The sequence below is a fragment of the Corallococcus carmarthensis genome (assembly GCF_003611695.1).
GTDB classification, from domain to species: Bacteria; Myxococcota; Myxococcia; order Myxococcales; family Myxococcaceae; genus Corallococcus; species Corallococcus carmarthensis.
In genome coordinates this window covers 1-57,671 of sequence record NZ_RAWE01000016.1, presented here as the reverse complement: position 1 = coordinate 57,671, position 57,671 = coordinate 1, and the positions used below count along the sequence as shown (strand labels likewise).

At 70.7% G+C, this 57,671-nt stretch carries 41 protein-coding genes (1 of these 41 running past the window's edge); 24 read left to right on the top strand and 17 right to left on the bottom strand.

What is annotated here, in order from left to right:
* From D7X32_RS07290 to D7X32_RS07280, 3 genes are all read right to left on the bottom strand, one after another.
* A protein-coding gene (locus tag D7X32_RS07290) for a DUF2339 domain-containing protein (RefSeq protein WP_120601780.1) crosses the window boundary here: on the bottom strand, positions 1 to 1,303 show its 5' portion. Its footprint begins 305 nt before the window's first position; the window shows 1,303 of its 1,608 coding nt (coding positions 1-1,303); its start codon is at positions 1,301 to 1,303; its stop codon lies off the left edge, out of view.
* Positions 1,304 to 1,390: 87 nt separating this feature from the next.
* On the bottom strand, positions 1,391 to 2,950 hold the full coding sequence (locus tag D7X32_RS07285; protein WP_244238891.1) for a CocE/NonD family hydrolase: 1,560 nt from the start codon (positions 2,948 to 2,950) through the stop codon (positions 1,391 to 1,393).
* A 167-nt stretch (positions 2,951 to 3,117) separates the two neighbouring features.
* The gene (locus tag D7X32_RS07280; RefSeq protein ID WP_120601778.1) at positions 3,118 to 3,747 is read right to left on the bottom strand and encodes a GNAT family N-acetyltransferase; all 630 of its coding nucleotides are present in this window, start codon (positions 3,745 to 3,747) and stop codon (positions 3,118 to 3,120) included.
* 121 nt (positions 3,748 to 3,868) lie between these two features.
* Here D7X32_RS07280 and D7X32_RS07275 point away from each other — a divergent pair, with 121 nt between their 5' ends.
* The 4 genes from D7X32_RS07275 to D7X32_RS07260 all read left to right on the top strand — a co-directional run bounded on the left by D7X32_RS07275 (position 3,869) and on the right by D7X32_RS07260 (position 10,371).
* On the top strand, positions 3,869 to 6,334 hold the full coding sequence (locus D7X32_RS07275) for a PQQ-dependent sugar dehydrogenase (protein ID WP_244238890.1): 2,466 nt from the start codon (positions 3,869 to 3,871) through the stop codon (positions 6,332 to 6,334).
* 158 nt (positions 6,335 to 6,492) lie between these two features.
* On the top strand, positions 6,493 to 8,649 hold the full coding sequence (locus tag D7X32_RS07270) for a M13 family metallopeptidase (RefSeq protein ID WP_120601777.1): 2,157 nt from the start codon (positions 6,493 to 6,495) through the stop codon (positions 8,647 to 8,649).
* Between the two features lie 84 nt (positions 8,650 to 8,733).
* Complete coding sequence (locus D7X32_RS07265; RefSeq protein WP_120601776.1) at positions 8,734 to 9,405, top strand: O-methyltransferase; 672 nt, start codon at positions 8,734 to 8,736, stop codon at positions 9,403 to 9,405.
* A 42-nt stretch (positions 9,406 to 9,447) separates the two neighbouring features.
* Positions 9,448 to 10,371, top strand: a complete 924-nt coding sequence (locus D7X32_RS07260) for a LysR family transcriptional regulator (RefSeq protein WP_120601775.1) — start codon at positions 9,448 to 9,450, stop codon at positions 10,369 to 10,371.
* On the opposite strand, the gene D7X32_RS07255 is transcribed toward D7X32_RS07260, so the two are convergent.
* Positions 10,352 to 11,029, bottom strand: a complete 678-nt coding sequence (locus D7X32_RS07255) for an O-methyltransferase (protein ID WP_120601774.1) — start codon at positions 11,027 to 11,029, stop codon at positions 10,352 to 10,354. The genes D7X32_RS07260 and D7X32_RS07255 overlap by 20 nt on opposite strands.
* Positions 11,030 to 11,128: 99 nt before the next feature.
* Here D7X32_RS07255 and D7X32_RS07250 point away from each other — a divergent pair, with 99 nt between their 5' ends.
* Entirely contained in the window at positions 11,129 to 12,358 is a 1,230-nt protein-coding gene (locus D7X32_RS07250) for a S8 family serine peptidase (protein ID WP_120601773.1), read from the top strand.
* Between the two features lie 77 nt (positions 12,359 to 12,435).
* On the opposite strand, the gene D7X32_RS07245 is transcribed toward D7X32_RS07250, so the two are convergent.
* Together D7X32_RS07245 and D7X32_RS07240 are read right to left on the bottom strand one after the other, a co-directional pair.
* Positions 12,436 to 14,931, bottom strand: coding sequence for a Kelch repeat-containing protein (locus tag D7X32_RS07245; RefSeq protein WP_244238889.1), 2,496 nt, complete (start codon positions 14,929 to 14,931; stop codon positions 12,436 to 12,438).
* The gene (locus D7X32_RS07240) at positions 14,928 to 15,755 is read right to left on the bottom strand and encodes a hypothetical protein (RefSeq protein WP_120601772.1); all 828 of its coding nucleotides are present in this window, start codon (positions 15,753 to 15,755) and stop codon (positions 14,928 to 14,930) included. Before D7X32_RS07240 ends, D7X32_RS07245 begins: the two co-directional genes overlap by 4 nt.
* A gap of 232 nt (positions 15,756 to 15,987) precedes the next feature.
* Between D7X32_RS07240 and D7X32_RS07235 the strand changes: the two genes are divergently transcribed.
* From D7X32_RS07235 to D7X32_RS07215, 5 genes are all read left to right on the top strand, one after another.
* Positions 15,988 to 17,370: a hypothetical protein gene (locus D7X32_RS07235; RefSeq protein ID WP_120601771.1), complete on the top strand. Its 1,383-nt coding sequence runs from the start codon at positions 15,988 to 15,990 to the stop codon at positions 17,368 to 17,370.
* Positions 17,371 to 17,500: 130 nt separating this feature from the next.
* Entirely contained in the window at positions 17,501 to 18,694 is a 1,194-nt protein-coding gene (locus tag D7X32_RS07230; RefSeq protein ID WP_158625625.1) for a toxin-antitoxin system YwqK family antitoxin, read from the top strand.
* A 57-nt stretch (positions 18,695 to 18,751) separates the two neighbouring features.
* Positions 18,752 to 19,336, top strand: a complete 585-nt coding sequence (locus D7X32_RS07225; protein WP_120601769.1) for a TetR/AcrR family transcriptional regulator — start codon at positions 18,752 to 18,754, stop codon at positions 19,334 to 19,336.
* Positions 19,333 to 20,553 carry an HlyD family secretion protein gene (locus D7X32_RS07220; protein WP_120601768.1) on the top strand — a complete coding sequence of 407 codons (1,221 nt, stop codon included), beginning with the start codon at positions 19,333 to 19,335 and terminating at the stop codon, positions 20,551 to 20,553. Before D7X32_RS07225 ends, D7X32_RS07220 begins: the two co-directional genes overlap by 4 nt.
* Entirely contained in the window at positions 20,550 to 22,145 is a 1,596-nt protein-coding gene (locus D7X32_RS07215) for a DHA2 family efflux MFS transporter permease subunit (RefSeq protein ID WP_120601767.1), read from the top strand. Before D7X32_RS07220 ends, D7X32_RS07215 begins: the two co-directional genes overlap by 4 nt.
* Positions 22,146 to 22,152: 7 nt before the next feature.
* Here D7X32_RS07215 and D7X32_RS07210 read toward each other — a convergent pair whose 3' ends face one another.
* The 5 genes from D7X32_RS07210 to D7X32_RS07195 form a co-directional block, all read right to left on the bottom strand.
* A complete protein-coding gene (locus tag D7X32_RS07210) occupies positions 22,153 to 23,736 on the bottom strand; it encodes a peptidoglycan-binding protein (RefSeq protein ID WP_120601766.1) in 1,584 nt (527 codons plus the stop codon).
* A gap of 306 nt (positions 23,737 to 24,042) precedes the next feature.
* Positions 24,043 to 27,381: a Dauer Up-regulated gene (locus D7X32_RS44880; protein ID WP_167506450.1), complete on the bottom strand. Its 3,339-nt coding sequence runs from the start codon at positions 27,379 to 27,381 to the stop codon at positions 24,043 to 24,045.
* 229 nt (positions 27,382 to 27,610) lie between these two features.
* The gene (locus D7X32_RS07205) at positions 27,611 to 27,991 is read right to left on the bottom strand and encodes a hypothetical protein (RefSeq protein ID WP_147450063.1); all 381 of its coding nucleotides are present in this window, start codon (positions 27,989 to 27,991) and stop codon (positions 27,611 to 27,613) included.
* A 65-nt stretch (positions 27,992 to 28,056) separates the two neighbouring features.
* Complete coding sequence (locus D7X32_RS07200) at positions 28,057 to 29,181, bottom strand: phage capsid protein (protein ID WP_244238888.1); 1,125 nt, start codon at positions 29,179 to 29,181, stop codon at positions 28,057 to 28,059.
* Positions 29,182 to 29,531: 350 nt separating this feature from the next.
* Positions 29,532 to 31,352 carry an aminopeptidase P family protein gene (locus D7X32_RS07195; RefSeq protein ID WP_120601763.1) on the bottom strand — a complete coding sequence of 607 codons (1,821 nt, stop codon included), beginning with the start codon at positions 31,350 to 31,352 and terminating at the stop codon, positions 29,532 to 29,534.
* Between the two features lie 295 nt (positions 31,353 to 31,647).
* Between D7X32_RS07195 and D7X32_RS44875 the strand changes: the two genes are divergently transcribed.
* Positions 31,648 to 32,892: a glycosyltransferase gene (locus tag D7X32_RS44875; protein ID WP_158625624.1), complete on the top strand. Its 1,245-nt coding sequence runs from the start codon at positions 31,648 to 31,650 to the stop codon at positions 32,890 to 32,892.
* Positions 32,893 to 33,184: 292 nt separating this feature from the next.
* Here the strand turns inward: D7X32_RS44875 and D7X32_RS07185 are convergent, their stop codons facing one another.
* A complete protein-coding gene (locus tag D7X32_RS07185; protein ID WP_158625623.1) occupies positions 33,185 to 34,321 on the bottom strand; it encodes a glycosyltransferase family 4 protein in 1,137 nt (378 codons plus the stop codon).
* A gap of 20 nt (positions 34,322 to 34,341) precedes the next feature.
* Entirely contained in the window at positions 34,342 to 35,481 is a 1,140-nt protein-coding gene (locus D7X32_RS07180) for a glycosyltransferase (protein ID WP_120601761.1), read from the bottom strand.
* A gap of 223 nt (positions 35,482 to 35,704) precedes the next feature.
* Here D7X32_RS07180 and D7X32_RS07175 point away from each other — a divergent pair, with 223 nt between their 5' ends.
* From D7X32_RS07175 to D7X32_RS45360, 4 genes are all read left to right on the top strand, one after another.
* Complete coding sequence (locus D7X32_RS07175) at positions 35,705 to 36,229, top strand: putative signal transducing protein (RefSeq protein ID WP_147450061.1); 525 nt, start codon at positions 35,705 to 35,707, stop codon at positions 36,227 to 36,229.
* Between the two features lie 54 nt (positions 36,230 to 36,283).
* Positions 36,284 to 37,027: an alpha/beta hydrolase gene (locus tag D7X32_RS07170; protein ID WP_147450060.1), complete on the top strand. Its 744-nt coding sequence runs from the start codon at positions 36,284 to 36,286 to the stop codon at positions 37,025 to 37,027.
* Positions 37,028 to 37,134: 107 nt separating this feature from the next.
* On the top strand, positions 37,135 to 39,333 hold the full coding sequence (locus D7X32_RS07165; RefSeq protein ID WP_120601758.1) for a DUF4082 domain-containing protein: 2,199 nt from the start codon (positions 37,135 to 37,137) through the stop codon (positions 39,331 to 39,333).
* Positions 39,334 to 39,422: 89 nt separating this feature from the next.
* A complete protein-coding gene (locus D7X32_RS45360; RefSeq protein ID WP_158625622.1) occupies positions 39,423 to 39,563 on the top strand; it encodes a hypothetical protein in 141 nt (46 codons plus the stop codon).
* Positions 39,564 to 39,572: 9 nt separating this feature from the next.
* On the opposite strand, the gene D7X32_RS07160 is transcribed toward D7X32_RS45360, so the two are convergent.
* A complete protein-coding gene (locus D7X32_RS07160) occupies positions 39,573 to 40,835 on the bottom strand; it encodes an RNA polymerase sigma factor (protein WP_120601757.1) in 1,263 nt (420 codons plus the stop codon).
* Between the two features lie 165 nt (positions 40,836 to 41,000).
* On the opposite strand from D7X32_RS07160, the gene D7X32_RS07155 reads away from it, so the two are divergent.
* Positions 41,001 to 41,630, top strand: coding sequence for a hypothetical protein (locus D7X32_RS07155; RefSeq protein ID WP_120601756.1), 630 nt, complete (start codon positions 41,001 to 41,003; stop codon positions 41,628 to 41,630).
* Positions 41,631 to 41,681: 51 nt separating this feature from the next.
* Here the strand turns inward: D7X32_RS07155 and fusA are convergent, their stop codons facing one another.
* Positions 41,682 to 43,787, bottom strand: coding sequence for an elongation factor G (gene fusA / locus D7X32_RS07150; protein ID WP_120601755.1), 2,106 nt, complete (start codon positions 43,785 to 43,787; stop codon positions 41,682 to 41,684).
* A 524-nt stretch (positions 43,788 to 44,311) separates the two neighbouring features.
* Here fusA and D7X32_RS07145 point away from each other — a divergent pair.
* Both D7X32_RS07145 and D7X32_RS07140 read left to right on the top strand, forming a co-directional pair.
* A complete protein-coding gene (locus D7X32_RS07145; RefSeq protein ID WP_120601754.1) occupies positions 44,312 to 45,814 on the top strand; it encodes a zinc metalloprotease in 1,503 nt (500 codons plus the stop codon).
* Between the two features lie 101 nt (positions 45,815 to 45,915).
* On the top strand, positions 45,916 to 46,950 hold the full coding sequence (locus D7X32_RS07140; protein WP_120601753.1) for a prephenate dehydrogenase/arogenate dehydrogenase family protein: 1,035 nt from the start codon (positions 45,916 to 45,918) through the stop codon (positions 46,948 to 46,950).
* A 19-nt stretch (positions 46,951 to 46,969) separates the two neighbouring features.
* Here D7X32_RS07140 and D7X32_RS07135 read toward each other — a convergent pair whose 3' ends face one another.
* Both D7X32_RS07135 and D7X32_RS07130 read right to left on the bottom strand, forming a co-directional pair.
* Positions 46,970 to 48,307 (bottom strand): alpha/beta hydrolase family protein, encoded by a 1,338-nt coding sequence (locus tag D7X32_RS07135; RefSeq protein ID WP_120601752.1) that lies wholly within the window; start codon positions 48,305 to 48,307, stop codon positions 46,970 to 46,972.
* Between the two features lie 75 nt (positions 48,308 to 48,382).
* Positions 48,383 to 49,159 (bottom strand): class I SAM-dependent methyltransferase, encoded by a 777-nt coding sequence (locus D7X32_RS07130; RefSeq protein WP_120601751.1) that lies wholly within the window; start codon positions 49,157 to 49,159, stop codon positions 48,383 to 48,385.
* Between the two features lie 104 nt (positions 49,160 to 49,263).
* Here D7X32_RS07130 and D7X32_RS07125 point away from each other — a divergent pair, with 104 nt between their 5' ends.
* From D7X32_RS07125 to D7X32_RS07100, 6 genes are all read left to right on the top strand, one after another.
* Positions 49,264 to 50,559: a citrate synthase family protein gene (locus D7X32_RS07125; protein ID WP_120601750.1), complete on the top strand. Its 1,296-nt coding sequence runs from the start codon at positions 49,264 to 49,266 to the stop codon at positions 50,557 to 50,559.
* A 92-nt stretch (positions 50,560 to 50,651) separates the two neighbouring features.
* Positions 50,652 to 51,206 (top strand): hypothetical protein, encoded by a 555-nt coding sequence (locus tag D7X32_RS07120; RefSeq protein WP_120601801.1) that lies wholly within the window; start codon positions 50,652 to 50,654, stop codon positions 51,204 to 51,206.
* 178 nt (positions 51,207 to 51,384) lie between these two features.
* On the top strand, positions 51,385 to 51,921 hold the full coding sequence (locus D7X32_RS07115) for a hypothetical protein (RefSeq protein WP_120601749.1): 537 nt from the start codon (positions 51,385 to 51,387) through the stop codon (positions 51,919 to 51,921).
* A 96-nt stretch (positions 51,922 to 52,017) separates the two neighbouring features.
* A complete protein-coding gene (locus D7X32_RS07110) occupies positions 52,018 to 52,554 on the top strand; it encodes a hypothetical protein (protein ID WP_147450059.1) in 537 nt (178 codons plus the stop codon).
* Positions 52,555 to 52,608: 54 nt separating this feature from the next.
* Positions 52,609 to 55,344 (top strand): PQQ-dependent sugar dehydrogenase, encoded by a 2,736-nt coding sequence (locus D7X32_RS07105; protein WP_120601747.1) that lies wholly within the window; start codon positions 52,609 to 52,611, stop codon positions 55,342 to 55,344.
* 210 nt (positions 55,345 to 55,554) lie between these two features.
* The coding region (locus tag D7X32_RS07100) for an ABC transporter permease (protein WP_147450058.1) at positions 55,555 to 57,671 on the top strand (2,117 nt) is incomplete at its 3' end.

Below are 57,671 nucleotides of genomic sequence, written 5' to 3'. Positions count from 1 at the left end.
CGCGGGCTTCGTGCCGGTCATAGAAGGGGCCGGTGAGCCCCTGCTCCAGCAGGCACAGCGCGCCCAGGCCCACCGCCAGCGCCGCGCGCCCGGAGTCCCACTGCCGCTGGAGGAACAGGGCCAGCCCCACGCCCGCGGGCACCAGCAGCCACATGCCGATGCGGGCCAGGGCCCGGATGGCCGCCGCGCCGGGCACGCCGTGGAACACGAGCCACCAGGGCGTGAAGCCGCCGGTGTAGCGCGAGGCGAGCACCAGCGTGGCCACCGCCACGACGAGCAGCAGCCGCACGGCGGGCCGCGAGCGCGCCTGCCACAGGCCGATGCCCGCCAGCACCGGAGTCAGGAAGCCGAAGCCCAGCCGGTGCTCCCACGCCACGGGCATGCGCTGGAACTTGGAGAAGCCATTCGTCCACCCGTACAGCCAGCTGTCCTGCCCCACGAAGAACCAGCTCCAGAAGCGCGGCACCATCGGTGAGACTTCAGAGAAGGTGCGCAGGCCCACCGTGCCAATGGCCTGACGCGAATGCAGGACGAGCGGCGCGAGCAGCGCCAGCCCCACGACGCCAAAGCCCACCAGCGCCGGGAGGTGGCGGCGCAGCGCCGTCAGCAGCGGACCGCGCGTGTCCTGGAAGGCGAGCCCGGCGATGAAAGCCAGCAGCAGGAAGAAGAAGAGGAACCAGCCCCAGTAGAAACCCGCGTAGAGCTGGGCCACGAACGCGCCCACGAGCAGCGCGGCCCAGGCAATCCCGCGCCGCCGGTCCGTCTCCGGCCGCGTCAGTACGATCACCGCGCCCACGGCGAGGAGCGCGAAGAACTGCCCTTCCAGCTGCGGGTGGTTGAGCTGGTTGATGCGCGGAGCGCCGGCCGTGAAGAGCACCGCGCCCACCACCGCTGGAAAGACACGCAGGCCGAACCCGCGCCGGAGCAGCCACACCGCCGCCGCGTAGTTGAGCGCCGCCATGGTGAGCGCCCATGCCTGCCACGACAGGTCCGCGCCCAGCCCCAGCGCTCGCCACACCCAGTAGAATGGCGCCACGCCCAGCAGCACGTCGGAGTACGCGGCGACGTTGGTCTCCGGGTGGAACATCGGCGGATCCCAGAAGCGCGCGTGCGCCGGGTCGCCGGACACGAAGCGCCAGCCGTGCTCCAGGATGTAGTGGTTGAAGCGAACGTCGCCCTCGTCGCCCTGCACCAGGCGCAGCCCGGACAGGATGGCGGGGTGGTGCGACAGCAGCAGGGCCAGCACGCCGCCAGCGAGGACGAGCAGGGCGACGCGGGTGCGTTCCGAGGCGGCGGTTCCCATGGACGCCGGGAGCGTTAACACAGAGGACACGCCCCCTGGAACGACGGAGGGCGCCCGGAAGCGCCCTCCATCACGGGGGTGCTGGACTCAGCGCACCGGCAGATCCAACCAGGACGGTCCGCCGAGCGACACCGTCGCGCCAGTGGTGTTGGCGTCCAGGTAGAGCGGGTCCTCCGTGTCGACGACGAGCGCCAGCCGGTGCAACACGGGCACGTCGTACGCCGTCGCGGGGAACGTCAGGTCCAGGTCCAGCGGCACGCCCGGCGTGGCGCCCTTCCAGGTGAGGGGCACGTGGGTGATGAGACCGCCGTAGTCACCGAGCAGATCATACAGGTAGGCGACGACCGTCCCCGACGCGGTGGAAGGCGTGATGCGCACGCGCAGGGCCGCCGAGCCACGGATGGAGATACCGCTCGTGGTGACGGACGACGTCCAGACTCCGGCGTTGAGGCGGTTGACGCCCGGCAGCCAGACCACGGGAGGAATGCCCGTCAGCGCCTGGAGCCCGTTGGTCAGGAGCGCCACGCCCGCGTCGGCGGAGGTGTCGAAGCCGGACCAGACGACCCGCGAACCACCCGACGTGGGCGCGCCGCCCAGGGTGCCGGTGCCATCCAGCACGCGGATGGCGCCCAGGCCGTAGCGCTGCGTGCTCCTGGCGACCGCGGCCCACGACGCATAGCCCTCCACGTCGCCGTCGTAGGTGCGCAGCACGACGGGCGCCTCGCGGGAGATGCCGGTGTCCACGCCCGCGACGTACTGGTCCATCCAGCGGCCGAAGCTGGTCCAGACGTGGTTGGGCAGTCCCAGGAGGCCCGTGGCCTCCACGACGGCGTGGTCGCCCGGGGCGAACTCCAGCCGCTTGGGCCCGGAGAGCTGGCCATAGAACGACACCAGCTGGTTGGGCGGGAAGAGGCTGTCGCCGTACGAATTGGCCATCAGGATGGCGGGCTTGTTCGTGTTGATCCGGCTGATGTACGTGGCCGCCGAGCGCACGCGCCCCCAGGTCTTGATGGACTCGATGTTCTGGTTGGCGAAGTAGTTGTCGATGGTCGTGCTGAGCTCGGGGCTGGGCCGGCCCAGCAGCGTCGCGGCCAGGTCGAGCAGCGCCACCGCCTGCGGACGCCGCGTCTCTCCGCCGAACAGCGAAGCCACCAGGTCCGACCAGCCGGAGAGCGCCGCCACCGCCTTCACGCGCGGGTCGAAGCCCGAGGCGATGAGCGCGATGCCCGCGCCATACGAAACACCCGCGAGCCCGATACGGGAGGAATTCGCGGTTGTGTTGGCAATCATCCAATCAATGACGCGCGTGGTGTCCGCGATGTCCGCCGGACCGGCCGTATCAATGCCACCGCCGGAGGCCCAGAAGCCGCGCGGCGTGTAGGAGAGCGCCACGTAGCCCTTCTGTGCCAGCGCATTGGCCTGGGCCAGATACTCCAGGTCGTTGAGCCCCCAGCTGGAGATGAAGATCACCGCCGGATGGGGCCCGGGCGTCGTGGGCGCGATGTAGTTCGCCTTGAGCACCGTGCCGTCGCTCGCGGTGATGTCGACGAACCGGAAGCCCGTCGTCGGAACAGCGGCCAGCACCGCGCTGGAGGCCGTGGCCCGGACCGGGAGGGCCGAGCCCGTGAGCGGCAGCAACAGGGACACCAAGACCACCGGTAGACGCATGCACCACGCAGGGAGTTTCAACGTCATTGAGACACCTCGGGGGCGGCAGGGGAGTGAAGCGCGGCCATCCTGAGACCCGTTGATTCCCGAGTCAATACATAGACAGGAATAAACTGCATTCCATACCAAATGCGATGTTTGTTATCTCAAAGCAGCTTCTGTTCCAGCACGTCGAAGGCCTCGACGACGGTCGCGGCGGCACGGCTGGCGGGGTACTCGCCGGAGAGCAACGTCCAGATCATCGTGTCCCGAAGCGCGCCGTCGGGCGCGACGAGCCGCTGTCGCAACGTGGCTTCATGGGTGAAACCCAGCCTCCGGGCGACCGCGGCGCTGCGGACGTTGCGGGGGTCGCAATGGATCTCCACCCGGCGCACGCCCTCCAGTTCGAACGCGACGCGGGTGAGCGCTCCGGCGATCTCCGTCGCGAGCCCCCGGCCGGTGTGGCGCTCCGCGATCCAGTATCCAATCTCCAGTGCACCCTCCCCCACCCGGGGATGCAGGCCCGTGCCGCCGAGGACCTCGGTGCCGTCGCGGCTGAACACGCCATAGGCGAAGTCCTGCCCCAGGTCGAAGAGTCCGCGCATCCGGCGAAGCTGCCCCGCCTGCTGCGACACGTTCATCGGGTAGCGCTTCGCCCATTCCATCCAGGGACGCAGGTGCTCCAGGCTGGCTTCGATGGCTCGGAGTGCCAGTGGGGCGTCGGCCGGTGACCAGCAGCGGAGGACGGTGTGCCCGGTCTGGACTGTGTATGCAGGACGGAATGCGGACGGAGTCATGCGTCCCCCTTGAATGGCTCAATCCCTGACCGTAACCGATCCCTGGGGGACAGATGGCCAGGGGGAACTGAAGTGCCAGCTTCCCGCATCCCGGACGCTCCCGCACTGGAGGGACGCTTTCATGCTGTCACTGCGACGCTGTCCGCCGTTCCTCGCTGTCCTGTTCGCGCTGTGTCTGGGAGGGTGGCCAGGGGCCGGAGCCCAGCCCCTGGCGCCCCTCACCCTGCCAGCAGGCTTCTCCTCCGAGCCCGTGGTCACGGGCCTGCAATACCCGACGACGTTCGCGAGCCTTCCCGATGGGAGCCTCCTCATCGCGGAGAAGGCAGGGGTGGTCCGGCTCTTCAAGCACGGCGTCCTCCAGCCCGTGGCTTTCCTCGACATCCGCGGGCGGGTGAACTCGCACCATGATCGCGGGCTGCTGGGGCTCGCGGTGGATCCCGACTTCGCCACCAATGGCTTCGTCTACCTGCTCTACACCTACGACGACGATGACACGGATGACGCCGGGCCCAAGACGGCGCGGCTGGCGCGCTACACCGCCCAGGGGGACATGGCTTCGCCCGCGAGCGAGGTCGTGCTGCTCGGCACCGTGGTGGGCAACTCCTGCAATGACTTTCCCGCGGGCGCGGATTGCATTCCCTCGGACAGCGAGTCGCACTCCGTGGGCACCCTCCGCTTCGCGCCGGACGGCACCCTCTTCGTGACGTCAGGAGACGGCGCCCGCTTCGACGCGGTCGACGACGACGCCCTGCGGGCGCAGAGTCTGGACTCGCTCGCGGGCAAGGTGCTGCACATCACCCGCTCCGGCGAGGGCGTGGCCTCGAACCCGTTCTGGAACGGGGATGCCCGGGCCAACCGCTCCAAGGTGTGGGCGCTGGGGCTGCGCAATCCCTATCGCTTCAGCCTGCGCCCGGGCACCTCCACGCCCTACCTGGGCGACGTCGGCTGGAACACCTACGAGGAGATCAACGTCGCGCTCCCGGGGGCGAACCTGGGCTGGCCCTGCTACGAGGGCCCCTTCCGCCAGAGCGGCTATGAACCCAAAGCCGTCTGCCAGGCCCTCTATGCACGAGGGCCCGGCGCGGTGCGGCCTCCGCTGTACGTCTGGGACCACGGCGTGGGCCAGACGGCCACGGGCGGCGGCTTCTACACGGGCATGGCGTACCCAGAGACGTGGCGGGGCGCCTACTTCTTCGGCGACTACAGCCAGCAGTGGATCCGCTCCCTGCGGGTGGATGCGAATGATCAGCTCGTGCCCGACAGCGTGACGTCGTTCGCGACCGGGGTGGGCGGGCTGGTGGAGCTCGGCATCGGGCCGGACTCCAACCTCTTCTTCGTGGACATCCTCGCGGGTGAGCTGCGCCGCATCCGCTACACGGAGGGCAACACGCCGCCCGTGGCCGTGGCGTCGGCGACACCTCGCAGGGGTCAGCCGCCCCTGCTCGTGCGCTTCTCCAGCGCGGGCTCGAACGACGCGGACGGTGACGCGCTCCAGTACCGCTGGGACTTCGGGGACGGCACCCCCGTGTCGACGCTGCCCGGCCCGGAGCACACGTATGCCGTGACCGGCTTCTACGTGGCCCGGCTGACCGTCAGCGATGGGCGCGGCGGCAGCCACTCCGCCGCCGTAAGCGTCACCGTGGGCAACGCGCTGCCGGTCGTGACCATCCACTCGCCCTCGCAGACGTACCGCTTCAAGGTCGGCGACGTGGTGACCTACTCGGGCTCGGCGGTCGACCCCAACGAGGGCCCCATTCCTGGCGACCGGCTGAGGTGGACCATCACCCTGCGCCACTGCACCTCGGGCAGCTGCCATACCCATCCGTACTCCACGAGCACGGGTGCGACCGGGTCCTTCACCGTCCCGGACCATGGTGACGAGGTGCACTTCGACATCAAGCTGACCGCGATGAACTCGACGGGGCTGACGAGCAGTTGGATGATCACCCTGGACCCGCAGCTCGTGCAGGTGACCCTCCAGACGTCACCGCCGGGGCTGGAGCTGGTGTTCGACGGCACGAGCGGGCCGTCGCCCCGGGTCCGCCCGGTCATCGTCGGCTCCACGCACACCCTGATCGCTCCGTCGCCCCAAGGTGTCTTCGAGTTCCGCGAGTGGTCGGACGGCGGGGCCGCGGCGCACGTCATCCAGGCCGGTTCGAGCGACGCCAGCTACACGGCGTTCTTCGAGGCCGTCGCCCCCACGGAGTGCCCGGTTGGACAGTACCGGGCGGAGTACTTCGGCAACCGGGACCTGGAGGGCTCCCCGGCGCGGGTGCGCTGCGAAGGGGCGCCGCTCAATAACTTCTGGGCCACGGGCAGCCCCGTGCCGGAGGTGGGGCCCGACGACTTCTCCGTGCGCTGGACGGGGCGGTTCTACTTCGCGTCGAGCCTGTACTTCTTCCTCGCCCAGGCGGATGACGGCGTCCGCGTGTTCGTGGACGGCTCTCGCATCATCGATGAGTGGAGGGACCAGTCGGCCATGAGCTTCGTCGTGGGCCGCTGGATGACCGCCGGAGAGCACACCGTGGTCATGGAGTACTACGAACACGGGGGCGATGCCGTGGCCGGGCTCCGCTGGACCCGCTGAGCCCGGAGGACAGCGCGGCGCGCCATTGTCCCGGGGCTCTACCCCGGACCCAGCGTCTGGAACGCAATGGCTGGGATGAAACCGCCGTTTGCGCTGTTGGCGATGCGCCCGCGTGCGCCAGAGTGCGCCACCCCGTTCGGGCACATCCAGGAGCTTCCATGTCGTTCCGTTCCAGACCGCCGTTTGGCGCCGCGCGCATGACGCTCGGCGTCTGCGCGTCCGCGCTCATCACCGCGTGCGCCTCCACTTCGCCCGCGGAGAAGTCCCCGCCGCCGGCGCAGGCCGCCGCCACCCCTGCCCCGGCGCCCACGGCCCCCGCCGCGCCCAAGCCGCACTACGGGAGCTTTGGCGTCGACACGCCGGGCATGGACACCTCCGTGGCCCCCGGCGACGACTTCTATCGCTACGTCAACGGCAAGTGGGCGGACACCACGGAGATTCCTCCGGACCGCTCCTCCTACGGCATGTTCTCGCGGCTGTCCGACGACGCCTCGCAGCAGACGCGCGAGTTGCTGGAGGCCGCCGCGAAGTCGGACGCCCCCGCCGGCAGCGAGGAGCGCAAGCTGGGGGACTACTACGCCAGCTTCATCGACGAGGCCGCCATCGAGGCCCGCGGCGCCACGCCGCTCAAGCCGGAGCTGGACCGCATCGCGGCCGTCGCCAACCGCAAGGACCTGGCCTCGTTGCTGGGCACCACGCTGCGCAGTGACGTGGATCCGCTCAACACCGGGCAGGCCACCACGGAGCGCCTGCTGGGCCTGTGGGTGGCGGAGGACCTGAACGACCCCAGCCGCTACGCCGCCTACCTCCTCCAGGGCGGCCTGGGCCTGCCGGACCGCGACTTCTATCTGAAGGACACGCCGCGCTTCAAAGAGGTGCGGGAGAAGTATCAGCAGCACATCGCCACCCAGCTGAAGAACGCCGGCATCCCCGGCGCGGAAGCCAAGGCGGGCGCCATCTTCGGACTGGAGAAGAAGATCGCCCAGGCCCACTGGGCGGCCCAGGACACGCAGGACGTGGCCAAGGTGAACAACCCCTGGAAGCAGGCGGACTTCGCGAAGAAGGCGCCCGGGATGGACTGGGCCGCGTACTTCGCGAGCGCGGGCCTGACGTCCCAGAAGGACTTCATCGCCTGGCAGCCCAGCGCCATCACCGGCATCGCGAAGCTCGTGGGCAGCGAGCCCCTCCAGACCTGGAAGGACTACCTGGCCTTCCACGCCATCCTGCGCGGCGCCTCGGTCCTGTCCAAGCCCTTCGTGGACGCGAGCTTCGACTTCAACGGCCGCACCATGTCCGGCGCGCAGCAGCTGCGCCCGCGCTGGAAGCGCGGCGTGGACTTCACCAACGGCGCCATGGGCGAGGCCGTGGGCAAGCGCTACGTGGACAAGCACTTCCCGCCGGCCGCCAAGGCCGAGGCGGACGTGATGGTGCGCAACATCCTGGCCGCGCTGGGCCGCCACATCGACGCGCTCGCGTGGATGTCGCCGGAGACCAAGGCCCGCGCCAAGGAGAAGCTGGGCACGGTGCAGGTGGGCATCGGCCACCCGGACACCTGGCGTGACTACTCCGGCCTGGAGATCGTCAAGGGAGACGCCTTCGGCAACGAGGAGCGCTCGGAGCTCTTCGAGCACAAGCGCAACCTGGCCAAGCTGGGCAAGCCCGTGGACCGCAAGGAGTGGTTCATGGCGCCCCAGGAGGTCAACGCGCTCAATTCGCCGCAGCAGAACTCCATCATCTTCCCGGCCGCCATCCTCCAGCCGCCCTTCTTCGACCCGAACGCGGACCCCGCCGTGAACTACGCGGGCATCGGCTCCGTCATCGGCCACGAAATCGTCCACAGCTTCGACGACGTGGGCGCGCAGTTCGACGCGAAGGGCAAGCTGTCCAACTGGTGGACGCCCAAGGACCTGGAGCAGTTCAAGGCCGCGGGCAAGGCGCTGGCCGCCCAGTACGACGCGTACAAGCCCCTGCCCGACATGAACGTGAACGGCGAGCTGACGCTGGGCGAGAACATCGCCGACGTGGCCGGCGTCTCCATCGCGCATGACGCCTACGTGATGTCCCTGGAGGGCCAGCCCGCGCCCACGCTGGACGGCTTCACGGGCGAGCAGCGCTTCTTCCTGGGCTTCGCGCAGGCGTGGCGCAACAAGTTCCGCGAGCCGCTGCTGCGCCGGCTGCTCGTGACGGATGGCCACTCGCCCGGCATGTTCCGCGCGGCCACCGTGCGCAACCTGGACGCGTGGTACCCGGCGTTCGACGTGAAGCCCGGCCAGGGCCTCTACCTGAAGCCGGAGCAGCGCGTGAAGGTCTGGTAGTCGAAGCCCCACCTGCGCCGGGCGCACGAAGGCCGTGCGTCCGGTGCACTGGTGCCAGGCGGGGCGCGGGCGCACGGTGGGGGCATGACCACGACCCTTCATTCGCCCCCTGTCGCCTCGCTGCTCGCCCACCTCTTCGCGGACGCACGGAAGACGGACGCCGCCGTGCTCGCGCCCTTCAGCGCCCTTCCTCCCGAACAGCGCAGGGCCACGCTGAACCACGACCCGCGCGCCTTCTACGCGAGCGTCGCGGAGGCGTACCTGCCGGTGTCGGAGGAGCTGGGCCGGCTGCTCTACGCGCTCGCCCGCGCGCGCCGCGCCCGCACGGTGGTGGAGTTCGGTACGTCCTTCGGCATCTCCACGGTGCACCTGGCGGCGGCGCTGCGCGACGGCGGCGGCGGCCGGATCATCACCACGGAGTACGAGGCCTCCAAGGTGCGCCGGGCGAAGGAGCACCTCACGCAGGCGGGGCTGGTGGACCTGGTGGAGTTCCGCGTGGGCGACGCGCTGGAGACGCTGCGCACGGACGTGCCGGACGGCATCGACCTGGTGCTCTTCGACGGCGCGAAGCCGCTGTACCTGCCGCTCTTGCGGCTGCTGGAGCCGAAGCTCGCGCCCGGCGCCATCCTGGTCGCGGACAACGTGAAGATGAGCCCGGAGTTCGCGGCGCACCTGGCGCGGCCGGAGCACGGCTACGTCACCATTCCCCTGCCCTGGGAGGACGACGACTGCCTCTTCGCCGTGCGCGCCGCCTGACGGCCCGTAGCTGGGAGGCGGCCCGCGGCTAGGATGGCCCGGATGGCGGACCTGGATCTGAACCTGCTCGTGGCGCTCGACGCCCTCCTGCGCGAGGGCAGCGTGGCGCGCGCCGCGGACCGGCTGGGCCTGAGCGCGCCGGCCATGAGCCGCACGCTCACCCGCATCCGGACCGCCATGGGGGACCCGGTGCTGGTGCGCGCCGGACGCGGGCTGGTCCCCACGCCCCGGGCCCTGGCGCTCCAGGCGCAGGTGCGCGCCGTGGTGCGGGATGCCACCGCGCTGCTCGCGCCGGGAACGCCCACCGCGCCGGAGCAGCTGACGCGCACGCTGACGCTGCGGGTGAACGACGGCGTCATCCCGCTGCTGGGCACCGCGCTCCACCAGCGGGCTCGCGCCGAGGCCCCCGGCGTGACGCTGCGCTTCGTGCCCGAGGGGACGGAGGACGTGGAGTCCCTGCGCGACGGCGAGGTGGACCTGGACATCGGCGTGCAGGGCGCGCTGGGTCCGGAGATCCGCGTGCAGCGGCTGGGCGAGGAGTCCTTCATGTGTCTCGTGGGGCGGGCCTCCCCGCTCTCCCGGGGACGGCTGACGCTGGAGCGCTTCGCCCGCGCCGACCATGTCGGCGTGTCGCGGCGGGGCAAGCTGCGCACCCCGCTGGACGACGTGCTGGAGAAGCACGGCCATACGCGCCGGGTGACGGCGGTGGTGCCCAACATGCTCGCCGCGGCGGCGCTCGTCGCGGGGACGGACGCCGTCACGGTGGTGAACGGCGGGTTTGCTCGCACGGTGGCCGCGCTGATGCCCGTCAAGGAGCGCCCCGTGCCGCTGCCCCTGCCACGCGTCGCCGTCGCGCAGGCGTGGCACCCGCGCTTCGACCGCGACCCCGCGCACGTCTGGCTGCGGCGCACGGTGAAGGCGCTCTGCGAGGCGCCCACCCTGGGTGCTATTCCGGGTCGCCCGTGACGAGCGCGAGGGCGAAGCCGTCGTACCCCTTACTGCCCACCGTCTGCACGGCGGTGGCGCTCACGCGAGGCTCGGCGGCCACGGCCTCATAGAAGCGGCGCATGCCCTGGACGTTCGCGTCGGGGCTGTCCGCGTCCACGATGCCGCCCTTGCGCACGACGTTGTCCGTGAGGATGACGCTGCCCTTGCGCGACAGCTTGAGCGCCCACGCGAAGTACTCCGCCGTGCGCACCTTGTCCGCGTCGATGAAGGTCAGGTCGAACGGCGCCTGCCCCTCCTTCTCCAGCTGGGCGAGCGTGTCCACCGCGTTGCCCAGCCGCACCTCCACCACGCCGGACAGGCCCGCGCGGGCGATGTTCTCCCGCGCCACCTCCGCGTGCTTCGGCACCGCCTCCAGCGTGATGATGCGGCCTCCCGGCGGCAGCGCCCGCGCGAGCCACAGCGTGCTGTAGCCCCCCAGCGTGCCCACCTCCAGGATGCGCTTCGCGCCATGCAGCTGGGCCAGGAGCATCAGCAGCTTGCCCTGGTTCGGCGCCACGTTGATGGCGGGCAGCCCCGCCTTCGCGCTCGCCTCCAGGGCCGCGTCCAGCGCGGCGTCCGGCGCCACCATGTGGTCGGTGATGTAGCGGTCGACAGCGGTCCACTGCTCCTGGCTCATGCGTCCTCCCAAAAAACCATTGAGGCGAAACTTAAAATAGCGCGATGCGACAATGTAGGAGTCAGTAGGCATCTCCGCCTTCCCCCACGGAGGAACACCATGGAAATCAACCGCAAGTCGCCCGCCTCCATCGCCCCCACGGCCCGCACGGAGACCTCTCGCGCCCAGGGGCCGAAGGCGAAGCCCCTGACGGTGCGTGACGGCTTCGACACCCAGGGTGCGCGGCCGACCAACTTCGTGGACCGCCCGACGGGCCGCCCCACGACTCCGGGCGCCAGCGTGCCGGCGTCGGCCTTCACGTTCGGCGGCGCCAACGTCGCGGTGAAGCCGGGCGCGAACAAGGTCGTCGACGCGAAGCAGGTGGATCCGTCGCAGCCGAAGCCCAAGCTCACGGGCGAGCCGGTCATCGCGGTCATCGACGGCGGCGTGGACTTCAAGCACACCGACCTGGACGACGCGATGTGGACGAACCCCGGTGAAATCGACGGGGACGGCATCGACAACGACAAGAACGGCATCGCGGACGACATCCACGGCTTCAACGTGGGCACCGGCAAGGGCGACCCGTTCAAGGGCGAGGGCACGGACCACGGCACGCACGTGGCGGGCATCATCGCCGCCGAGGACAACGGCGAGGGCAACACCGGCATCGCCGCGGGCAAGGCGAAGATCTTGAGCGTGGGCGGCCTGTACGACGGCGCGGACCTGCTCACCAACTTCGAGCGCTCGGTGGACTACCTGGTGAAGATGAAGACCGAGCACGGCGTGAACATCCGCGCCGCGAACGCGAGCTTCGGGGATTCCTACCGCGACGCCGCGTCCCAGAAGCGCTGGGAGGCCGCCATCCAGAAGCTGGCGGACGCGGACATCCTGCTCGTCGCCGCGACGGCCAACGGCAACGGCAGCAACATGAACAACGTGCCGGACATGCCGGCCAACGTGGACCTGCCCAACGTCCTCACCGTGGCGTCCATGGACCGCAACAACGACAAGCTGGCCCGCTTCTCGTCGCACGGCGACAAGGTGGTGGACCTGGCCGCCGTGGGCGAGGACGTGCTCAGCACCGTGCCCGGCAATGACTGGGAGGAGATGAGCGGCACCTCCATGGCCACGCCCACCGTGGCCGCCACCGCCGCGCGCATGTTCGCGGAGAACCCGGACCTGACGGCCGTGCAGGTGCGCGACCTCATCCTCAAGACGGTGGAGCAGGACCCGGACCTCAAGGGCAAGGTCATCACCGGCGGCAAGCTGGACATCCAGGCCGCCATCGACGCCGCCAAGGCCACCGTGGAGCCCAAGCCGCAGACGCAGGCCGTCGCCTCGCGCTGAAGCCTCTCCGAAGACCGCATGCCTTCTTCCGGGCCGGGTGCGCTGCGTGCGCGCCCGGCCCGTTGTCTTTCATCGCTTCAGGGGGTGAAGACCTCCGTGACGCGCGAAATCCCGTCGCCGCCCGTCACCAGCACCCGGCCCGTCGGCAGCAGTGTCGCCGCGTGGCCGCTGCGGACCACCTCCAGCCCGCCGGTGGCTCGCCAGACGCGCAGGTCCGGGTCATAGACCTCCGCGGTGGCCAGGGGGACCTGGCTCCCACCGCCGCCCCCCGTCACCAGCACCCGGCCGGACGGAAGCAGCGTGGCCGTATGGGAGCCGCGAGCCTCGGACATCCGTCCGGTGGACGCCCAGGTGCCCGTGCCGGGGTCGAACAGCTCCGCCGTGGCGAGCAGGACTGAACCGTCCGAGCCCCCCGTCACCAACACCCGGCCCGTCGGGAGCAGCGTCGCCGTATGTCCCGAGCGGGCGGACGCCATGCTCCCGGTGGAGGACCAGGTGCCCGCCGCCGGGTCATACAGTTCCGCCGTGGTGACGGGACCGATGCTCCCGTCTCCGCCCGTCACCAGCACCCGGCCCGACGGCAACAGCGTCGCAGTGTGCCCCGAACGGGCGGTGGACAGGCTTCCGCTGGTGGACCAGACACCGGTCGCGGGGTCGTACAGCTCCGTGGCGCGGAGGGTGTCACTGCCGCCCACCACCAGCACCCGGCCCGACGGCAGCAGCGTCGCAGTGTGCCCCGAACGAGCCGCGGAGAGGCGCTCCGTGGTGGACCATGTGCCGGTCGTGGGGTCGTACAGCTCCGTCGTGGCCGACGGTCCCTTGTCGGTACTCCCGCCTGTCACCAGCACCTGGCCCGACGGCAGCAACGTGGCCACGAACAACGAGCGGGAGACGCTCATCCCCCCCGTGGGCATCCAGCTTTCGTTCTTCAGGCTGAACCGCTCCGCCGTGGCCACGGGGGCCGTGCCCGAGAAGCCCCCCGCGACGAGAACGTCTCCCGAAGGCAGCAACGTGGCCGAATGTGAGGCGCGGCCCGTGGCCAGCGCGCCCGTGGCGCTCCAGGCACCCGTGCCCGGCGAGTAGACCTCCGCGGTGGCGAGGTCCGACGTCAAGCCATCCGTGCCTCCCGTCACCAGCACCCGGCCAGACCTGAGCAGGACGGCAACGTGATTGTAGCGCTGCGCGGTCAGCCCGACCGTGGAGGTCCAGGTCCCGGTCGCCGGGTCGTAGAGCCGCGCCGTGACGTCGGTCTTCCCTCCCGCCAGACCTCCAGCGAGCAGCACCTTGCCCGACAACAGCAACGTCGCGGTGGCGTTGACGAGGGTCGTGTCCAGACCGCCCGTCGCCGTCCACGTGCCCTTCGCCGGGTCGTAGAGTTCCGCGTTGGCGAGCGCGGCGCCGAAGCTGCGGCCTCCCACGGTCAGCACCTTGCCGGACGGCAGCAGCGTGACCGTGTGGAGATAGCGATCCGAGGCCAGGCTGCCCGTAACGCTCCAGGTGCCCGTCGCCGGGTCGTAGAGCTCGGACACCGCACGGGAGCCGCTCATGGTGAAGCCCCCCGTCACCAGCACCTTGCCCGACGGCAGCACCGTAAGCGCGTGCAGGGAGCGGCCCCCCGCCATGCTGCCAGTGGCGCTCCAGGTTTCCGTGGCGGGGTCATACACCTCCGCCGTGGCGATGCCCGCTCCCGAGGCGTAGCCGCCCGACACCAGCACCTTGCCCGACGGCAGCAGGACCGCCGCGTGATTGAAGCGGACGGTGGACATGGAGCCCGTGGCGCTCCAGGTGCCCGTGCTGGGGTCGTACAGCTCCGCCGAGGCGGTAGAGGAGCCGCCCCCGTCGCCTCCCGTCACCAGCACCTTGCCTGATGGCAGAAGTGTCGCGGTGTGCGACTGGCGAGCCCGGGTCATGGTCCATGTGGAGAGCCACGTCCGTGTCACGGGATCGAACAACTCCGTGACGGTGCTACTCGAATGTCCCGTCACCAGCACCTGGCCCGACAACAGCACCGTGGCGGTGTGGGACGATCGGCCCCTCGACAGAGTTCCCGTCGGTCGCCACGTAGGGCAGTCCGGCATGCCGACGGCGACGAACGACGCCACGGCCGACAGGTCCAGGGCATTGGTGACGGTCACGGTGAACGACGCGACGACCCCGGGCTCCAGGCACTGCGGCGCCGTCCAGACAATCTGGCTGGTGGTGGCCGTCTCCTGCGCGGCGCCCTGCGTCCCGACGTTCGCGGTCCAGGAGAAGCGCAGCGCGCTGCCCTGCGGGTCCTGCGCGGCAACGCGGAAGGTGAGCCGTCCCCCGCCCTCCACGTAGTGGGAGGCCGCGGGAGCCTCCAGGAACAGCGGAGGCCGCGACGTCCCCGCGTCACCGGTTCCTGCGTCGTCGGTGCCCGCGTCCTGACCGTCTCCCGCGTCGCCATTTCCCCCCGCGTCGGGCGCCTGCGCGCCGCAGCGCTCCGGATTGCGCAGGCAGAACTCACGTCCCTCCTGATCGAAGTCGGTGCAGCCGCAGAGCGCGGCCAGCAGCCCGCCCACCCAGAGGATGCGAAGTGCGCGCGAGTTCACGGCCACCTCCCGGACACGAAGGCGGACGTCCCATCCGTCCCCAGTTGGATGCCCACCTTCTCTGGAGGCCCGCCCAGCAGGTACATGCCCGCGGAGAGCCCCAGCCCCGCCACGCCCGCCCCCGCGAGAACCAGGCCCACCGTCTGGAATGCCTTCCCCCGCGACACGCTCCGGTCCACGTCCTGGGAGGTCGCGAGGCTGACGTCGTCACTTCGCAACCGGGAGCGCTCACCACGGGCCTGGAGATAGGACACCCCACCGCCCACCAGCAGCACCCCGCCCACCGTCGCGGGAATCCACGCGCGGCCGCGAACGCTCGACCGCGTGGAGACCTCCGGCGCGGGAGCCACGGCCGGAGCCTGCGACTCCACCACCGCGACGGGCCCTGGAGGCGCGGTGGACACGGGAGGAGGAGGCACTCGCGCCACGTCGCCGCGAACCTCCTGCTTCGCCAGCTCGCGCAACACCTGCTGGCGCACGGTCTCGAAGCGCTGCTCCACCTTGGGCGAGACCTTCAACGGCAGCTCCGCCCCGGGCTGGAGCAGGAGCCCCACCCGGAAGGCCGCGCTGGACGACTCCGTCCTGCCCAGGTCCGCCAGGATGACGCCTTCGTAGAGCGACAGGAGCACGTCGTCCGCCTCCCCCGACGAATACCGCCTGGCGCGGGACAGCTCCGCCAGCGCGCGTTCGTATTCGAGCTCGTCGTAGAGCTGACGCGCCGCAATCACATACGTCTGGAAGGGCCCCGGCTCCTGGGCCCGCGCACCGGAGGGAACCAGCACGAAGCCCGCCACCAGCAGCCAGCAGCCCACGGCCGCACGCACACCTCTTCGTACCTGGAGCCTGAAGCCCCGTTCCTGATCGCGCATGAAGTCCCCCGGTCGTCGCGAACCCCGACTCTACAGGCGCTGACACGCACTGTTCGTGAATCCCTGTCCCCTCCGGGTAGGCCTTCAACACACACAGGGAAAGAGGTTTTTTCCGCTTCAGACGCAACTTCCCCGGGGTGCCGTGAGACAATCCGGGAGCCATTGCTTCACGTTGAGGGGGAAGTCCGTGACCGTCCGCATTCCGTCCGCTGGTGTCCCGCAGACGCGCCTGCCCGATGCGCAGCCCGTCGCGCCGCGCGCGCCCATTGCTCCGGCGCGGGGCTACGCCACCAACGACACCTTCCAGGCGGACGCCGGTGAGATTGGACGCCGGGGCGGGGCGCAGCGCGCGACGCCTCCCGCCACCACGCAGCCGGCCGCGCGCGCCGCCAGCACGCGCGCGGAGCCGCTGCAGCCGGAGACCAACACCGCCCTCCAGGCCCGCCTCTCCACGATGCCCGCGCCCGAGCGCGCGCGCGCCACGCAGTTCCTGAACCAGCACGTCCTCAACACGCCCAACGCGGACCGCGCCACGCGCACGTACCTGGACCTGTCCGCGATGCAGGCCGCGCGTCCGGCCCGGCTGAGCGTGGACACAGTGGAGACGCTGACGCGCGGTGTGGCGGAGCCTCGCGGCACCGGCGCCGCCGGCCAGGAAGGCATCCTGGGCCCGGCCCAGGCACGGGCCGCGGCGAGCGCCATCGTGGGCATGACGGGCGAGGACTTCACCGCGCTCCAGGGCACCCTGCGCAACGCGGGCACGCGCGACGGCCAGCCGGTGCCCAACGCGGACGTGCAGACGGAGCGCGCGCTCATCCTCAAGGCCGTGGGTGCGCGCAACCAGGAGCTGGCGTCGCCCGGCGTCCTGGACCGCGTGCGCAACGCCTTCGGGGACACGACCCGGGAGATGGACGACGTGGCGCGCTTCGGGCGGGACATCGCGGGCACCCCGCGACAGACGCTCATCGACCAGTCCACCGCCATCGACGTGAACGCGGGCTCGCGCGCGCTCCAGCAGCGCTTCGACGACTCGTGCGCCCCCACGGCGGCGCAGATCGCCCACGCGGACGCGGACCCCATCTACGCGCGCCGGATGCACCGCGAGCCCATCCACAGCCTGGATGCGAACACGAACATCGGCCGCGAGCAGCGGCGCGTGCTGGAGCGCGGGAACGGCATCGCGCGGCCCCGCCAGGGCGGCACCGGAGACAGCCTGGGCGTCTCTCCGGACGCCATGCGGGACATGTTCAACCGGGGCGTCAGCCCCAACAGCAACCGCACCTACGCCACCCAGACGATCGCCGACACGCCCCAGGCGCGGCAGGGCGCGCTGGACCGCGCGGACCGGCTGCTGCGCGACGGCGTGGACGTGCCCTTCGCCGTCCTCTGGAACGGCGGCGGCGGCCACGCGATGGTGATGTCCGACGCGCGCGGCCAGGGTGCCAACCGCGAGTACCTGGTCACCGACCCCATGGACGGCAGGACGGGCTGGGTGCGCGGCAGCGACATCGCGGCCGGCAACACCCGCATCGGCCCGGGCCAGGGCCGCCTCGCCTGGACCTTCGAATAGCCCTTCGCCTCGCTGCATCCGTCCGGGCCCCCTCGCCATGCACATGGCGGGTGTGGGCCCGGAAGTCGTTCCAGGGCCCCTGGCCTCACGGCTGCTACGGTGGCCCATCCCCATTGCCCGTGAGTCCTCCATGCGCGCGCCTTCCGTGATGCGTCTCCTCGTGCTGTCCGTGCCCCTCTTCTCCGCGCCCGCGTGGGCCATCGAGCGCTGCTCGTTCCAGGGCCAGTCCATCAACCTGGACAACGGCAACTCCACCGCGAACCTCACCGGCACCGTGCGCTGCGTGGACGAGGACACGAAGAAGGAGACACACACCGTCTCGTTCAAGAACGGCAAGCAGGACGGCTGGGAGGTGCGCCGCTGGTCCGACGGCCGCGCCGTGGAGCAGGAGTACCGCGCCGGCAAGCGGCAGGGCGGCTTCAAGCGCTACGAGGAGGGCCGGCTGGTGGAGACCGCGCAGTATGCGGACGACAACCCGCGGGGCGAGGAGCTGCGCTACCACCCCAACGGCAAGGTGTCCCGGCGCGTGGACCGGCAGCCGGAGGACGACAAGAGCACCTTCGCGGACTACGACGAGACCGGGCGGCTCACCAAGGCGGGCTGCGGCCTGCAGTCGTCGTGGGAGGCGGGCCTGAAGGACTGTGTCTGGAAGGGGCCCTCGCCGCTCGTGTTCTTCCATTCGAACGGACAGAAGCGCTCCGTCATCCCGCTGAAGAACGGGCGGCGCGAAGGCGTGACGGAGAGCTTCGACAAGGACGGGCAGCGCACCGCGACGAACGCGTTCTCCGCGGGCGTGCTCGACGGCGTGAGCACGCAGTACGCCGACGGGAAGGCCCTCCGCTCCACCACCTGGGTCAAGGGCCAGAAGGAGGGCGACGAGACGGAGTTCTTCAAGGATGGCGGCAAGATGAACGTCGTCACCTGGAAGGACCGCAAGCAGGTGAAGCGCGTGGAGTACTTCCAGAACGGCGAGCGCAAGCACGAGTTCGTCGCGACGGGAGACCGCGCGGTGGACTCCACCTTCGAGGACGACGGCTCGCTGCGCGAGCGGCAGAACCTGGCCGCCATCGAAGGCCGCTACAGCTTCGTGCCCGACGGCGTGACGGAGAGCTTCCTGCCGGACGGCGGCACCTGGAGCCGCGAGCACTACATGAAGGGTGACGCGGAAGGCCGCCGCCAGGTGTGGGCGGAGAACGGCACCCTCATCGAGGACTCGCAGTGGTCCAAGGGCCGCGTCACCGAGCGCAAGCGCTGGGACCCCGACGGCGGGCTGGTGGAGGACGAGGCCTTCTACGAGGACGGCTCGCGCAAGAAGAAGAAGTAGGCCCCGGGCGGGCCGCCTTGACGGATGATGGTCGAAATATTACTACCATCATCCATCATGACCCAGAAGACGGAGCAGAAGCAGAAGTCGCACGACGCCATCCTCGCGTCCGCCGCCACGTTGCTGCTGGAGCGTGGCATCCAGGCGAGCTCCATCATGGACGTGATGAAGGGCGCCGGGCTCACGGTGGGCGGCTTCTACGGGCACTTCGATTCGAAGGAGCACCTGTTCACGGAGACCATCCGGGGGACCGCCCGCACGGTGTGGAACGCGCTCCTGCGCAAGGCGAAGGAGGACGCGCCGGAGGCGCCCGCGCTGAAGGTGCTGGAGCGCTACCTGTCGCGCAAGCACCGCGACGCCGTCACGCCCACCTGTCCCCTGCCCAGCATCACCGCGGAGGTGTCGCGCACGGGTGAGCCCTACCGGGGCGCGCTGGAGGCGGAGCTCCAGGAGTTCATCCAGTCATACGCGGAGCTGCTGCCTTCGGGGGCGCGGCGCCGGGAGAAGGCGCTGGCCGCCATCGCGCTCATGTACGGCGCGCTGTCGCTGTCGCGCGCCGTGCGTGGCACGAAGCTGGGCGACGAGTTCCTGGACGCGGCGAAGAAGCTGGGCGCGGAGCTGCTGACGAAGGAGGGCCCATGAGCGCCGTGGCCACCCTCCCCTCCGCTGACGCGCCCGCCGCGCCCGCCGTGAAGGAGCGCCGCCGCACGCCGCTGCTCATGGGTGGGCTGGCGGTGGGCGTGGGGCTCCTCGCTGGAGGCTGGACGCTCCTGCACCTGGGTCAGCAGACGACGGACGACGCGCAGGTGGAGGGCCGGGTGATGAACGTGGCCGCGCGCGTGGCCGGGCAGGTGCGCCGCGTGCCGGTGGTGGACAACCAGCGCGTGGCCGCGGGCGACGTGCTGGTGGAGCTGGATCCGGAGGACTTCGCCGCCCGGCTGGCCGCGGCGAAGGCGGACCTGATGGCCGCGCGAGCCTCCGCCGACAGCGCGAAGGCGGCGCTGGCCCTCACCGAAAGGACCGCGCCCGCGTCCCTCACCCAGGCGGAAGGCGGGCTCACGTCCGCCACGTCCACGCGGGAGGCCGCGAAGGCCGCCATCACCCAGGCGGACGCGGAGGTCGCCGCCGCCGTGTCGCGCCAGGCCTTCGCGGCCACGAACCTGGGCCGCGCCCGGTCCCTCTTCGAACAGCAGGCCCTGGCCCAGGCGGACGTGGACCTGCGCCAGACGGAGCTGGACGCGGCGGACGCACAGCTGGAGCAGGCCCGCGCGCGCCGGCTGTCCGCGACCGCGGCCCTCACGGGCTCCTCGGGCGGCGTGACGCTGGCGCAGGGGCGCCTGACGGCCGCGCGGACGACGGAGGAGCAGCTGGCCTCATCGCGCGCGGCGGTGGCCCTGGCGGAGGCCCGCGTGCAGCAGGCGGAGGCCTCGGTCCGGATGGCGGAGCTCAACCTCTCCTACACCACGGTGCGCGCGGCGCGGGCCGGGGTGGTGTCGCGCCGCTCGGTGGAGGAAGGCCAGACGGTGGGCCCGGAGCGGTCGCTGATGGCCATCGTCCCGCGCGACGACGTGTGGGTGGTGGCGAACTTCAAGGAGGACCAGCTGGAGCGCGTGCAGCCCGGCCAGCGGGCGCGGGTGCGCTTCGACATGTTCGGGCGGCGCGAGTTCGACGGGCACGTGGAGAGCTTGTCGCACGGCACCGGTTCCCGCTTCGCGCTGCTGCCGCCGGACAACGCCAGCGGCAACTTCGTGAAGGTCGTCCAGCGCGTGCCGGTGCTCATCCGCCTGGACGGCACGCCGGACGTGGAGCTGCGTCCGGGCATGAGCGCCGAGGCCACTGTCTACACGGACGCGCCATGAGCGCCGCCGCCAGACTCCCTGCTCCGGCCCCTGCTCCGGCCGGAGACGAGGCCACGCTGCTCCAGGGGAACAAGACCCTCATCACCGCGGGCGCGATGTTCGCCGGGCTGATGGCCTTCCTGGACATCTCCATCGTCAACGTGGCGCTCAACGACATCCGCGCGAGCTTCGGCACGCCGTTGGATCAGATCGCCTGGGTGTCCACCGCGTACGCGATGGCGAACATCACCATCATCCCGCTGTCGGGCTGGCTGCTGAAGCGCTTCGGCTTCCGGCGCTACTACACGGCGTCCATCCTCATCTTCACCGCGGCCAGCGTGCTGTGCGGCCTGTCCTGGAACCTGCTGTCGCTGGTGGTGTTCCGCATCCTCCAGGGCCTGGGCGGCGGCGCCATCATCCCCACGTCGCAGAGCGTGCTGTTCTCCCGCTATCCGGAGCGGCAGCACGGCATGGCCGGGGCGCTGTTCGGCCTGGGCGCCATCACCGGACCGCTCCTGGGGCCCACGCTGGGCGGCTACCTCATCGACCTGTCCAGCTGGCACTGGATCTTCCTCATCAACGTCCCCTTCGGCCTGTTCGCCGCGTGGGTGGCGTGGCGGCACATCCATCAGCCGGGCTTCGTGGCGGAGCGCGCGCCGGTGGACCGCCTGGGCATCGGACTGCTCGCGGTGGGCATGGTGTCGCTCCAGTACGTGCTGGAGGAGGGCAACCGCGAGGGCTGGTTCGAAAGCGCCACCATCACCCTGCTCGCGGCGGTGGCGGGCATCAGCCTGGTGGGCTTCGTCAGCCATGAACTGGAGACGCGCCACCCGGTGGTGGAGCTGCGCATCTTCCTCAACCGGGCCTACTCCGCGGCGACGGCGCTCAACTTCCTGGTGGGCACCGCCATCTTCGCGGGGTCGCTGCTGCTGTCGCTCTATTGCGGCACGGTGATGCACTACAAGGCGATCGACATCGGCCGGGTGTTCCTCTTCGGCAGTTGGATCCAACTGCTCATCTTCCCGCTGGCCGGCCGGCTGGTGACGCGGGTGGATCCGCGCCTGCTGCTGGTGGTGGCCAACACCGGCATCTTCACCAGCCTGTGGCTCAACGCCCACCTGACGCCCCAGGCGGACCTGCCCGCGCTGGTGACGCCGCTGTTCATCCGCGCGGTGGGAACGGGGTTCGGCTTCGTCCCGCTCACCTTCCTCGCCGTCACCGCCCTGCCCGCGTCCCAGCGGCCGGGCGGCACCGCCCTCTTCAGCCTCACCCGGGAACTGGGTGCCTCCATCGGCACCGCGTGGATGAGCACCCTGCTGGACCGCGAGTCCCACCGCGCCTACGCCGCCATCACGTCGCACGTGGACGCGTACAACCCCTGGGTCCAGGAACAGCTCGCCACGCTGAAGGGCGGCCCGGGCAGCCACCTCTTCGCGCCGGACTCCGCCGCGCTCGCGGTCCTCCAGCACCGCATCAGCGAACAGGCGTTGGTGAAGGCCTTCAACAGCGGCTTCCTGTTCCTGGCCCTCTCCTTCCTCGCCGCGTCCTTCCTCATCGTCTTCATGAAGAAGCCCGGCCCGTTGCCGGACCGGGCCGTGGACACGTCCCACTAGGCCATCATCAGTCGCGCTGGATGGCGCCCTTCGGGACCAGGATGACGACCTCCTTGCAGTCCGAGTAGATGATGGAGCTCATGTCCTGGTAGTTGTGGGTCGTCTTGCCACCGTTGCGCACGATGCCCATGTCGTTGCCCTTGGAGCCGCCGCTGTAGTCCCAGCCGTGGCGGGACTGGAAGATGATGGCGCCGTCCGGAACCTTCCCGTCCGCCACGAGCTTCCGGTACTGGTCCGCCGTCACCACGTTCGCGGTGGCGTTGCCGTAGGGGCTCTTGATGGCCTGCTGCTTGGCGCCCGGGAACGGGATGGACTCCCAGCCATTGCGCAGCATCTGCGCCATGCCGCCGCGCGGGTTGTTCGGGTCGTTGCCCGTCGCCGCCGGCGTGTTCGGGATGCCCAGCCGGCTCATGTTGTCCAGCGTGGTGCGCACGCAGTAGCCCGTCTGGCCGTTGTTCAGGCGCGAGGTGGCCAGCTTCTTCAGCGTGGGGTCGTTGGTGTTGATGCGGACGCCGTTGCCCAGCACCGCGCCGTTGTTGTTCGTCCCCTGGGTGTTGTTCGTCCCCGGGGTGTTGTTCGTCCCGTTGGTGGTGTTGGTGCTGCCGGGGCGCTTGCCCTGCAGCGCCTTGAACGTGTCGGGGCCCACCTGGCCCGCGTTGCTGCCCGCCCTCACGCCGTTCGCCCGCTGGAAGTCCTCCACGGCCTTCTTCGTCACGGGGCCGAACTTGCCGTCCGCCGGGACGCCCAGCATCTCCTGGATCTGCTTCACCGCCGGGCCCTGCATGCCTTCGCGCAGGTTGTTGCCGCCCGCCTTCACCTGGTCCATCGAGGGCGCGGCGCTCCACTTCGTCGCCGGCTTCTTGGTGCCCGCGGGCTCGAAGGTGTCGGCGGTCTGCGCCGGGCGCGTGGTGTTCTGGGTGTTGGTGTTGGTGCCGGTGTTGGTCGCGGCACCGCCGAAGTGCGGCGCCAGCGCCTGCGCGCGCGCCCACACGTCGTTGGAGTAGTCATTGCCCGTGGTGCCCACGTCCATGCCCGCCTGGGTGCGGACGTTGCCGGGGCCGGAGTTGTAGGCCGCCACCGCGCCACGAAGCTGCTGCGCCTCGGACCAGTCCGGGTGCGCCTTCTTCATGTCGTTGACGTAGCCCTTGAGGATGCCCGCCGCCTGGTCGATGTGCTCGGCGCTGGTGGGGCCGCCCTTGGTCGTGTGGAAGCGGTGATCCACCTGCATCACGCCAAAGCCGTTGCCGCCGTCGCCGTGGCCCGTGCGGTCCAACGCCGCGCCCGCGCGCGACTCACGGCTCGCGATGGCCGCCAGGAGCGCCGGGGGAAGGCCGTGCTTCGCGGCCGCCGCCTCGATGTTGCCCTTGAACTTCTGCAGCCGCGCCAGGTCCGTCTGCGCCATCTTCGTCGACGCAGCCACGCCCGGCTGCAGCCCGTCCTGCGCCGCCGTGCGCGCCGAGGCGCCCGTGGGCTTGTACTGCGACAAGATGGCGTTCGGGTTCGTGCTGCGAACCGCGCTCGTCGTCACAGCCTGGGAACGATTCGAGAAGACAGAGTTCGTGCGCTGGGACGTGGTCGCGTTCAGGCTCATGCGGGGATTCCTCGGTGGCGGCTGTGATTCCTGCCCCGATTATCCAGGCGTCTCCCAGCGAGTTGCGCGAGATCAGGAAATTAAGATCTCGCAGTTTAATCTGCTCGTAATTTTCCGCTCAAACTTGTCTTGGATGCAGGTCCTGTCACGAACGGGCAACAAATACTCCCTGGGTCCGTCTGGCTTCACGCGCGTGACGCACCGCGCTCGACGGAAAAGTCCAACCAGACGCCACGAACGCGAACGGGGCCTGTTCCCGTGAAGGAACAGACCCCGTTGGGCGCTACAGGCCTGTGACGTGGAGGACTAGATGCCCGGGATGCCGGGGATGTCGTCTGGGATGATGCTGTCGAAGAAGTCCTTCACCTTGCCGGCCACATCCCCGGCCAGCTCGCCCACTTCGCCGCCCAGGTCCGCCAGGGTCCCGAGCGCGTCCTTGGCGGCATCCACGCCCTTCTTCGCCATGTCGCCCAGGTGGTTGACGGCGGCCTCCGCCAGCTGACCGCCCGCGCCGGCCAGGTCCTTGAGCGCGTCCACGCCCGCGTCGCCCAGGTCCGCCACGGCGACGAGCAGCTCCTTGCCGCCCTCCGTGAGGTTGTCCTTCCAGGCCTTGGCGACGTTCTTGAAGGACTCCACGCCGTCCTTGAGCAGGTCCTTGGCGAAGTCCTTGGCCCACGTGACGCGGTTGTCGACGAAGTCCTTGATGGCACCCGCCGCCTTGGAGGCCAGCTCGCCGCCCTTGCGGGCCATGTCCGACAGCGCGCCGCCCACCCACTCGCCGGCCTTGGTGAGCGCCTCGCCGGGGTTGTTGGCGATGTACTTGAGCGTCTCCACGGCCTGCTCGCCCGCGTTGGCCAGGCCCTTCACCAGGCCCTCCGCCAGCTCGGCGCCCTTCGCGCCCAGGTCCTTCACGGACTCCCAGGCCTTCTTCGCCAGCTCGCCGCCCTTGGCCAGGGCGTCACCAAGGGCCTCCTTCGCCTTGGCCGCGGCCTCGCCCGGGTTCTGGGCCGTCCAGGCCAAGAGCTCCAGGCCCTTCTCGCCCAGCTCCTTGGCCTTGTTCACCGTGTTGGACACGAGCGTCGTCGCGCCGTCGATGAGCTCCTTGGCCTTCTCCTTCGCGGCGCCGGTGAGCTTGTCGTAGCCGGCCTTCAGGTCATTCAGCGTGGAGACGGCCTGCTTGTAGAGCGCCTTGCCGGCGTCCGTGGCCAGGTCCACGCCGGAGTCCACCACGCTCTTGATGCCGTCGAGCGCCTTCTTCGCGGCCTCGCCCGGGTTCTGCGCGATGTACTTGAGCGTCTCCAGGCCCTTCTCGCCCAGCTTCTTCGCCCCGTCGATGACGCCGTCGAGGACCTCCTTGGCCTCCTTCGCCAGCTCGCCGCCCTTCTCGATGGCGGTGTTGAAGGCCTCGGTGGCCGCCTTCACCGCGGCCTCGCCGTACTTGGACGGGTTGCGCACCACGTCCGCCAGCTTGTGGATGACCTTCGCGGCCCCCTTGAGGCCCTCGCCGGCCAGCTCCGCCTGGGACACGCCCACGAACTCGGCGGCCTTCACGGCGCCCTTGGCGGCCTTCTCCACGCCCCACTGGATGAGCTGCGCGGTGCCCTCCGGCCCGTAGTACGCGGCCATGTGCGCCAGGCCCGCGGGGCCCTGGGCCGCGGCGCCCGCCAGGTTCACGGCCTTCATCCAGTCCGGGGCCTTGTAGCCCTCGGGGTCGGCCTCGAACTTGGCCTTCTCCTGGCTGAAGCCGATGTCCATCGCCAGCTCGGCGGCGCCCAAGAGCACGCTGGCGCCCACGTCCGCGGCCACGCCCACGCCGGTGAGGTCCAACGCGATGCCAATGCCCGCGTCCGCGACGTTCAGCGCCGCGGCGGTGTGCGCGAAGTAGCCCAGGTCGTTGTTCTTGCCGTGCAGCTCCAGCGATTCCTTCTCGTACTTCGCCGCGTCGATGGCGTTGGGCAGCGCGCCCGCCACCGGGACGACCTTCGCCAGGTTCTTGAAGACCTTGCCGGCCACGTCAGCGGTGATCTCCACGCCGACCTTGCCCAGCACCTTCTCCATCACCTTGAGGCCCTGGCCGACGAGCTTGCTGCCCGCCTTGTCCAGCAGCGGGCCCAGGCCCTTCACGGTGGTGTTGAGCGCGTCCGCGCCGACGCCGTCCGTGAACTTGAGCAGCGCCTTGACCGCGCTCGGGTCCATGTCCGTGACGAGCTTGGACAGCACCTTGCCGGCTTCGTCGTCCAGCTTGCCCGCGAGCTTCGCGAACTGCTCCGTCGTCTTCGGATCCGACAGGACCTCGTTGAGGGCCTTGTGCTCCATGCCGCCCAGGGCGCTCACCAGCCGCTTGCCGGCCGCGGCGTCCGCCTTGCCCAGCTGGCCCACCAGGTTGTCCAGGGCCTTGGGGTCGGTGATGCCCTTGAGCGCGCCCTCCAGCGACTCCGGACCGCCCAGCTTGGTGGCGGCGGACTCCAGCTTCTTCAGCTGATCCGGCGTGAGCTTGGACGCGAGCTGCGGATCCAGCCCCTTCACCTTCACGTTGGCCAGCTGCGTGCCCTGCTGGGCCACGTCCGTCGCGTTCTTCACGCCCGCGTTCTTGAGGACGTCCGTGAAGGCCTTGAGGTCCTTCTTGAGGTCGGGCACCTCCGCCAGGAGCTGCGCGGCGGCCAGCGCCTTGTCCTGCGTGGACGCGTTGGGGTCCGCCAGGGTGATGGCGGAGCCCGCGGCGCGCAGCGACCCGTCCAGCTTGCGCAGGTCGTTGGCGAGCGCCGGGAACTTGTCCCCGGCGAAGTCCTTGAGCGCCTTGCCCAGCTCCAGCGTGGCGGTGGCCTTGTCGGTGGCGGAGGCGTTGGGGTCCGTCCACTTGCCAATGGCCCCCACCAGCTTGTCCGCGGCGGGCAGGCCCTTGAGCGCGGTGTCCAGCACGCCCTTCAGGTCCTCCGGCGCGAAGGCGTCGCCGGCGGCCTTCGCCAGGGTGAGGGCGGCCTGCGCCTTGTCGGTCTTGCTCGCCTTGGGGTCCGTCAGCTTGCCCAGCGAGGTGAGCGCGTCGGAGTTGGTGGCCAGCTTCGCCAGCTTGTCGTCCTTGAGGCCCAGGCGCTCCAGCGCGTTGGGGACCGTCTCCGGGAACTGCGAGGCCAGCTCGCCCAGGGCCGTGGCCTTCTCCGAGAAGGAGCCGGTGCCCAGCTTGTTGAGCGAGTCATAGGCCTTCTGCAGGTCCTCCTTCTTCTTGTCCTTCAGCTCCGGGAAGAGCTTGGGCAGGTCCTCCGCCTTGTCGGGCAGCGCCTCCGCGTGGGGCGGCTTCGGCTCCGCCGCCGGGGCGGCGACGTTCTGTCCCGCCGGGGCGTTGACCGGGCGCGCGTTGCCATTGGAGGAGAGCGGCGTGGCGAAGGGGTTGGTCGTCTCACCCGTCAGCCGGTTCACGCCGTTGCGGTTCTGCGGCCCCGCCGAGGAGAACTGATCGTTCTGGAACAGCTTCACCGTGGGCTGCTTCGTCTGCGGCTGCTGCTGTTGCTGCTTCGCGGCCTGCTCGGCGGCGGCCTTCGCGGCGGCCTCGGCGGCGGCGCGAGCAGCGGCCTCGGCGGCGGCGCGGGCGGCGGCTTCGGCGGCGGCACGGGCGGCAGCGGCGGCGCCGCCATCAATAGGGGTGGACATGAGCGGAACTCCTACCTTTTAGGAACCGAGAAAGTTCCCCGGATTCTCTACATTTCGCCGCGAATGTTGCCTGGGCTCCCGCGTTCGCGCGAGTCCCCGAGGGGACCGCCCCGATACGCAATGTCCCCTCGGCTGGTTTCAGGAAATGCGCGCGCCCCGCATGACGCGGGAAGGCATAGCGGACGCAATGGATGCCTCCCGGAGGCCCCCCTCTCGTCGCCCGGTCGCGTCATGCCCCCGAGGGTGATTGCGGCCCGCGCTCGGCGTTGAGCGCCCACTGCCCCAGGCAGATGCACCCGACGGAGGCGAGCAGCGTGAGTGCCGACACGGTGCTGAAAGGGACGTTCGCGGCCATGAGCAGCGGCAACGGCGCCCACCCCGCGAGGAACGACGCCGGGGTGAACAGCAGCGCCCTGGGACCGCGCGTGAGGGCCTGGACGAGGCCCAGGCCCAGGCCGGTGAGGGCGAAGCCGACGAGCATCGCCGGGGCGTACTGCTTGTTGAACATCAGCATGTAGACCCCCAGGAAGGGAAAGACATGCACGAGCCCGAAGCTCCAGAAGAGGAACGCGGTCAGCAGCCAGCGGCTCGACGACGGGGACGTGGACATGGGCACAATCCATCCCATGTCCTGCATCCTGGCCATTCCCCGGTAACAGACACTGTCCGGACGTGCTACCGCACCAGGACGCGCTGGGTGCCCAATCCATCGATGAGGGCGATGACGTCGTTGGGGGCGCGCTCGAAGAGGCCGGGGGTGTAGTTGCGCGAGGTGCCCGTCCAGATGGGGGTGGGCGCGGACCAGGACTCGAAGGTGCTCGTGGTCAGCACGAAGCCCACGTGGCAGTTGCGTTGATCCACCGGCGCGCTGGAGAGGTCAGGGGGACCGGCCTTGTCCTCGTCCGTGCAGAACGCGACGCCCACCGGGCCGTTACCCACGCGGATGGCATAGGGGACGTAGGCGTTGTAGCGGCGGCCGGAGCCCGGGTCGATGCGTGAGGCATACACCGTGCGGCGCAGCGAGTCGTCCCAGGTGCGGCCCCCGTCCCAGGACTGCACGGCGTTGATGACATTGGCGCGAGCCCCACCCGTGGGGAACGCCTCCACGCCCTCCACGACGGCCATGATGCGGTCTCCAGAGAGCTGCACCACCGTGGGCATGCCCTCGCGGCTGAGCGCGCCGGCCCGCTTGTCGCGCGACACCGTCACCGTTCCGTACGCGTTCCAGGCGCCGGTGGTGCCCTGCCGGCCCTGCATGGCGATCCACTGGTGGCCGGGGTAGCCGCCCTGCGCGGCCAGCAGCTCGGAGTCGTAATAGACCTGAAGGTCGCCGTTGCCGCGCTGGAAGAGGAAGGGCGCGCCCACGAAGCGCGTCGTGGGACCGGCGACGGTGCTGTCGTAGACCCAGCCGTCGCCGTCGTTGTCGCTGCGGGTGATGGTGACGCGCCACTGGCCGTTGGCGTACTCGCGGAAGGCACAGAAGACGGTGTGCGTGCCCGGGATGGCTCGCATCGTGACGTCGCCGAACTCCACGTTCGGGTTGTTGGCGACGGAGCCGTGCAGCGTCCAGCTCGCGCCCCCATTCGCGCTCGTCCACACGTCGATGCCGTGCCCCCAGCTGGCGCCGCCGATGAGCACGCCATCCGAGCGGCGGGTGATGCCCCGGATGGGCCCGCCTCCACCCGGCATCAGCACCCGCCAGCCTCCCGCCGGAAGCGTTGACTCCACCTGGGCCACGGACAGGGAATCCTCGACGGCCTCCTCCGGCGCACAGGCCCCGAACGAAACCGTGAGCAGCATCCCCGTCATGAAACGGCGGGCGGAGCGGGAACGAAGAGACCCGGCGGGAGCATTCATGCCCGCAAGCCTGCTCTCACCGGATTCCAAGCATCAAGCGCCAAGCCTGCAAATCAAGCCCTGGCGTCTACAGCTTGACCTGACAGGCCTTGAGGCCCGTGTTGCTGACGCCGTTGCAGGCGTAGCGCTCCCGGCAGTCGGACTGGGCGTCACGGACGGGCGAGCACATCAGCATGCGAAGTCCTTCCAATCACATGCGGGGCCGGCCCCCCCGCGCGGCCCAGCATGCGTGTTTCCGGAGCAGCACGTCCAGCCGCGCGTCTGTCTTTCCGTTGGGTCGAGAGCAGAGCGGTTCAGACAGGCTGGGTGCGCTGGAGCAGCCAGTCGCGCGCCGCGCCCTGGAGGTGGGGCTGGAGCCTTTCGCGCACGGTGGCGTGATAGGCATTGAGCCAGTCCGTCTCCTCCCGGGACAGCAGGGCCGGGTCCACCAGCCGCGTGTCGATGGGGCAGAGGCTCAGCGTTTCGAAGCGCAGGAAGTCGCCGAACTCCGTCTTCCGGTCGGGCACCGCGGCGATGAGGTTCTCGATGCGGATGCCCCAGCGGCCCGGGCGGTAGAGGCCGGGCTCGTTGGAGGTGATCATCCCCGGCTCCAGCGCCGTGGTGAGGTCATTGGGCATCGTCGGGGAGACGCCGTGCGGCCCTTCGTGGACGTTGAGGAAGAAGCCCACGCCGTGGCCCGTGCCGTGGCCATAGTCCAGGCCTTCCGCCCACAGCGGCGCTCGCGCCAGCGCGTCCAGGTTCGGTGAACGCGTGCCCCGGGGGAAACGGGCGCGGGACAGGTTGATCATCCCGCGCAGCACCAACGTGAAGTCGCGCCGCTGCTCGGCCGTGGGTTCGCCCACCGGCACCACCCGGGTGATGTCCGTGGTGCCGGACGTGTACTGCCCGCCGGAGTCGATGAGCAGCAGGCCTTGCGGCTTCTGCCCCGGCAGGCACACCGTCGCGTGCGAGGCTTCCGTCGCCCGGTAGTGCGGCATCGCGGCGTTCGCGTTGAACGCGGCGATGGTGGAGAAGCTGAGCGACACGAAGCCCGGACGCCGCGCCCGTTCGGCGGAGAGCCGCTCGTCCACGGTCAGCTCCGTGATGGGCTCGCGGCCCAGGGCGGACTCGAACCAGGCGAAGAACGCGCACAGCGCCGCGCCGTCCTGCTCCATCGCGTTGCGGAAGTGCCCCAACTCCGCGTCCGTCTTGCGCGACTTGGCCACGGTGGACGGGTTGAGCCCCTCCACGACCGTCACCCCCTTGGGCACCGCCTGCCGCAGGCCGTGGGTGATGCGCCGGGGGTCCACCAGCAGCCGCGTGCCGTCCGACAACGCCCCCAGCGCGCGGGCCGCCTCGTCGTACGGGTGGAGGGTGATGCCGTCCGCCTCCAGCTGCGCGCGCAGCGCGTCCGGCACCTTGCCCTCCCCGATGAACAGCCGGGCCCCACCGGGCTCCACCAGCAGGTGCGCGAGGAACACCGGGATGTAGTCCACGTCCGAGCCGCGCAGGTTCGTCAGCCACGCGACATCATCCAGCGTGGAGATGAAGTGGTGCGTCGCCCCCAGCACGCCCATCTCCGCGCGCACGGCCCGCAGCTTGTCGGTGCGAGGCACGGGTGACAGCGCGTGCGCGTAGACGGGCGCGGCGGGCAGGCGCGGCCGGTCCGCCCAGGCCTCCGCCACCACGTCCAGGTCCGTGCGCAACACCACCCCCGCCGCCGACAGCTGCGCGGCCGCCGAGCGCGCCAGGCCCAGGCCCAGCACCGCCCCGTCCACCGCCACCACCTGCCCTGGCGGCACGTTCGCGGCCAGCCAGTCCAGGTGCGACTGTCCGGGCGCGTTCGTCGTCCGCACCGTCGCGATGCCGCTGCCCTTCAACTGCGCGTCCGCCTGATCCCAGTACCGGCTGTCCACCCACAGGCCCGCGGAGTCCGCCGTCACCACCAGCGTGCCCAGGGAGCCGGTGAACCCAGACGCCCACTCCCGCCCCTTCCAGCGGCCGGGCAGGTAGGTGGACAGGTGCGGGTCGCTCGTCGTCACCCAGACCGCCGCCACACCGCGCTCCCGCATCACCTGCCGCAGCCGCGCGATGCGCTCGCGCGCCGCGGCCCCCTGCGTCTGCTCAAGGCCCATGGCTTCCTCCGTCGTTGCGCCGGGCGTCCTCATGCCGGAAACAGCGCGCCTTTTCGAGGCCCCTCCCGGGCCGGGTGTCACCTCTCCGGTCAAGACTTCTGGGAATACCGCTGTCACTCGGAAGACGCGGTGCAGCATCCCGTTGGGTCGCGGATTCGCGATCTGTTGTCCATTGAGGGGAAAGCGTCGCGGGACCCTGGGCCCCTTGCGCGCAGGTGCTTACCAAGCCGGTGGCCGCGGTGAGGAGCACGCGGCCGGCTCCACCCGTCTCCTGAAGCAGGCCTGGTTTCCCACCGTGCGACGCGTTCTCGCCATCCTTCCCTACGTTCCGCTGCCTTCGGATACGGGCGGCACCCTGCGCACGCTCGAGTTGGTGCGCGCCCTTGCCTCGCGCTTCGAGCTCGACGTGTTCGCGGTGCACCGGGCGGGCAACGACGCCGCGGGCTTCACGCGCTGGCTGGGAGCGCTGGGCGTCCCGGCCTCCAGGCTGCACCTAGTGGACCTGCCGCGCGTGGCGCCCCGGGAGACCCTCCACAGCACCCAGACCTTCCTGCGGGGCACGCCGCTCACCTACGTCCGCTTCGCGCGCCAGGGCCTGCGGGACGCCCTCCGCAAGGTGCTGGTGGAGCGCGGCCCCTTCGACATCATCCACTTCGACCACCTGCACATGGCGCAGCTGTTGCCGCTGGCGCGGCAGCTCAACCCGGCCGCGCACCTGGTCATCGACGAGCACAACGTGGAGAGCCAGGTGCTCGCGCGCATGGCGCCCCTGAGCGCGCCGCTGCTGCGGCCGTTCCTGAACTGGCAGTTCAAGCGGGTGGAGCAGTTGGAGCGCGAGTGCGTGCGCCAGGCGGACACCGTGCTGGCGTGCTCGGACGTGGACGCCCAGCAACTGCGCGCCATGGGAGCAAGGCACGTGCAGGTGGTGCCCAACGGCGTGAAGCTGGCGGACTTCGTGCCCCAGGAGGCCGCGCGCGACGACCTGGTCTTCGTGGGCTCCATGGACTGGTGGCCCAACGAGGACGCGGTACTGCGGCTGGCGCGCGAGGTGTGGCCGCTGGTTTCTTCGGAGTTGGCCACCAGCAAGCTGATGGTGGTGGGCCGCAGTCCTCCCGCATCCGTGCGCGCCCTGGAGAACGAGCGGTTGGTGGTGACGGGCTCGGTGCCGTCGGTGGCGCCGTACCTGGCGCGTGCGCTGGCGACGGCCATTCCGCTGCGCGCGGGCAGCGGGACTCGCCTCAAGGTCCTGGAGGCCGCGGCGGCGGGGGTGCCCGTGGTGGCCACGCGGCTCGCGGTGGAAGGGTTGCCGGTGGTGGAGGGCCAGCACGTGCTCCTCGCGGAGTCCGCCGAGGAGTTCGCCGCCGCGCTGCGCCGCCTGCGCAATGATCCAGACCTCTGCAGCCGGCTCGCGCAGAACGCTCGCCGCATGGCGGAGGCCTTCGCGTGGGACGGCATCGGGGCCGGTCTGGGCGAGCTCTACCAGAACGCGCCGACCGTGGGCGGCGACGCGAAGAAGCCCTCTGAGCCGGAAGCCACCTGAGCCATCCAGGCGTGCGGTGGGCTTCCGCCGCACGCCCGGTCCTTCGGACCTGAAGGCAGTCCCCATGGATGAGCAGGTGGGAACCCAGCCGGGTCGCCCCGTCCGGGGCGCACCGCACGAACCTGTCCGACGGTCGGACCCGTTGGGACGACCGCGGCCGGCGCCCCTGCCGTGAAGAACGCCCAGAAACCGGTCCGACTGTCGGACCAGCTGGGGCCGCGTCGGGCGGGAGGGGTCACGGCATGGCCGTGCCAATGCGGATTCCGGCAGGCGCTGATGCTTCGGCTGCCCTCTACCCGGCCGCGACTTGCGCTTCGCGCGGAGCCACGAGGGCGGGCAGGTAGAGGGATTCGATGTAACGCTCCGCCATCCGCTCCGGTGCGTGGTGGGCCACGACGTACTCGCGCGCGGCCTCCGCCATCCGCGTGCGCCAACCGGGAGCCGCCAGCAGTCCCGCGAGCGCCGAGGCCAGCGTGCCCGCGTCGCCCGGCGGCACCACGAGCCCACGCCCCGTGCCCAGCACGTGGGGCAGCTCTCCGACGCCGGACGCCACCAGCGGCCGTCCCAGCGCCATCGCCTCCAGCGCGACCAGCGGCATGCCTTCCCGCAGGGACGGCATCACCACCGCGTCCGCCGCCGCGTACACGCTGCGCACCTCGGAACGGAAACCCAGGAAGCGCACCGGCAGCCCCTGCGCCTGCGCCTCCAATGACTCGCGCAGCGGGCCATCGCCCACCAGCAGCAGCGTGGGCACCGTGGCGCCCGGCGTCCGGGCCAGCCGCTGCATCGCGTCCAGGAGCACCTGCGGGCCCTTCTCCACCGACAGGCGCCCGACCAGCGCGATGACGGACCCCTCCGGCGCGAGCCCCAGCGCCTCGCGGGCCTGGAGCCGTTCCTCCTCCGTGCACGCATCCGCGAGCGGCAGCGCGTTGGGGATGTAGACCACCGGCGAGCGGTGGACGTAGCGACGCAGGCGCGCGGTCAGCTCGCGCGACACCGCGGCCACCGCGCTCGTGCAGTTGCCCAGCACGCGCGCCAGCCCCTCGTAGGCGATCAACGCGGGCGTGGCACCGGTGTCCCCGTGGTACGTGGCCACCAGCGGCACTCCGGCGAGCGCGCTCGCGGCCGCGCCCAACGTGAGCGACTTGTAGTCATGCGCGTGCAGCAACCCCACGCCCCGCCGGCGGACCTCCGAGGCGAGCGTCGCCACGGCCATCGCGCTGAAGCGGCCGGGCACCTCCAGCGTCAGCGCGTCCAGTCCCTGCTCGCGCGCCGCGCCCGACAGCACGTCCACCCTTCCGGGCGAAACGAGGCTGCACACCTGCGCCCGCCACGGCGACGGCGTCGACGCGGCCAGCGACAGCAACGCCCGCTCCGCGCCATACAGGCCGCACGTGCTGCGCACATGGAGGATGGTGGAGTGCGGCACCCGTGAATCTCCCGTGCCGCTCACGCCTGGGCGCGAGCCGCGGCACCCCGGTAGAGCTTCGCGTACGTGTCCACCATGGTGGACAGCGAATAGCGCTGCGCCTCGCGCTTCGCGGCCTCACCCAGACGCGAACGCAGCTCCGAGTCGTGAGCCAGGCGCTTCACCGCGCCGCCGAGCGCATCCACGTCCCCGGACGGCACCAGGAGCGCGGTCTGGCCATCGCGGTGCACCTCGCGGATGGCCGGGATGGCATGCGACACCGTGGGCAGGCCCACGGCCATCGCCTCCAGCAGCGACAGCGAGCGGCCCTCGCGGCGGGACGGCTGAACGTAGACGTCGAACGCGGGCAGCAGCTTGCTTGCCTCCAACAGCGCGCCGGTGAAGTGCACCCGTCCGGCCAGCGGAGACGCGGCGGCGCGAGCGCGCAGCGAGGCCTCCATGGGGCCCGGGCCAATCATCACCAGGTGCGTGTCCTTCGCGTCCGCGAAGTGGCGCAGGAAGGCGTCCACCAGCAGGTCCGGGCCCTTCTCCTCGGAGAGGCGGCCCAGGTAGCCCACCACGGTGGCGTCCTGGGGAAGGCCCAGGCGCTCGCGTGCGCTCCGGCGGGCCGCTTCGCCCGTGGCGACCTCCAGCGGCACGCCGTTCTCGATGGTGACCACGTTGGAGAGCAGCTTCGGGCTCCAGCGCTCCAGGCTGGCGCGCACTTCACTGCCGCACGCGACCAGGGACTGGGTGAACATGGCGGCGGCCATCGCCGCGGGGCGCAGCTTGCCCTGCGGCTCCACCGTCTGATGGAAGGTGCCCATCACGGGCGTGCGCGGACGCAGCGTCCGGGTGGCGACGGCGTTGAGCCAGGGCCCCACGTCGTGACCGTGGACCACGTCGGCGCCAAAGGCGTCCACCTCCTGGGCCAGCCGGCGGATGGCCGTGGGCGTCATGCCCGCGAGGCCTCCCAGCCACACCGTGGGGACGTTGGCGCGCTGGAGCAGCTCGCGCACCGGACCGTCCGGCCCCAGGGCCAGCACCACGGATTCAATGCCCCGCTCGCGGCCATGCTGGGACAGCCGGACCACCAGCTGTTCCAGTCCGCCCATCTCCAGGCCATACATCACGTGAGCCACGCGCGTAGGCCGCGCCGTCGGGTGCATTTCGTTCGTCATGGACGCGGGCAAGCTAGGCACGCACCCCGGGCCCACAACCCCCCGCGGGCCGCCCACCGACTGGTGAATGTCGTGCAGTGGAACCTCCTTCGCGGAGCGTGAAGGCACGGTGCGTTCCCGAGGAAAAACGGCCGGTTTGCCCGGGGCTTGAGTCCTGCGGGAGACTCGTGTGCAGCCAACGCCTACAGGCCCCTGGGGGGCCCCCACCGGAGCGGAGCCCTTCTTGGGAATCCCCGATCACGACTTCCAGCTGCTCACGTCCTGCGGCGACGAATCCGAGGCCGCGCTCGTGCGGGGGCTGCTCGAAGCGAACGGCATCCCGTGCCTCGTCCAGGGCGAGCAGCACCGGTCGATGCTGGGCGTGGCCGGGGCCTTCATCGAGCTGAGGGTCCTGGTCCCGTCCGGGGAGCTGGAGCGCGCCCGCGAGTTGCTCCGGAGCGTGCCGCAAGAGGAGCCGTCCGGAAGCGGCCCCGGCGCGACGCCGGACCCCGATTCCGAGGACGCCCACTGCGCGGTGCATGGCCAGCGCGCCACGCGGACCTGTGAGCGGTGCGGCACCTTCCTGTGCGCCAGCTGCGATGGCGCCAGCACCGGTCTCTGTGAGGACTGCTCCGACCGCAAGGGTTCAGGCGCCCGGGTCCAGCGCGGCCGGAAGCGCAAGGTCGTCGCGTGGGTGATCCTGCTCTTCATGTTCGGGCCGCTCTTCGTGATCATGCTCGCGGGCGCGCTCAACGCGCTGCTGCGCTGAAGCCGTCCTGCCCTTCCGGGCGCGAGCCCCCGGTGGCGTGGCAGCCTTCCAGGAATGAAGCCCTGCCGCGCCCCCCTGCCTGCCCTCCTCGCCGTGGCCCTGGCCACCGCGTGCGCCTCCGTGGCCCCCGAGTCCCGCGCGCCCATGGAGCCGTCCACGCCGACGCGGACGGGCGCGCCCGCGAACGGCCTGCCCTACCGCCTCTTCGTCTCCGGACAGGCCACGCCGGAACACCCGCACCGGCTGGTGGTGTGGCTGCATCCGACGGGCACGGATGGCCTGACGCTGGTGGAACCCCTGGCCAGTTCCTTCGAGGCCCAAGGCTTCGCGCTGCTCACGTTCCCCTGTGAGCACGCGCAGGGCTGGAGTGGCGCGGACGCCAACCGGATGATGCTCGGCACGCTGCCGGAGGTGGCTCGCGTCCCTGGCGTGGATGCGGAACGGCCGGTGCTGCTGGGCTTCAGCGCGGGCGCGCAGATGGCGCTGGAGCTGTGGGCGGCGCGCCCCGAGTCCTTCGGCGCACTGGTCCTGATCGCCGGTGCCCCGCGCCTGTCACGCGGCGATGAACACACCCCGCCCACCAGCTCCGCTCACGCGCGAGTGCCCATCCTGTCATTCATCGGTGAAACAGATGGCAGCGCGCCCCTGTGGCGGACGGCGCGTGAATCCTGGCGTGCGGCAGGGCTGAGGCTGGACTCGCGCGAGGTGCCCGGCCTGGGCCACACGTGGCTGCTGGCACGGCCTCATGAACAAACGGCGCTGTTTCAATTCCTGGCGGAATTGTCCCGAACGCCCTGAGCTTTGCCGTCAGCCCTGCGAGAAATGTCAACCGTCCTTGGAACGCTTGAATTCCGGGTTGACGACATGCGAAGCCAACGCCGGTTTTCACAGACAAGGAGTCCGACGTGCTTCGACATGCATCACGATGGGTCACGACGTTCGTGCTGGGTTTCACCTGGATTCAGACGGGCTGTGCTCCCGCTGAACCGCCCACGCAAGAGACACCGGAGGCCACGTCGGCCGCGCAGCCGCTGCTGGCCGGTGAGCGTTCGCTGCTGGGCACCACCGCGCTCCCGGCCGTGGCGGCCGCGGACGACAGCGGCGCGGTGGAGCTGGGCGTGCGCTTCCGCAGCGACGCGCCCGGGCGGATCATGGGCCTGCGCTTCTACAAGGGCGCGGGCAACACGGGCACGCACACCGGCAACCTGTGGACGGCCTCCGGCTCCCTGCTGGCCACCGTCACCTTCCAGAGCGAGACAGCCTCCGGCTGGCAGGAGGCGCGGTTCGCCTCGCCGGTCACCATCGCCGCCGACACGAACTACGTCGTCTCGTACTACGCGCCCGCGGGGCACTACGCCGTGACGGGCAATGGGTTCGCGTCCGCGCTGGATGCGCCGCCCCTGCACGCCGAGGCCACCACCAATGGCCTCTACCGCTATGGCACCAGCGGCTTCCCCACCAGCACGTTCAACGCGAGCAACTACTGGGTGGACGTGGCCTTCCAGCCCAACGACACCACGGCGCCGCGCGCACCCACCAACGTCGCGGGAACGCCCAGCTCGTCCACCGCCATCGACCTGACCTGGTACGCATCCGTGGACGGCAGTGGCGAGACGCAGGGCAACGCCCGCGCGCACCTGGTGTACCGGAACAGCCAGCTCATCGCGGAGCTGCCCGGCACCACCGTGCGCTACCGCGACACCGGCCTGACGCCCTCCACCGCTTACAACTACACCGTGCGCGGCCGTGACGCCGCCGGCAACCTCAGCGCGGACTCCGCGGTCGTCACCGCCACCACGCTCGCGAACATGGCCTGCAACCCCTGCAGCCTGTGGAACAGCGTGACGGGGGACCCGCAGTACGAGAACGCCGACGCCACCCCCACGGAGGTCGGCGTGAAGTTCCGCACGGACGTCGCGGGCACGGTGACGAAGGTCCGCTACTACAAGGGCAGCACCGACACCGGCCCGCACGTGGGCCACCTGTGGAGCGCCACCGGCACGCTGCTGGCCACCACGGAGACGACGCCCGCGGAGACGGGCTTCGGCTGGCGCGAGCTGGCCTTCACCACGCCGGTGAGCCTCACCGCGAACACGACCTACGTCGTGTCGTACTTCGCCACCGGCGGGCGCTATGCCATCACCCCGTACTACTTCAGCACCGCGGGCGTGGACATGCCGCCGCTGCACGCGCCCTCCACCCTGGAGGCCCCTGGCAACGGCGTTCGCAACCTCAACGGCAGCGCGTTCCCCACGGAGGCGTGGCTCAACACCAACTTCTGGGTGGACGTGACGTTCGTCCCCTCGGAGCCTGGCGGTCCGTCGACGGTGGACCTGTCCGTGCAGCAGTCGTTCCCCGACGGCACGGGCGCCAACGGCGACGTGCTCTTCTACGACATCACCGTGACGAACCAGGGCCCGGCGACCGCCACCAACGTCGTGCTCGACGTCCCGATCCCCAGCGGCCTGAGCTACTTCTTCTACTCGGCGAACGCGCCGCCGGTGAACGGCGGGCACTGCGGGTTCTTCAGTGACCTGCAGTGTGGCGCCCCCACCCTGGCGCCGGGTGCGAGCTTCACCATCCACGTGCAGGCCATCCCCTTCAGCGCCGGGACGTTCACCAGCCAGGCCACCATCTCGTCATCGCAGACGGATTTCGTGCCGGGCAACAACACCCACGCGCTGTCCATCCCCGTGGGCCCGTCCACCAACCTCGTCACCTTCGACACCTTCCCCGGCCAGGACGAGACCTTCGACGGCCCGCATGGCCCCCTCCACTTCGGCACCAACCGCTGGTACATCGCCTCGCCCTGGGGCGGGTTCGACACGAAGAGCGTGTCGTTCAACGGCGGCGGCCTCACCCAGGCCGGCCTGTCCATCTTCGGCCAGCGGCGCATCCTGGGCCTGGATGCCTTCACGTGGGACACCGGCGCCACGGTCACGCTGAGCTGCCTCGACCTGCCCTCGCTCACCTTCCCGCTGACGGCGGGACAGGTGACGCACCTGGTGCCCAGCTGGACGACGCAATGCACGGTCTTCACCGTGGCGACGTCCAACGGCTGGGACACGAACTTCGACAACCTGGAGCTGTCGCCGCGCCCCTGAGCGCGTGACGCGAGGGAGGGCGGGTATGCTTCACGGATGCCCGCCGCTCCCCTGCTCCTGAGTGCCGCGACGTCCCTGTTCGCCATGACGTGGCTCCTGGCGGCGGAGCCGTTCTCCGTCACCGTGAAGCCCTCTGGATCGAGTCCGCGCACAGCACCGGCCGCCACAACTTCGACTACCGGATGAAGGACTCTGGCGTCATCCAGCTCGTCAACTGCCACAACCCCTAGCGCGCCGGACTACGACGGCCGCTCGCTCGAGCAGGCGGCGGCGCGTGCACGCAGCAGCGACTGTTCCTTCGCGTTGCGCGTGAGCGACGCCGCCCGTTCGAACTCCGCGCGGGCTTCCTTGAGCCGCCCCAGCTTCTGGAGCAGGTCGCCGCGCACGCTCGGCAGCAGGTGGTAGTGCTTGAGCGACGGCTCGGCCATGAGCTGATCCACCAGCTCCAGCCCCACCGCGGGACCGAACGCCATCGACAGGGCCACGGCGCGGTTCAGCTCCACCACCGGCGACGGCGCGAGCTGTGCGAGCAGCGCGTAGAGCGCCGCGATGCGCGGCCAGTCCGTCGCCTCCGGCGTGCGCGCCCGCGCGTGGCAGGCGGCGATGGCGGCCTGCACCGCGTAGGGCCCCGGCGCGCCTGCCTTCTCCGCGCGCTCCAGCGCCGCGAGTCCCCGGCGGATGAGGAGCTGATCCCACAGCGCGCGGTTCTGCTCCAGGAGCAGCACGGGCTCGCCCGAGGGCCCCACCCGCGCCCGGGCCCGCGACGCTTGAATCTCCATCAGCGCCACCAGCCCGTGCACCTCCGGTTCACCCGGCGCGAGCTCCGCGAGGATGCGGCCCAGGCGCAGCGCGTCCAGGCAGAGCTCCGGACGCATCCAGTCGCCGCCCGCGGTCGCGGCATAGCCCTCGTTGAAGATGAGGTAGATGACCTCCAGCACGGAGCCGAGCCGCGCGGCCAGCTCCTCGCCCCGGGGGACCTCGAAGGGAACACCCTTCTCCGCCAGCGTCCGCTTGGCCCGCACGATGCGCTGGGCCACCGTGGGCTCCGGCACCAGGAACGCGCGGGCAATCTCATCCGTCGTCAGGCCACCCAACAGCCGCAGCGTGAGCGCCACCCGCGCCTCCGGGGACAGCACCGGGTGACAGGAGGTGAAGATGAGGCGCAGCAGGTCGTCGCCGACGTCGTCGTCCAGGGCCGCGTCCAGGTCTGGAACCTCCGCCTCCTCCAGCCCGTGCCCCAGCTCCTCGTGCTTGCGCGCGAGCAGCTTGTGCCGGCGCATCTCGTCGATGGCGCGGCGCTTCGCGGTGGCCATGAGCCAGGCGCCCGGGTTCTCCGGCACGCCCGACACGGGCCACTTCTCCAACGCCGCCACCAGCGCGTCCTGCGCGAGCTCCTCCGCCTGCCCCACGTCGCGCACCATGCGCGCAAGCCCGGCGATGAGCCGGGCGGACTCGATTCTCCACACCGCGTGCACCGCGGCCTGCGCCTTGGAAGCCGTCACGGCGCGAACTCAATCAAATGCACGTCGAATGGGCGCCCCGGAAATCGACATGCGGGCGCGATTTTCCCCGCGGGGCACTCCACCCCTCCTCCCGGGGCAATGGAGGAGGCCGGCAGCCGACAAGACCTTCGGGGCTCTCTCGCAGTCGCGCATCTGGAGCCGCCCATGTCCCTGTCGATGTCTTCCCCGTCCAAGTCCTCCCAGGCCCGCCGGGGCCTGGTCCTCGCCGCCTTCCTGCTGGCCCCGCTGGGGCACGCCGTGGCCGCGCCCACCGGGCCCTCCGGCCAGCCCCAGGAGCTGCTGGACCTGCCCATCCCCACCGGCCCCCTGATGGTCCAGTGCCTCCTGGGGTCGAGCGTCACCACCTACAACCCTGGCCTGACGGACACGCCCCAGAACGTCACCCGCAACATCAACTCCACCTACACGCTGTGCGCGAACCTGCTGGGCACGCCCCTCTTCCTGACGGCCGGCAGCGGCACGGGCAACGTGCCCGTGGCGAACGCCTCCTGCCAGCAAGCCATCGAGCCCCCGGAGCCCATCCAGGAGAGCTTCTTCTGGGGCGACGGCGGCTTCACGACGGTGCTCTTCACGCAGATCGGCCTGCGGGCCAAGGGCACCGCCTCCGAAGCCGTCCTCATCGGCACGGTGACGTCGGGGCGGTTCCCCAACGCCGTCGCGATGAAGACCGTCACCTACGTGAACGGCGACCCGACGAACGGCTGCGGCCAGCCGGGCGGACTGCGGGAGCTCCGGGGCCCGTCGACGCTCTCGTTCTACCTCCCGACGAACTGACCACGGCCCCGGGCTTCCCCCTGTTACGGAAGGAAGCCCGGAGCCGTCACCTCACGCCCGCGCCTCGGCGCTGGAGGCGCTGGCCGGCTCCGGCACCGGCTCGTACGTCCCCAGGCGCATGCTGGCCTGGGCGCGTCCCTGCGTGCGGCCGCGCAGCGCCGTCACGTAGCCGAACAGGCGCGCCATGGGCACGCGCGCGGACACGCACCGCGCCGTCCCCTTCGCCTCCATCCCCAACACCCGTCCCCGCCGCGACGCCAGGTCACCCAGCACGTCGCCCAGGAACTCCTCCGGCGTCACCACCTCCACCTCCATCACCGGCTCCAGCCCCTGGATGCCCACGCGCCGCGCGGCCTCCTGGAGCGCCAGCGAGCCCGCCACCGCGAACGCCTGCGGCGTGCTGTCCTTCACGTGCGTGTCCCCATCCACCAGCCGCACCTCCACGTCCACCAGCGGCACGCCCTCGCGCACGCCCCGCGCCATCGCGCCGGCCACGCCCTTTTCAATCGCGGGCACCAGCTCACGGGGGATGGTGCCGCCCTTCGTGGCGTCCACGAAGACGAGCCCCGCCCCTCGCGGCGCCGGCCCCACGTCCAGCACCACGCGCGCGTACTGTCCGGGCCCGCCGGACTGGCGGACGTGGCGGTACTCCTGGCGCACCGCGCCCCTAAGCGTGTCGCGGTACGCCACCTTCGGCTGTCCCACGCGCGCCTCCACGCCGAACTCCGTCCTCAACCGGTCCACGACCACCTCCAGGTGCAGCTCACCCATGCCGGACAGCAGCACCTGGCCGCTCTCCGGATCCACGCCCAGGCGCAGCGACGGATCCTCCGCCGCCAGCCGTTGCAGGCCCTCCTCCAGCTTCGGAAGCTCCGCGGGGGAGCGCGCCTCCACGGCGAGTTGCACCACGGGCTCCATCACGTTCAACGCCTCCAGCACCACCGGCGCGTCCGGGTCGCACAGCGTGTCGCCCGTGCGAACGCCCTTGAGCCCCAGCGCCGCGCACAGGTCGCCCGCGTGCACCTCCGCCACCTCTTCACGGCGGTTGGCGTGCATGAACATCAGACGGCCCACCCGCTCCTTCCGTCCGGTGACGGGGTTGAGCAGGACGGTGCCCGCGCGCAGCGTGCCGGAGTACACCCGCAGGAACACGATGCCGCCCACGGCCTTGTCGCTCATCAGCTTGAACGCCAGGGCGCTTGGCGGACCCGAGTCCGACACGGGACGGCTGACGCGCTCGCCGGTGACGGGCGCAAAGCCCTCCACCACGGCCACGTCCGCGGGTGACGGCAGGTAGTTGACGACCGCATCCAAGAGCATCTGCACTCCCTTCTTCTTGAAGGCCGACCCGCACAGCACCGGCACCAGCGTCCGCGCGAGGGTGCCCGCGCGCAGCGCGCGCTCCAGGTCCTCCACGGTGATGTCCTCCACCCGCCCGTCCACGAACTTCTCCAGCACGCCTGGGTCCACGTCCGCGCAGACTTCAATGAGGCGCATGCGGTAAGGCATCACCGCCTCCAACAGCTCCGGCGGTACGGGCGCGTCGTCGTCGAAGCGGCCGTCCTCGCCCTGGAAGCGCACGAGCCGCATGCGCACCAGGTCCACGAGCCCCTGGAAGTCCGCGCCGTCGCCCACGGGCCACTGCACGGCCACCGGGCGCACGCCCAGCCTGTCCACCATGGACTGCACGCTCAGGGCGAAGTCCGCGCCCACCTTGTCCATCTTGTTGATGAACGCGATGCGCGGCACGCCGTAGCGGTCCGCCTGACGCCACACCGTCTCCGACTGCGGCTCCACGCCCTGGCTGGCGTCGAACACCGCCACCGCGCCGTCCAGCACGCGCAGCGAACGCTCCACCTCGATGGTGAAGTCCACGTGGCCCGGCGTGTCCAGGATGTTGATGCGGTGGGGAACGCCCGCCTCCCGCCCGTGCCGGGGCTGCCAGAAGGCCGTCGTCGCCGCGGAGGTGATGGTGATGCCGCGCTTCTTCTCCTGCTCCATCCAGTCCATCTCCGTGGAGCCCGTGTGCACCTCTCCCGTGGAGTGGATGCGCCCGGTGAAGAAGAGGACGCGCTCGGTGAGCGTCGTCTTGCCCGCGTCGATGTGGGCCATGATGCCGATGTTGCGGTACCGCTCGATGCGCGTGGTGCGAGACATGAAAGACTCCCGTTCCCGTCCGGGCAGCGAGGCCCGCGGGTGTGTATTGGATTGAGGACGCCGGTTGGATGAACTGAGAGGACCTGCCCGGTGGCGGTCTTCAGGCGCGCACGCGCACGCAGGCCTGGAGGGGCACGTCAGGCCCGCTCCAGCAACGCGCGAGGACACACGAAGACACCACCGGGACTATCGGGCGGAGACGGAACTCACGGCACGCGGGCAACCAGCCACGGCGCGCACCGGAGGACTCCGGTCCGCCTGCTCAAATATCGAGCAGGACCTCGTGACGGGGCGTGAGGCGCACGTCCGCCGCCGGCGCGAAGGCGCTCAGGGTCGGCAGGGCATGGAAGGAGACGGGCCTCATGACGACATAGGAGTAAGACAGACAGCACGGGCTGTCAACCCGAGGGGCTCCGCCGTGTGACGGGCCCGGAAATAAATCCCCCAGAGAATATCCGCCACACCCGCCGTAAATGTGGCGGTTGGCACGAGAAGCCAGCCCCTGATTCCTCCGAGGGGGATGTATGTCCACGTTTCACAAGAGCCTGCTGACGGCGTCCATGGCGCTCGTCGGCTTGAATGGGTGTGTCTACGGTTTCATCTATGACTCGGCGACGGGCAGCGCCGTGGAGGGCGTGACGGTCTACGTCGCCTCCGGCACCTGCTCTGGCACGGGCTGTGGCACCGGCCTCCCGACCCAGACGACGGACTCGTCGGGCCTCTTCGTCTTCGACGCGTACGGCAACCAAAACGGCGAGGACGACGTCCAGATCGTCATGCCGGCGTCCGGCGAGGAGGCGGTGCGGCTCGTCTATTCGCGCTCGGGCTACCGCTCCGTCACCGTCTACCACCGGCCCAAGTACGAGACGATGACGCAGAACGGGACCGACTATCAGGTCTCCGCCGTGCAGCCCGTGTACCTGTGCGCGCTCAACGCCGTGGACACCGACGGCGATGGCATCTGTGACGCGGCCGAGGCCCAGTACGGCACCAACCCCAACAACTCCGACACGGACGGGGACCGCATCAGCGACTTCGCGGAGCTGTACGGCTACGGCGGCGTGGACCTGCACTACTGGGGCGCGGATCCGCGCAAGAAGGACGTGTTCGTGGAGGTGGACTACTACGCGGACCGCAAGCCCACCCAGGCGGCGCTGGACCGCGTGACGACGTCCTTCGCCAACGCGCCGGTGTCCAACCCCAACGGCACCACGGGCATCGCGCTGCACCTGGTGCTGGATTCGCAGATCGCCGCCGCGGACGCGGACACGGACCTGACCCCGGTGTGGACGGACGTCGACGTCATCAAGGCGAAGTACTTCAAGTCGCGCCGCGCGCCCTTCTTCCACTACGCCCTGTTCGCGAACACCTACAACGGCGGCACCTCCAGCGGCATCTCCCGCGGCATCCCCGCACACGACTTCATCGTGACGCTGGGCGGCTGGTCCGTGCCGGGCGGCACGGAGCTGCAGCAGGCCGGCACCCTCATGCACGAGCTGGGTCACAACATCGGCCTGCGTCACGGCGGCACCGACGACAGCAACTACAAGGCCAACTACCTGAGCCAGATGAACTACGAGTACCAGATGTACGGCCTGCGCGTGGACGGCGTGGACAACGTGCTGGACTACTCGCGCGTGCGCGTCGCCTCCATCAGCGAGGCGTCCATCAACGAGGTCTCCGCCTTCGCGCCCATCGCCCCCACCACGGAGGCGGACCTGGCCCACATCGGCGTGCGCATCAACGGCGTGCAGCGCGCCGGCACCGCGAGCGCGAACCTGGACTTCAACGGCAACGGCACCATCCAGGCCGCGTCCTACGCCTACAGCCTCAACCACGACGCGGACACCACGGACCTCCTCCCGGCGTCGCAGCATGACTGGCTGGCGCTGGTGTACGACGGCGCCGGGCAGATTGGCGACGGCTGGCTGGGCACGACCCAGGGCCTGAGCCGTCAGCAGCCCTTCTTCGTCCTCCCGGAGAAGACCGAGGCCTGCCTCACCGCGGAGATGTTCCGCGCCCGGTAGTCCCTGGCTTCACCCCCTGGGAAGTCGTTCCCCGCCGGGTTCCTCCTCACGAGGGACCCGGCGGTCGTTTCTCCGCCGCATGCCCGCGTAGACTCCGGCGCATGCCGCATGTCGCACTCGTGGGATACGGACGTTTTGGACGCGCGCTGGGAACGCTGCTGGAGGCGGTGGGGGTGGAGCACCGCGCCCTGGACCCGGTGGCGGACATCCCGGAGCCGCTTCGCGCGCACTCGATGCCGGAGCTGCTGGAGGGCGCGGAGCTGGTGGTGGTGTCCGTCCCGGTGCCCCAGATGCGGGACGTGCTGAAGGCGCTGCGGCCCTTCCTCACGCCGGAGCACCTGGTGCTGGACGTGGGCAGCGTGAAGGTGAAGCCCGTGGAGGCGCTGACGGAGGTGCTGGGCGCGCAAGTGCCGTGGGTGGGGACGCATCCGCTCTTCGGCCCCTTGAGCCTGGCCATGGCCGAGCGCCCCATGCGCGTCGTGCTCTGTCCCAACCCGCTGCATCCGGAAGCGGCCCCGCGCGCCCGGCGCTTCTACGAGGCGCTGGGCTGCGAGGTGATTGAACAGTCACCGGAAGGCCATGACCAGGTGATGGCGCGCACGCACGCGCTCACGTTCTTCGTGGCCAAGGGGATGGTGGACTCAGGCGCGGCGGCGGACGTGCCCTTCGCGCCGGCAAGCTTCAAGGCGCTGTCGCGCACCATCGAAACCGTGCGCGCGGACGCGGGCCACCTCTTCAACGCCATCCAGCAGGAGAACCCCTTCGCCACGCAAGCGCGCGGCAGGCTGCTCGCGGCGCTCCAGGCCATCCACCGCGACCTGGAATCCGCTCCCGCCATGAAGCCGGAGCAGGCGCGAGAGACGGCGGGCCACGCCGTGCCCGGATTGGAACCGGCGGCGCCAGCGCCCCGGGAGCCGCGCGAGCACATCGATGAGCTCGACCGGGAGCTGGTGGAACTGCTCGCCCGCCGGGAGGAGCTGGTCCGCCGCCAGCGCCGCGCCCAGGCGCCCGGAAACGAGCCCGCGCGCACGGAGGCGCTGCTCGCCGTGCGCCGGGCATGGGCCCGGGAGGTGGGCGCGGACGCGCAGGAGGTGGAGGCCGTCTTCCGCGCCGTGTTGGGCAGCGGCCTGCGATGACGCGGCGGCCCTCTGGGCGCTACAGGTACTCGTCCAGCCAGTCGAACATCCGGTGGTTGGCGACGGCCTGCGCGGCCTCCTGGCAGTGCAGGAGCCCCGTGTCCTGGGCGGTGAAGAGCATGTAGTCCTTCGGGCACTCCAGCGCGTCGAAGAGCAGCCGGGCCTGCCCCTGTGAGAACGCCTCGGCCGTGCCGTCCATCACCAGCGTGCGGCAGCGGATGCGGTGGACGATGGGCTCGTTGTTGTACCGGCGCAGCTCGAAGAGCAGCGCGGACGGCGTGCTGACGCCGTGCTTGGACATCGAGTCCTTCATGTACCAGCGGTACAGGAACACCTGCTCCATCAGCTGGGCCATGGCCGCGTCGAAGGCCCGAGGGTCGCTGTCGAGCAGCGCCATCACGTCCGGGAAGTAGGTGTTGAACTGCTCGAAGGAGGAGTCGCCCCAGTTGAGGACGCCGGGGTTGGGGATGAGGATCTTGATGCGCCGCTCGAACGCGGCGGCGCGCGGCACCAGCGCCCCGCCCATGCTCCACCCCAAGAGCGCGATGCGCCGCGAGTCCACGCCCGCGATGCACAGGGCGAAGTCCACCACCGGCCGGATGACCTGTTCCCAGTCATGGCGGAAGGGCAGCCCCTGCTCGCGGATGGCCATGCCCTGGCCGGGCGCGTGCACGATGAGGCAGTGGTAGCCCCGCGCGAGCGCCGCGTCGATGACGTACTTGGACTCCTCCGGCCACGCGTCGCGGCCCTGCTGGAAGATGAGCAGCGGCGCGATGCTCCGGGCGCTCGGGGCGCGGAAGAAGTAGCCGGGCAGCGTGGTGCCCTCGTACGGGATGCGCACGGGGGTGCCCGGAATCTTCAGCAACGGGAGCGCCTTGTTGTACGCATCCACCGCCTTGCGCCCGGTGGCGACCACGCTCGGGTGCGTGGGTTCGGGGTGGTGGATGAGCGCGGCGCGGTAGTAATTGGCGGCGCGCAGGTAGGCATTGCCCGCGCTGATGGGATGGCGGCGCGACAGGCTGGCGGCGCCCATGGCGCGGATGCGGTCGGCGGTGTGGACCCATTCGTTGGGCCAGCTCCAGTCATCCCCCGCGACGATGCGGCTCGCCGTGTCCAGCACCTCGCTGATGTCCGCCTGGGCGCTGTAGGTCGCGGCCAGGAAGTGCAGCAGCTGGCTCTCCATGATGGGGTCCGCCATCAGGCCCAGCTCCCACCAGGGCCGGGGCTCCTCGGCGGAGGTGGAGGGCGTGGACGGCTGTCCGGCCGCCGCGGCCGGGGCGCCCCGGAGGAGCGCGAGCCCCCCGGTCAACCCCAGGCTGGCTTGAATGAGGGAGCGGCGGTCCAATGTGATGCCCATGGTCTGTGACCTCCAGCGAAGTGGATGCTGGCGGGTCGAACACCCGAGGCCTTCGTTTCTGTCACCCGGCCCTGCTCACCGCGTCGCCACCAGGGCGAACACGCGGTGGGGCACGGCGAGCGGCGCGTCCGGGAAGCGCTCCGCGAGCAGCTTCGCGTGCGCGGTGTCGAAGCGGGCCGCCTCCTCCGGGGAGAGCACCGGGCCCACCTTCGCGCTGGCACGCACCCGCCCCATCCACGCCTCATGCGAGTAGTGGACGACGGTGTCGAAGGAGAAGGACTCCAGGCCGGTGAAGCCCGCGGTGGCGGCGTCCAGGAACCAGCGCGGATAGATGCCTGCGTCGTGCCCGAAGCTCACGTAGGGCGCGACCTGCGAGGCATTGAAGGTGTCGATGAGGGAGTGGACGACCTCGACGACATTGCCCGGCAAGGGCAGCCAGTCGAAGTGCGCGATGACCAGCCGTCCCCCCGGCGCCAGCACCCGGAAGGCCTCGCGGGCCGCGGCGGCGCGGTCGAACCAATGCCAGCACGTGCCGGCGGTCACGAGCCCGAAGGACTCCGAAGGCAGTCCGGTCCGCTCCGCCGGAGCCACGCGGAAGTCGATGGACAGCCCTTCCTCCGTGGCGAGCCGCCGGGCCGAGTCCAGCATGGGCGCTGAGACATCGAGCGCCGTGACGGAGCCACCGCGCTTCGCCCATCCCCGCGCGAGCGTTCCCGTGCCCGCGCCCAGGTCCAGCACGCGCTGCCCGGGATGGAAGACGCCCTCGCGGCTGAGCCGTTCGAAGAAGGCATCCGGGAAGCCGGCGCGATGACGGGCGTAGTCCTCCGACGTGCGGCCAAAGTCCACCTGCATGGCATGTCCTCCTGGGTCCGGGGCTCCACGCGTCCAGGAGGAAAGACATATCGACAGCGCCTTCGCGCCGCGTCGACACTCTCCTCCCAGGAGGTGGATGGAGCATGGATAGACGCCGGGGTGGACGCTCTCAATCTCGATTCGACCATCGACCTGAGCGGGAAGAAGCCCTGGTGCCGGCGCGTGAGGCGGCGGCGCTGCTCGGCGTGAAACGTTCGACGCTGTACACCTACGTGAGCCGGGGGCTGGTGCGGTGCGTGCCCGTGCAGGGAACGAAGGAGAACCGCTACGCACGCGCGGACCTGGAGCGGCTGAAGGTCCGCCACGACGCGAGGGCGGGACACGCGGCGGTGGCGGCGGGAGCGCTGCGGTGGGGCGAGCCCGTCATCGACTCCGCCGTGTCGCGCGTGGAGGCACAAGGCCTGGCGTACCGGGGACGCCACTCGGCGGTGGTGCTGGCGACGGAAGGCCGCTCCTTCGAGGACGTGGCGGAGCTGCTGTGGTCCGGCGTGCTGCCGGAGCCTCGGGGCACGACGTGGCGTGTGCCGCGAGCGCCCTTCGCCCCTGCCGCGCTGGCGGCGCTCCTGCCCCGGAGCACGCCTCCGGCGGAGGTGCTGGTGACGCTGGTGTCCCTGCTGGGCGCGAGGGACGCGGTGCGCTTCGCGGCGCCACCGGACCGGGAGCTGGCACGGGCCCGGAGCCTGCTGCGGCACCTGGCGGCCTGGGTATGCGTGGCCCGTGCGCCGGACCGCGTGGGCCCTGCGTTGCGTGAGCGGACGGTGGCGGATTCACTGGCGCGTGCGTGGGCCGCCCGGTCGCCGCGCGCGCCCGCGGTGTTGAACCAGGCGCTGGTGCTCTGCGCGGACCATGAGCTCAACGTGTCTACCTTTGCCGCGCGGGTGACGGCGTCCTCCGGCGCGGACCTGTACGCCTGCGTGGGCGCGGCGATGGCGGCGCTCTCCGGCTCCAGACACGGAGGCGCGTGCGACCGCGTGGAGGCGCTCCTCGCGGAGGTGGGCCGTCCGGAGCGGGCGAAGGAGGTGGTGTCCACCTATCTGCGCCGGGGCGAGTCCGTGCCGGGCTTCGGCCACCGGCTCTATCCCCAAGGGGATCCACGCACGCCGGCCCTCATCCAGGCCGCGCTCGAACTGCGCCCGCAAGCGCGCGCGGTGCGAGTGGCCTCCGCGGTGCTGGAGGTGACGCGCGCCGCGGGCCACCCCGCACCGTCGATGGAGGTCGGGCTGGTGATGCTGGCGGAGGCGTTGGGTTTGCCGAAGGGCGCCGCGGCGACGGTGTTCGCGGTGGGGCGCTCGGCGGGTTGGGTGGCCCACGTGCTCGAGCAACGAGAGCAGGGGCATCTGCTGCGTCCCAGGGCCCGCTACGTCGGTCCCCCTCCCTGAATCAGCACGGATTGATTTCCCTGATGGGATTCAGGTTGGACACGGCGGTGTTGGTGGACCCTAAGCGCATGATCAACTTCTGGAGCCACTGCATGAAGAAGACCGCACTGCTGACCTGCCTGCTTGGACTGCTGGGTGCTCTCCCGGCCGCCGCCGCTGAACTCAAGGACGTGTTCGGCAAGGAAGTCCCCATCGGGCAGGGCCGCCCCACCCTGGTGCTGTACGCGAACAAGAGCACCCGGGAGGAGCTGCGCCAGCACGCTTCCCAGTTCCTCTATGACGTGCGCGAGAAGAAGCCCATCGTCGTCATCCACGTGGACCTGCGCGACGTTCCGGGCCTCTTCAAGGGGATGGCGCGCGGGGAACTCCGCAAGACCCACAATGAATCGCTCACCGCCATGAAGGAGCTCTTCCGCGAGAAGGGCGAAACGCCTCCGGCGGAGCTGGATACGTCGCTCTTCATGGTCGCGGACTCCAAGGGTGAACCCCACCAGTCCATGGGCCTGGAGAAGGGCTTCGACCGTGTGTTCGCCCAGGTGCTCAGCACCTCCGGGCAAGAGGTCGCACGAGGCGCCTTCTCGGACGGCGCCCGGAAGCTCAGCCAGGCCATGACCGCGGCACCCAGCGTGGCGTCCCGGAGCCCGTGACTTCACGGGGCGTGCAACCCACGCCCCCGCGCCCCGCGTGGGTGGACGACAAGGGATGAATGGATTTACCTTGCTGACGCGCTAGTCGCCTCTCACCTGGAACCCATGGAGATGCATGGGATTCAAGCGGTGGGGGGTGACAGCGCTTCAGGTCCATTCTCCCCCGAGACACTCCCCCATGTTCAAGTTCAAGACGTGCAGCCTCGCCGTGGTGGCCCTTGCGTTCAGCGCCTGTGGTCCCGCGCCGGAAGCGACGGAGCCGGCCCCCGCCGGCGGTGACATCGCGCAGGTCCAGTCCGAAGTGACGAAGGCCATCCCGGGCACGACGTGCGTGGTCGAAGCGACGACACCCTACACGTATGACGTGGGGGGCCCCATCAGCGCCCAGGCGTCTGTCTGGGATTGCGACCAGGACTACCCCATCATCTACGTCTGCTCCATCGTGGAGAAGAAGTCGGTGAGCAGCACGGGCACGGTCACCTGGACGGCGGTGGCGGGCAGCCGCAGCTGCTACCCGGAGACGAACACCGACTTCGGTGGCCAGACGGCGAACCCCACGCCCTACGCCGCGGGCGTCTACCGCCAGCGCGCGCAGTCGGCCATCAAGCTGAACGCCACCACGTGGACCCCGGCCCAGCCGTCCACCTGCGCCACGCTCTCCAGCAACATCCCCTGCAAGTTCACCGAGGTGGTGTCCGGCAACGTCACGCTGTGACGCATGAAGCCGTAGCGTGAAGCACCACGGACCCCAGGTGTGAAGAAGGGCAGGCGTTCGCTATCGTGGCGCCTCCCGTTCCACCTGGAGTCTTCCATGCACGTCGAATCCCCGCGCAGCGCCCGCACCCCGAAGGCCGTGACGTTCCTCCGCATCCCCGTGCTGCTCGCGGTGGGCATGATGACGATGGGCAGCGGCATGGGAAACCCGGGCTGTGGCGGAAGCTCGGTGAGCGTCTGTGAAGGCGGTTGCGCCATCGCGGGCACCTACACACTCCAGTTCGCGGACACATCGCCCCCTGGGGACGAGTGCGAGGCGTTGGGGCTGGGCCTGCCCAAGGGGCCGCTCGTGGTGAACCTGTCCGGAACCTACGCCACGGCGACGCTCGACGGCGCGAGCCTGTCGACCTACTACTACGGCGAGCCCTCGTGGGAGCTGAACCTCTTCGGCTCGCAGACCCTCACGGAGACGACCTGGTACAACACCGTTTTCACCGCGACGGTGGCCGCGCCCGCGCCCCAGTCAGACACCGACAGCTCCACAATTGAAGGCGAGTACAAGTTGGAGAGCTACTCCTCCGACAAGACCGCCTCCAAGTGCATCATCCGGCGGAACTTCACCGCGACGCGGTAGGGATTCTCCAGGTGGGGCCCCGGGCCCCATTTGGGGTGCGGTAGGTTCGGGGCCATGCGTACTCCCGTCATGGCCTCGCTGTTGTTCCTGATGATGGCGTCACCCGCCCGGGCCACGGTGCCCGCCGGCTTCGTGGAAACGAACTATTCCTCCAGCAGCCTGTCCGCCGCGACCGGCATGGCGTGGGCGCCGGATGGCTCAGGGCGCCTGTTCATCACGCTGAAGAACGGCGTCGTCCGCACGGTGGCCATGAAGGACGGGGCCCTGGAGACGCAGCCGGGCACCTCCACGCTGGTGACCCGTGAGTTCGCCAAGGAGCCCTCGGTCCACACCAACAGCGAGTGCGGCCTCATTGGCATCGCGTTCGACCCGAACTACGTGGTCAACCGGTACGTCTACTTCTTCGTCACCGTCTCCGCGTCCGAGCAGCGCATCGTGCGCTACACGGACTCCAACGGCACGGGCATCGCGCGCACGGAGGTCGTCACGCTGCTGCCCACGGCGGGCAACAACCATGACGGCGGCGGGCTGGGCTTCGGGCCGGACGGCAAGCTCTACTGGTCCATTGGCGACCTGGGCAACGGCACCGGCGTGGACGCGGACCTGACGTCCATGGCGGCCAAGGTGGGCCGCGCCAACCTGGACGGCACGCCCGCCAATGACAATCCGTTCAACGACGGCGTGGGCCCCAACAACGAATACATCTGGGCGCGCGGCCTGCGCAATCCGTTCACCTTCACGTTCCAGCCCACCAGCGGCCAGCTGTGGGTCAACGGCGTGGGCACCGGCTACGAGCAGGTCTTCGTCGTGAACAAGCGCAGCCACGCCGGCTACAACGACTACGAGAACAACCAGCCCCAGGGGAACGACTACATCACCCCCGTCATCAAGTACCGCACCAACAACGTCGACGCGCGCCCCCTCACCGCCACGGGCGCGGTGCGCAGCGGGGGCGTCACCACGTTCACCACCACGGGGTCGCACGGCTTCCGCAAGGGGGAGCGGCTCACCCTCGAAGGGGTGGGGAACACGAGCTTCAACGGCGAGTTCTACGTCGCCAGCGCCAACAACGCGCCGGGCACCACCACCTTCACGGTGGCCCAGCCGGGCCTGCCGGATGCGAGCAGCGGCGGCGGCACCGCGACGACGCAGGCCCTGGGCGGCTCCATCACCGGCGGCACCTTCTACGACGCCACCCTCTTCCCGCCGGAGTACCGCGGCAACTACTTCTTTGGCGACTACAACTCCGGCCAGGTGACGCGCGCCACGCTGGCGGCGGATGACTCGGTGGCGACGGTGGATGAATGGGGGACGGGCTTCTCCTCCAGCGTGGACATGAGCGTGGGGCCGGACGGTGCGCTCTACGCCATCGGGCACACCGCCAACGTCGTGCGGCGGGTGGCTCCGGTGGCTTCCGGCCAGAAGCTGGTCGTGTCCGGGCTCAACCTGCGCCTGATGGAAGGGGGCCGCGCGACCTTCACCGTGCGGCTGGCCCAGGCGCCTGCCGCGCCCGTGACGGTGCGGGTGACGCGCGCCCTGGGCGGCTCCGAGGACCTGGGAGTCATCAGCGGCGGCACCCTCACCTTCTCTCCGGCCGATTGGAGCGTGCCCCAGGTCGTCGTGCTCGAGGCGGTGGAGGACGCGGACGCGGTCGCGGACACCGCCACCTTCACCGTGTCCTCCGAGGGCCTGACGGACGAGGCGGTGGTGGCCACCACCATCGACAACAACTCGCCCCGGCTGGTGGTGTCCACCGCCCGGGTCTCCGTGCCCGAGGGCGGCACCGCCACCTTCGACGTGTCGCTCTCCCTGAAGCCCACGTCGAACGTCACCGTCACCGTCGCGCCCACCCAGGGGGATGCGGACATCACCGTGGCCTCCGGGGCCACGCTCGCGTTCACGACGGCCAACTGGAACACGCCGAAGACCGTCACGCTCCAGGCCGCGCAGGACGCGGACAACGTGGACGGCGTGGCCACCATCACGGTCGCCATGCCGGGACTGGACGCGCGCACGCTGGAGGCCGTGGAGGCGGACGACGAGGTGCTCCCGCCCGCCATCTCCTCCACGCCCGTCACCACCGCCGTGGTGGGGGGCGCGTACCGCTATGACGTGGAGGCGGTGGGCCGGCCGCAGCCCACGTATTCGCTGGAGGGCACGGTGCCGCAGGGCATGAGCATCGACGCGGCCACCGGTCTCATCACCTGGACGCCTTCGGCGGTGGGCCCCGTGGACGTGCGCGTGCGCGCGGCCAACGGCGTGCCGCCGGACGCGGAGCAGACCTTCACCATCACCACGAAGGCGGATGAGCCGCCGCGCGCCGTCCTCACCCGGCCCACCCAGGGCGAGCGCGTGTCCGGCGCCATGGCGGAGTTCTTCGGCGACTGCGTGGACGACGTGGGCTGCACCGCCGCCGGCTTCTACGTGGACGGCACGCTGGAATACACGGACATCCGTTCGGACAATCACTTCCACTTCGGTGGCGAGCACAACCGCTGGGACACCACGGGCCTGGCGCCGGGCCCGCACACGGTGCGCCTCGTGGTGGTGGACACGGCGGGAGTCCCGGCCGAGGCCACGGTGACGGTCTGCGTCGGGGACGGGAGCTGCGAGGCGGAGCAGCCGGATGCGGGCACCGACGCCGGCACGGGCACCCCGGACGCGGGCACGAGCAAGCCCTCGACCGAAGACGACTCCGGCTGCGGCTGCGGCGCGGCCCCGGTGGCGCCGCTCGCGTGGTTGGCGCTCGTCGCGCTGGCCACCCGGCGCAAGCGGTCGCGCGCGGAATGAGTCCTCGCTGAAACATGAACGGGAGGGCGCCCCTGGGTGGAACGCCCTCCCATCATTTCGGACCCGGGATGCATTCGAGCCCGCTTGCGTGTCCGGAAACGGGATGTGGATTCCCAGCGCCGGTCAGCGGGTGGCGCGTGCCTTTCCGCCTACCGCCAGGGAGTGACTGTCCCGCCTCCGTGGCATGCGCCATGCTCAAGCGCGTCCGACATGGCCTCCCTCTTCCAGGACCTCCGGCTCGCGCTGCGGCGGCTGCGTCGCAGCCCCACCTTCACCTTCGTGGCGGTGGCCACGCTGGCGCTGGGCATTGGCGCCAACGTCGCCATCTTCAGCGTGGTGCACGCGGTGCTGCTGCGGCCGTTGCCCATGCACGACGACGCGCGGCTCGTGCGGCTGTTCAGCGTGGGGAGGCAGGGCGCGGGGCCGACCTCGCCGCCGGACCTGCGGGACCTGCGCGAACAGACGCGGGCCTTCGAGGGGCTCGCCGGCGTGGCGCCCGTGAGGGTGACGCTCGGGGCGGATCGCACGGAGGCCTCGCCCATGAAGGTGCAGTCCGGGATGGTGACGGCCGGGTTCTTCCAGGTGCTGGGGCCCCGAGTGCAGTTGGGCCGCGCGCTCCAGCCCGGGGATGACGCGCCGGGGGCGCTCCAGGTCGCGGTGCTGTCGCATGCACTCTGGCAGCGCCGCTTTGGAGGCAGCCCCGACGTGCTGGGCCGTACGCTGCACCTTGGCGGCCCCCTTCCGTGGACGGTGGTGGGCGTGATGGCGCCGGGGTTCGACTTCCCCTCGCGCGCGGAGCTGTGGACGCCCCTCGTGCAGGACGAGTCCATGACGAAGCCGGAGGCGCGCGGCGCGCACTGGCTGGAGGTGTATGGGCGGCTGGCGCCGGGGGTGAGCCTCGCGCGGGCGAAGGCCGACGCCACGGCGGTCGCGCGAAGCCTGGCGGCGCGGTACCCGGCGACGAACGCGGACATGGGCGCGAGCGTGGAGCCGCTGCGCGACGTGCTGCTGGGCCAGGTGCGCCCCTCGTTGCTGCTGATGCTGGGCGCGGTGGGGCTGGTGCTGCTCATCGCGTGCGCCAACCTCATGCACCTGCTGCTGGCGCGGGCCGCGTCGCGTGAGGGAGAGACGTCCGTGCGTCTGGCGCTGGGCGCCAGCCGGGGGCGCATCGCGAGGGAGCTGCTGGTGGAGAGCGCGCTCCTGTCGGTGCTGGGCGGGGTGGCCGGGCTGCTCGCGGCCATGTGGGCGCTGGATGCGCTGGCGGCGTTCGGGCCTCGGGACATTCCGCGCATCGAGGAGGTGTCGCTCGACGGCACGGTGCTGGCGTTCACCGCCGGCCTGTCGGTGTTCACCACGCTCCTCTTCGGGCTGGTGCCCGCGTGGCAGACATCGCGGGTGGAGCTGGCGCGCGTGCTGCGGACCACGGGCGAGGGCGCGGGAGGCGCCGCGCACCACCACCGCACTCGCGCGGCGCTCATCGTGGCGGAGACGGCGCTGGCGGTGCTGCTGCTGGTGAGCGCGGGCCTGCTCCTGCGCAGCTTCGTGCACCTGCGGCGAATCGACCCGGGCTTCCAGCCCGAGGGCGTGCTGACGGTGAAGCTCGACCTGCCGCCCATCCGCTACGCGTTTGGCAGCGCGGCGCCCGCGGCGTTCTACGACGGGCTCCTCGAACGGTTGCGGGCCCTGCCCGGCGTGAAAGCAGCGGGCGCGGTGAATGCGCTGCCCATGGAGGGGCAGCGCTGGACGCTCGCGGTGCGCGACCCACAGCGGCCGGTAGCACCGGGCACGGAGCCCTGGCAGGCCAGCATCCGCATCGTCACGCCGGGGGCGCTGGAGGCATTGCGCGCGCCCGTGCTTCGCGGCCGGGGGCTGTTGCCAGAGGACCGGGGCGCGGGTGGGCGCGCGGTGTTGATCAACGCGGAGGCGGCGCGGCGCTTCTGGCCGGGAGAGGACCCGCTGGGCCGCACCGTGGACACGGACATGGACCTGGGCAACGGCGCCTTCGGTGGCCGGGTGGTGGGGGTGGTGGCGAACCTGGCCACGGAGGGGCTGGCCGCGCCCGCCGCGCCGGAGGTGTACGTACCCTATGAGCAGACGCGGACCACGGAGATGACGCTGGTGTTGCGCACTTCAGGAGAGCCGCTCGCGCTGGCCAGGGTGGTGCGGACGGAGGTCCGGGCGCTCGACGCGAACCTCGCGGTGGGCAGCGTGCGGACGCTGGCGTCGGTGGTGGATGGAACGGTGGCGCCGCTGCGCTTCTATCTCCTGCTGGCGAGCCTCTTCGCGGGGGTGGCGCTGGTGCTGGCGGCGGTGGGGCTCTACGGGGT

Excerpts from the sequence above, each read along its gene's own strand:
- D7X32_RS07210 (WP_120601766.1), bottom strand. The coding sequence starts at position 23,736 with ATGAGCCTGAACGCGACCACGTCCCAGCGCACGAACTCTGTCTTCTCG.
- D7X32_RS07180 (WP_120601761.1), bottom strand. The coding sequence starts at position 35,481 with ATGACGAACGAAATGCACCCGACGGCGCGGCCTACGCGCGTGGCTCAC.
- D7X32_RS07140 (WP_120601753.1), top strand. The coding sequence starts at position 45,916 with ATGCCGCATGTCGCACTCGTGGGATACGGACGTTTTGGACGCGCGCTG.
- D7X32_RS07260 (WP_120601775.1), top strand. The coding sequence starts at position 9,448 with ATGGCGGACCTGGATCTGAACCTGCTCGTGGCGCTCGACGCCCTCCTG.
- D7X32_RS07125 (WP_120601750.1), top strand. The coding sequence starts at position 49,264 with ATGGATAGACGCCGGGGTGGACGCTCTCAATCTCGATTCGACCATCGA.
- D7X32_RS07115 (WP_120601749.1), top strand. The coding sequence starts at position 51,385 with ATGTTCAAGTTCAAGACGTGCAGCCTCGCCGTGGTGGCCCTTGCGTTC.
- D7X32_RS07120 (WP_120601801.1), top strand. The coding sequence starts at position 50,652 with ATGAAGAAGACCGCACTGCTGACCTGCCTGCTTGGACTGCTGGGTGCT.
- D7X32_RS07230 (WP_158625625.1), top strand. The coding sequence starts at position 17,501 with ATGCGCGCGCCTTCCGTGATGCGTCTCCTCGTGCTGTCCGTGCCCCTC.
- D7X32_RS07275 (WP_244238890.1), top strand. The coding sequence starts at position 3,869 with ATGCTGTCACTGCGACGCTGTCCGCCGTTCCTCGCTGTCCTGTTCGCG.
- D7X32_RS07145 (WP_120601754.1), top strand. The coding sequence starts at position 44,312 with ATGTCCACGTTTCACAAGAGCCTGCTGACGGCGTCCATGGCGCTCGTC.
- D7X32_RS44880 (WP_167506450.1), bottom strand. The coding sequence starts at position 27,381 with ATGTCCACCCCTATTGATGGCGGCGCCGCCGCTGCCGCCCGTGCCGCC.
- D7X32_RS07110 (WP_147450059.1), top strand. The coding sequence starts at position 52,018 with ATGCACGTCGAATCCCCGCGCAGCGCCCGCACCCCGAAGGCCGTGACG.
- D7X32_RS07195 (WP_120601763.1), bottom strand. The coding sequence starts at position 31,352 with ATGGGCCTTGAGCAGACGCAGGGGGCCGCGGCGCGCGAGCGCATCGCG.
- fusA (WP_120601755.1), bottom strand. The coding sequence starts at position 43,787 with ATGTCTCGCACCACGCGCATCGAGCGGTACCGCAACATCGGCATCATG.
- D7X32_RS07270 (WP_120601777.1), top strand. The coding sequence starts at position 6,493 with ATGTCGTTCCGTTCCAGACCGCCGTTTGGCGCCGCGCGCATGACGCTC.
- D7X32_RS07105 (WP_120601747.1), top strand. The coding sequence starts at position 52,609 with ATGCGTACTCCCGTCATGGCCTCGCTGTTGTTCCTGATGATGGCGTCA.
- D7X32_RS07205 (WP_147450063.1), bottom strand. The coding sequence starts at position 27,991 with ATGTCCACGTCCCCGTCGTCGAGCCGCTGGCTGCTGACCGCGTTCCTC.
- D7X32_RS07170 (WP_147450060.1), top strand. The coding sequence starts at position 36,284 with ATGAAGCCCTGCCGCGCCCCCCTGCCTGCCCTCCTCGCCGTGGCCCTG.
- D7X32_RS07280 (WP_120601778.1), bottom strand. The coding sequence starts at position 3,747 with ATGACTCCGTCCGCATTCCGTCCTGCATACACAGTCCAGACCGGGCAC.
- D7X32_RS07155 (WP_120601756.1), top strand. The coding sequence starts at position 41,001 with ATGTCCCTGTCGATGTCTTCCCCGTCCAAGTCCTCCCAGGCCCGCCGG.
- D7X32_RS07200 (WP_244238888.1), bottom strand. The coding sequence starts at position 29,181 with ATGCTGCTCACGGTTTCGTTCGGGGCCTGTGCGCCGGAGGAGGCCGTC.
- D7X32_RS07225 (WP_120601769.1), top strand. The coding sequence starts at position 18,752 with ATGACCCAGAAGACGGAGCAGAAGCAGAAGTCGCACGACGCCATCCTC.
- D7X32_RS07255 (WP_120601774.1), bottom strand. The coding sequence starts at position 11,029 with ATGAGCCAGGAGCAGTGGACCGCTGTCGACCGCTACATCACCGACCAC.
- D7X32_RS07220 (WP_120601768.1), top strand. The coding sequence starts at position 19,333 with ATGAGCGCCGTGGCCACCCTCCCCTCCGCTGACGCGCCCGCCGCGCCC.
- D7X32_RS07250 (WP_120601773.1), top strand. The coding sequence starts at position 11,129 with ATGGAAATCAACCGCAAGTCGCCCGCCTCCATCGCCCCCACGGCCCGC.
- D7X32_RS07265 (WP_120601776.1), top strand. The coding sequence starts at position 8,734 with ATGACCACGACCCTTCATTCGCCCCCTGTCGCCTCGCTGCTCGCCCAC.
- D7X32_RS07135 (WP_120601752.1), bottom strand. The coding sequence starts at position 48,307 with ATGGGCATCACATTGGACCGCCGCTCCCTCATTCAAGCCAGCCTGGGG.
- D7X32_RS07130 (WP_120601751.1), bottom strand. The coding sequence starts at position 49,159 with ATGCAGGTGGACTTTGGCCGCACGTCGGAGGACTACGCCCGTCATCGC.
- D7X32_RS07215 (WP_120601767.1), top strand. The coding sequence starts at position 20,550 with ATGAGCGCCGCCGCCAGACTCCCTGCTCCGGCCCCTGCTCCGGCCGGA.